This window comes from Nocardia sp. NPDC057455 (assembly GCF_042802775.1).
GTDB lineage: Bacteria > Actinomycetota > Actinomycetes > Mycobacteriales > Mycobacteriaceae > Nocardia.
Genome location: NZ_JBHVDM010000009.1, coordinates 57,672 through 115,342 on the forward strand (window position 1 = coordinate 57,672; position 57,671 = coordinate 115,342).

Genomic DNA, 57,671 nt, shown 5'->3' on the forward strand with positions numbered 1-57,671 from the left:
CTCGACCCGGTTATGGCCGTCCGGAGTTCGTAGGACGGCGATATCTGCTCGGACGCCGTCCAGTCCGAGGAGGTTGTCGGCCCATTGGCCACCGACTGCTGCTTCGCCCTCCAGTTCCAGGCCCAGTTCGACGAAGAACGCGATAGCAGCCGCGAGATCCTCGACCACAATGCCCGCGTGATCCATCCGGTGGATCGCCATGATGTTCTCCTTGGTTCGTTACGGCCCATTCTGGCCGGGATGATCGGGTTCAGGCGCGCTGACGCTCGGCCCGCTGCCGGATCAGCTCCTCGACCGCGGGGGGGAAGGTGGTTTCGAAGTCGATCAGCTTCACCCAGGTCGGAGTGATCACGATCCGGACCATGCCGTCGTAGAGCGAGCGGACCTCGGCCTCCCACTCGAGGCGCTGCAGCATCAGGCTTCGACCGACGGGATCGCGAAAGTGACTGCCCTCCTGGCGAACTCCGACCACGGCAGGCATGCTAACCCCACCGGCCTGCCGACACGGGGAGGATCCGCATGCCGAAACGCGCTGCGCCCGGGGTGAGACGGCGGACGGTGCAGGCCGCGCTTCTGCATTAGGGCGTGTATCGAAATGGATCTCGGCCTACACCGCGGTTCTTGGGCGGCGAAAGACGGGGTGGCGGGATGAGGCTTCTTGCTCGATGTCGCGGAGTATGCAGGGCGGTGCCATGGCCAGCCCCGCGACTTCCCGCGGATAGGGCAGGATGGCGCGATGGCAGGGGAAGTGGATGCAGTACCGTCGTGCGTGTGACCAGGTCGACCCGCCCCACTGGACGCCAGCGTCCCAGTGGCGCCTTCGGGCCTGTCCGTGACCAGACGCGAAATGCTCGCATCATCGAAGCGGTCTTGGACCTGATCGTCGAGAGCGGGTACGCCGATCTCACGATGGCCGCGGTAGCCGCGCGCGCGGAGGTGGCCAAGGCCACCGTCTATCGTCGCTGGGCCTCGCGCGAGGACTTGGTCGCCGACGCCTTGGAAAGCATCATGCTCCCCGCTGTCCCGGCCGAGGTAGCGGCCGCCGGGACACTGCGCGAGGACCTCATCGCCACCCTTACCCAAAGTTCCGCGTGCCTGCAACCCCGGGAGCGTCGCTTCTCGGCTGTGCTGGCCGCGGCCACCGCCTCTCACCCGCAGATCGCCGACACCTTGCGGGAGCGCTACATCGCCGGGCAGCGCGAGGGAATCGTCTCCTGCCTGCACCGCGCTCGAGAGCGCGGCGAAATCACTGCGGAGCGGGTCGAGCGTCTGCTGGCGCCGGGCAGGTTGGAGATTGCCGCAGCCGTCGGGGTGTTGGTCCTGCAGGAGGACCTGACCGGTGCCGTTCTCGACGTCGAGGGGATAGCCCGCCTGGTGGACCAGGTGCTGCTGCCCCTCGTCGGCGGTACCCCCACCCGCTGAGGCCCTATCGGCCGGCTTCTCGATTCCGCGCCATGTTCGCTCGGCCGGCTACCGGCCTTCGCTCTGGCATACCCATCAACTAGGTACACTCGAGACTCGATACTGTACAGTCTCTAGTTGACGGGCGTTCATGCTCATGAACCGATCAATCGCGACCAACCGAAAGCAGGACGAGCTGTGACATCGAAGGACAAGGCGAAAGTGCTGGTCACCGGGGCAACAGGCATGCAGGGCGGCGCAGCAGTCCAGGCCCTCCTCCGCGCGGGACACCCCGTAACCGCGTTCGTGCGCGACCCCGCTTCGGCCCCCGCCCAGGCGCTCGCCGCGCAGGGCGTCGCCCTCGCGACCGGAAATCTGGAGGACCCCGCATCCCTCGAGGCCGCCGCCGCCGGACACGACGCGGTCTTCTCCGTGCAGCTCGCGGGCGTCGACCCGGCCGATCCCGGCGCCGAGCAGCGCCAGGCCCGCAATATCGCCACCGCCGCCAAACGCGCGGGCGTCACCCAGATCATCCACACCTCCGTCTCGGCGACCGGGTGGCGCGAACAGCACCCCGACATCGAGATCACCGACCCTGTGATGAAGGCGTACTGGGACGAGAAGGAGGCCGCGGAGGAGGTGATCCGGCAGGCGGGCTTCGACCACTGGACCATCCTCAAGCCCGCCTTCTACATGGACAACTACCTCCCGCCCAAACGCGAATACCAGTTCCCCGACCTGGCTCAGGACAAGCTGGTCACCGCTACGAGCCCGCAGACCGTGTTGGCGCTCATCAACTCCGACGACTTCGGAGCGGCGGTCGCCGCCGCCGTGGCCGATCCCGGCAAGTTCCATCAAGCCGAGATCGACCTCGCAGGCGACGCGCTGACCCACACCGAAATCGCCGACACCCTCTCCAAGGCCGCCAGCCGAGAGATCACTGCCGTCTTCGTATCCCCGGAGGAGCAGGCGCGGCGCCTCGGCGCACCCTCGGCGTACAGCCAGATCTGGAACGACCTCGTCGGCTACCCCGCACGCCCCCACCACGCCGCCGCCTACGGCCTGACCACGACAACCCTCGAGCAGTGGGCCGCGCGGCAGGACTGGCACACCCCGGCTGCCTGAACTCAAGCAGCCCTCCAGCTTCACCAGCGGAGCGGTGTGATTACTGTGCCCTGAACGTGGCTGGACGCTGACCATCGGCGTCTACGGCCTCACGGCCGGAGCGCTCCTCGGGAAGCTCACCGGTGGGGCGGCGTGGGGTGGCTGCTCGACCTGCGTCCGCGCTGCGGCGCTCGAACCCCGACCACCCGGGCGAACTCGGCGCGCCTCCACGCGCGCTCGCGGCGGCGGACATCGGCTACCGGCATGCGTGCGTCCTCAGTTGGGGCTGATCGGCAGTCCGGGGCAGAGTTCGATGTAGGGTTGGTTCGGTATGCGCACCCGGTCACTCCAAATGCGAAAGCTCATATTGGAAGTGAGTTTGGCGCACAGCTTCTCGGGATCGGCGTCGTAGGCAGGCCATACTCGCACCGTCGTATCCCAACTTCCGGAGGTGACCAGCGTCCCGTCCGGGCTGAACGCCACGCTGGATACCTCGTTGGTATGGCCGATCATCGGCCTGCCGAGTAGTTGTCCGGACTCGGCGTCCCACAACCGCACCGTCTTGTCGCGGCTACCGGAGACGATCCGCTTGCCATCTGGGCTGAAAGCTACGCCCCCCACGATGTCGTTGTGGCCGACCGTCGGTTGGCCGAGCGGTCGTGCGGACTCGATATCCCACGACCGCACCATCCCGTCGTGGCTACCGGTGGCGAACCGCTTCCCGTCGGGACTGAATGCCATGCTGCTCACGGGGGCGCTGCTGCTGCTCAGCAGTTCTTCGATCTTGCGCCCGGACTCGACATCCCATAACTGCACCGTTCCGCCGTAATCCGTCGCGACTCGCGTACCGTCCGAGCTGAAGACCGCATCCTCCGCGCCGACTCTGTCTCCGATCGGCAGTTCCCAGATCCTTCTGCCGGACTCGGCATCCCAGAACAGCAATTTCTTGTCGGAACCGGAGACAACACGTTTACCGTCCGGAGTGAAAGCCGCGTTCGGGACGGCGTTGCCGAGGCCGGTGAGCGGCTCCCCGATCGGCCGCCCCGCGTCGACATCCCACAATCGCATCGTCCCGTCATAACTGACAGAGACGAATTTCCTACCGTCAAGACTGAAGACCACGCGTCTCACACCTCGGGTGTGGCCGATCAGCGGCTCTCCTAGCAATTGCCCGGAACGGACATCCCACAACCGCACCGTCCCATCGGAACTGCCCGAGGCGATACGTCTACCATCCGGACTGAAGGCCACACTCGCCACAATGTCGCTGTGACCGATCAGCGGCTGCCCGACCAGATACCCCGCCCCGACATCCCACATCCGCACCGTTTTATCGAGGCCGCCGGAAACGATTCGCCTGCCATCCGGACTGAACGCGACATTCATGACGCCTCCGGTGTGGCCGAGCAGAGGCTCGCCGATCAATCGCCCTGTCCCGACATCCCACAAACGCATGATCCCGCCGTAGTCACCGGTCACGACCCAGCGCCCATCAGGACTGAACGCCAGACTCGACACATAGTCGGCATGACCGTTCAGCGGCCTCCCGATCGATCGGCCCGACTCGACATCCCACAAACGAGCCGTCCCATCGGAGCCCCCCGAGGCGACTCGCCGCCCGTCCGGGCTGAATACCACGCTCTCCACGGAGGTGGTGTGGCCGGTCATCGGCTGTCTGATCGGCTGGCCGGACTCGGCGTCCCACAATCGCACGGTCCTGTCGTAACTGCCGGAGACGACCCGCCGCCCGTCTGCGCTGAATACCACGCTGGCTACTGCGTTGGTGTGGCCGGTCATCGGCCGCCCGATCGGCCGGCCGGACTCGGCGTCCCACAATCGCACGGTCCCGTCCTGACCGCCGGTGACGACTCGCCGCCCGTCCGGGCTGACAGCCACATCCCCTAACAGGCCGAGATCGACGTTCAGCGGCTGCCCGGTCGGTTGTCCGGATTCGACATCCCACAATCGCAGCGGCCCGCCCAACTGGCTGGTGACGGCCCGGCGCCCGTCCGGGCTGAGCCGTTTGAATTGAACCCCCAGGGTACCTGTGGGGATCTGCTGCGGCTCCTCGACCGGTTCACCGGAATCGGCATCCAACGACCGCAACCGTAAATCGAGACCGCCGGTGACCACCCGACGCCCATCAGGACTGAACACCGCATCCCAGACTTCCGACCCGGTGTCGACGATTTTGGCTGTCTGTCGCCGCTCATACAGCGCACCGACGATAGCGCCCGCGGTCTCCGGGCTCGGTGCGAGAGCGTGTGCCGCGAGAATCTGTTGAACAGCTCGGATATCGCCACCGGACCGGCTCTGCTCGACCATGGCCTGCGCTTCTGCGATCAACTGTCGCCCGACCGCCTCGCGGGTGCGCGCGTCGGCCCGGACGCTCGCGGCCTCCGCCCGTTTACCCGCGGCATAGGCTTGCCAGAACCCGGCTCCGGCCAATCCCGCCACGACGACGGCGACGACCAGCAAGACCGCGAGCGCTCGGGCCCGGCGACGCAATGCTGTGAGGCGATCCTGTTGCCGCCGGCGGGACGCGAGGAGGAATTCACGGGCGGGCTGGAGCCGTCGCTGATATTCCGTTTTCGCCGAGAGCGTTTCGGCTTCGGCAAGCCGGGTGCCTTCCAAAAGCCACGACTGGTCACGACCGTTGCGGTCCCAGCCTTCGACAGCACGCTCGAGGCGATCGGCGGCCTTGAGGTCGTCTGCTTGCGCCCGGAGCCATCCGGCCAACGAATCCCACCGCCGCAGTAAACTTTCCAGTGCGACTTCCACGACCACCTCGCCGTCGCGGCGGTCCTTGACCAGCAACCGCTTGTCCACGAATCCGTCGATCAGCTCGTGGGCCTCCTCGGGGAAGTCGTCCCAGCGAGCGATGCGACGCATCGGCTGATCGTTGTCGGGATCGATGGTCGCCAACGCGGGGATGAATGCCGATCGCAACACCTCCAACTGCCGTCGCCGTATCCGCGGGTCGGGGGACAGCAGCGATTCGACCTCGGTGTGGACGACCCGGTCCATACCGCCCAACGCGTTGTAGTTCTCGACAGTGAGGGTTCCGCTCGCGGCATAGTCGTCGTAGAGTCGCGACAGCGTCAATGCCAGCAGCGGCAGGGTGTCGGCGCCATGATCACCGTCGGCCAGCAGCCGATCCACCAACTCCGGTTCGATGCGCAATTCCGCACTGTCGTCGGCGCGAGCCGCCGGCCCGGTGATGACCTCCTTGAACTGGGTCCGCGGCAACGGCTCGAGCGCGTCGAAGACGAATCGCGACACCGTCTTCAAATGCACCGCATTCTGTAGTTGCTCATAGCGATCGGTACGAATGGTGACCGCCGCTTTTATCGCCACATGCTGTGTGCCCATGTCGTCCTGTCCTGCGAGCAGCAGGCCGAGCAGCTCCAGGAATTGCTCACCCTGCGCACCGGCGTCGGCGACGAACAGCTCTTCGGCTTGATCGATGGGCAACAACAACGTCGGCACGGGCGTATCGACATCGTCGGACGGCCACCTGGCTCGCGCGGCATGCTGCATCTGGACGAGCCACTCACGAGAGCGATCCACGTCGGGCAACGCGGATTTGATCTCCCCGAGCGTCGGAGTGGTCAACCCGAGGCGCGTTCGCGTGGCGTAGATAACCGCGGCCAGGCCGTGCGCACCGGTGAACGCTCGACGTTCCGGCCGCATGATGTCCAGCACGAGAAAGTGCCGATCTTCCCGAGCCAGCCGCGGCAACAATCCCGCACGCAGAAACGACGACTTACCCGTCCCCGACGCTCCCAGCACCACGAACATCGACTCGGCGCCGATCGAGCGCATCCGCCGCAAATGTTCCAGACCCGCCATGATCTGCACTTCGCGTCCGAAATACACGGCGGCGTCCACGGCATCGAAGGGACGCCAACCCCGGTACGGCGACCGATCCGGCTCGCCGGCGGGCGGCCACGGGAAGTTCTCGGCACCGATCCCGGCATCGCCCAGGCCATCCAACAATCTGCGCAAACCTTCGGTGCGCATCCGCACCGGCTCGAGTTGCCCATCGACCTGGATTTCGGTCACCGGACCGTCGCCGAAAAGGTCGCACCGTTGCCATTCACGGGTCGGATCCGGATCCGTATCGGTACTCCGGTCCAGCCGGGCACAGAAAATCCGCTTGCCCAGATTCACCGCCGTCAGGTACTCGGCAACGCACTCGGTTGAGGTGTGCCAATCCCGCGAGGTCAAGCAGATCACCGCTTCGCATCGTGCCAAAGCTGTGCGTAGCGCATCCCGCCAACGGACACCCTGAACGATCCCCGATTTCTCGTCGAGATCCAGAAAGATGTTGCCCGCCAACGCGGGCCTTTGCTCGACCAACCATCGCAACAACGCGACAGCCTGCACACTGTTCCGACTCGAATGACTCAGGAACAGCCGCGTCATCACGCCCCCTTGATGGAGAGAACCATCTCGCGCTCGTCAACGCTACCGCACGCCGGACTGGACCGGAATGAGGTGTCACGGCAGACCTGTTGCAGCGCAACCGGACGCTCGGCCGATCACGTTTCCCACTTCCTCGGCTTCCTCACCCTCGTCGCAGTGCAGTGTGGCCCGCTGGCTACGGCAGCTGTATCTTCAGGATTCGCGGGCTGCGATTGCGGCCTGGATTCGTCGCAGCGTGCGGAGGCCCTTCTTCGCGGCGACGCTCACCATGCCGTCGAAGACTGTTGGGCCCCGGTCGTGGGCCATCAGCCGTTCCAGCGTCGGCACGGCACGATCATCGCCGGTCGATCCGAGCGCGACAGCCGCCCAATATCGCTGGTCCGGGTCGTCACTGTCGGCTGCCACGCACAGCCTCGGGATGATGTCCGGGGCGAACTTCGCCAGCGCGCTGGCGATATAGCCGATGCGGAAGTACCGGCGGTTCTCGAATTCGTCCCATAGTGCAGCCAAGGCCGCATCACCGCCGATCATGCCGAGGGCCTCGGCAGCCCGTTCGCGCATCCCGCTGATCGAGTCCCGCAGTACGGGCGTGAGCGCCGGGACGACCGATTCGTCGCCGAGGGTGCCCAGAGCGATCACCGCTTGCTCTCGAGCCATCTCCTGTGAGTGGTCCAGCATCGCAACCAAGCCGGGAACCGCATCGCGGAAGCCGAGCGCCGCGCAGCCCATCGCCGCCCATGCCTGGCAGTTGTACCGAGTGTCGGCGAGTGACGCGAGCAGCGGTGCCTTCAGAGTGTCGTCGCCGAAGACCGCCGCGCGGTTCAACGCCCGGCTGTAAAGCGACCGGTGATAGTCGGGATAGTCGCGGACGAGCGCGCGCAGTGCTTCCTTGGCGGATGCGTCGCCGTCAGCAGCCCACACGAGCAGGAGCCGCAGTTTTTCCTCGCGGGTCGCGAGATCACCGGCTTTGAGGCTTCGCGCATCAGCTGGGTTCACCGCCCAACGGTACATGGCGATGATCCTGGTCCCCAGCCGCGTTTCACCCCGGAGACCTGGTAGGGCATGCCTGGCTGAGCAAAGGTCGGCTCGGCACGGACTTCGGCAAGGGAGGAGAGGGTTTTCGCCGAGGGCGATGAAATCGAATAATGTTGCCGGGGAACAGTTTTAGTTGCCGATCAGAGGGAGCCATTCGGCGCCCAGCTGACTGGGGTACGGGCGTCGGTCCTCGGTGGCAGGATGCGGGTGTGGGTGACTATTTCGAACGTATCGTCGACCTCGACGTGACCTCGGTCGACGCGAGCACGCTGGCCGAGCACATGGTGGACTGGATGGTGTCGCGGCGATGGCTGCTTCGGGAGACTTCGCGCGACGCGATGTACAGCCTCCACGCCGACGAAGGCTATGTGCCAGGTCCGGACTGGCCGCAGATCACCCATGAATGGGGCGCCGATTGGATCCCCGGCCCCGTCGCCGTCATCGTCGGACGCCACGACCACTATCCCGGCCAGGGCGGCATCGAACCGGCCTCCGCGGTATGCCCACGCTGCCAGGCCACCACCGTGATCATCGACTACCCACAACAATGGGAAGCCGATCCGGCCGTATGGCAGCCGTTCTCCGACGCGATCGACACCTGGAAACGAACAGGCACCGGCTCGGCAATCTGCCCCTCCTGCACCACGCCGAGCCCCATCACCACCTGGCGTTGGACAGACGGCTTCGCCCTGGGTGCCCTCGCCTTCGACTTCTGGGGTTGGCCGCCCCTCACCGAGGACTTCATCAACGAATTCGCCACCCGACTCGGGCACCGAATCGAGCACCACACCGGCAAGTTCTGAACCGAGGCTTCCCATTGCCGGTGAAGTAGGTCTATCGAGTGACCCCGCCGGGTGAGTCGTCGTTCCTATCAGCTGTTCCGATCAGCGGCTGACGATCGGGATGAGGTAGCGGTATGCGTAGATGGTGCGGGTGGCGGGCGATCGTCTGCAGGTGGTACCCGCCGTGCCGACATTCTCGCCGCGACGGGGCGCCCCCGGCCATCGTTGCCGGACTTGTCGACAGGGATTCCGCCCTGCGGGCCGGGTAGATGGGTAACGGCTATCTCCAGCCGTGGTTCGCGTCGTGCTCGGTGTCCGCCGCGCTCTAGCCGACACCACACGACAAAATTGCTGACCGGGGGAGTGTCTGATCTACGGGGTGGACGCGCGTTTCCCGCATCCGACGACTTCGTAGTCCGGCCGCTGTGCTCATAAGTGAGGGTCTGGACCTGAACGCAGAACAGGTGTCGGATCCGCCGTTGATTCCATCGTCATGCTCGGGGGTCGACCGGTTCACCTGCTGCCGTTCGCCTTCGTGGCTTGTGTCCGTTATGCGGCCGGCCGGCTCAACGGACCAGGACGGTCTGGCCTGAGAGGAGTTCGGCATCGCGCCCACTGGTGGATCCGTCATCCGGATCTCGCCGAAACTTACGGCCCACGCCCGAGGTGCAACTTGAACATCCGGCTAATCCGATTTCCGCAGCTGCCGGCCTCGGTCGGGCCGTTGACGACGAGCGCTTGCGGTAGCAACGTGCCGCGTCATCAACGGCGCAGTTCGGGCGGTAGCCACGGGTCGGGGGTGTTCTGGAAGGTGATCGACCGTAGCCGGAGAAGGCCCCGTTCGGGACGGCCGCGCGCTCCCGGGGGAAGGTGTGGCATGCTTGTCGGTGAGCACGGGCTGTTGAAGTGATCGCTCGGCTTACTACAGAAAGCAATACAAAGTACATGACGCAAGGCAGTGTGAAGTGGTTCAACGGCGAAAAGGGCTTCGGGTTCATCGCGCAAGACGGTGGCGGTCCTGACGTTTTCGTTCACTACTCCGAGATTTCCGGCTCCGGATTCAAGTCCCTCGACGAGGGGCAGCGTGTCGAGTTCGAGGTCGGCCAGGGCCAGAAGGGCCCGCAGGCCCAGAGCGTGCGCGCCATCTAAGAGCTGACAAACCGGAAACCCGCGTCACGGCGCGGGTTTCTTGCTTTTCACGCATGGGCTGGCACTCGAGGTCATCCGAACTACTGTCGGGACGCGCGGAGAGAGCGGCCGGTTTGCGGTGCTGTCCGCATGGGGTTCGGCATCGGTAGGTGTTGTGCGTGATCGGTCACAGGTCGCCATCCGGTGCATGGATCGGGCGGTCGTCGCTTCATATGGAAACTGCGCTGTCGCCGTGGGCTTGTCGCAAAGGCAGTGAGCCGTCAGGGCGGGGCATACGCATTTGTGGTGCGCGCCCGGCCCGCTCGATCAGGCCGGCCGCGTGGCGGCGGCGATTTGGAAGGCGTTGTCTACGCGCCTGATGCGTGGCTCGTGCAGGCCCGCGGCTTCGAGCATGCCGACGAGTTCGGTGTCGGAGTGGAAGCGAGCTCGCTTGGCGACCGGCGGTGGCATGAGCGACCGTGGAGGATCGGGTGCGACGGTGTGCAGGACAAGGCGACCGTTCGGTTCGAGGACGCGATGCAGTTCGGACAGCATGGCGGGCGCGTCGACGAAGAAGAGGATGTTCATGGCGGTCGCGCTGCTGAAGCGCCTGTCCGGTAAGGGCAATGCTTCCGCGGCGGCTTCGATGACTTCGAGGCGGCCCTCGCGTACGGCGGTTTCGTTTCTCGATCTGGTGAGCGCGACCATATCGGCGCTGTGATCCACGGCGGTCACGCGACAGCCGGTTTCGAGCGCACGAGCGGCGAAGGTGCCACCGCCGCAGCCCACCTCGAGCAAGTGGTCGCTGTCGGAGAGGTGAAGCTCTGCCAACGTATCGCGGAAGATCTCATGGTGGGACTTCATGTCCCGCCACATCAACCGTGCCAGCGGTCCGCGAGGTCTGCGCAACAGGCGGTCGATGAACAGCTCGAAAAATGCCAAGGCGGTTTCCTGTCGTGATCGTCGAAAGGTGACTCAGCGATGAGAAGTCGGCTGAATCGGCATGTCTCCGAATATGCTTCGGCGCGCCACCGGGCGTGCGAGTACGTTGTGTGGATATCCCGGCGTGACGGCGGATGCACTGTCGAGGCGCTCGAGGTGGTGGTCGTCGAAGGTGAGGTTCAGTGCACCGAGATTGTCCTCGAGTTGCGCGCGAGTTCGGGCACCGAGCACAGGCGCGGTGACGCCTGGTTGATGCTGTAGCCAGGCGAGGGCCACCTGCGCCGGCGACCGGCCGAGTTGCCGGGCCACTTGGCATACGGTTTCGGCCACGGTCAGCGACCGTTCGTCGAGACCGTCGTTGGCGACGATCAGGTCTTTGCGAGTGGTTCCCACCACCGGCCGTCGCGCATCCGACGGCAGATCGGCCCTGGTGTACTTGCCGGCGAGCACGCCACCCGCCAATGGCGACCAGGCGACCACACCGAGCCCCAGTTCGCGGGCCATCGGCAGCATGTCGTGTTCGGTTGTGCGTTCGGTCAGGTTGTACTCCGATTGGACCGCTATGAGCGGCGTCCACCCCCGCAAGTCGGCAATTGTCTGCATGCGCGCGATCTGCCAGACGGGGGTGTTCGAGATGCCGACATACAGCACCTTGCCCGCGCGAACCAAATCGTCCATGCCGCGCAAGATCTCCTCGGGCGGTGTGAGGTTGTCCCACATGTGCAGGTAGAGCAGGTCGAGATAGTCGGTGCGCAGGCGGCGTAGGCTCGCCTCGACCGAGGCGACCATGTTCTTGCGATGGTTGCCGCCGGAATTCGGATCGGTGAGCCGCCGCAGCAGGGTGTACTTGGTAGACAGGACGAGCGCCTCGCGGTCGGCCGCGGCGAACTCACCGAGCCATTCCTCGGCGGTGCCGTTGGTGTAGTTGCCTGCCGTGTCGAGGAAGTTGCCGCCGCGTGTGACGTAGGCATCGAAGATGCGCCGAGCCTCGTTCTTGTCGGCCCCCCAACCCCAGTCGGTTCCGAAGGTCATGGTGCCCAAAGCCATCGGTGATACACGCAGGCCCGACCGTCCCAGTAGCTGGTAGCTATCGAGCGCATTGTTGAAAAACGTTGTCATTATCGTTTAGTGTAGGCCCGCTGAGTTTTCCGAGCAAGGGCTGGAGATGGCAACAATCGATACAGAAGTGCGGCGTTGCGCCGCAACGGTTCTCGGAATCGATGCGGGCGGGATCGACGCACGGCGCCCCTTGCAGGAACACGGGCTGGATTCCTTTCTCGCCGCCCGCTTGCACCTGCGTCTGGCCGAACGCACCGGGGTGCGCGTGCCCCTGGAAGCCTTCGTCGGAGCTACGCTCGACTCTCTGGTCGCCGAGATCGAAAAGCGCAAGAAATCCGCCGATTCGACGCATCGTGAGCCCGTCTCGCCGACGCCGCCCGGCGTGGTCTCCGAGATCGTCGTCGAAGAGGAACTGACTCCCATTCAAGCCTCCTACTGGGTGGGCCGCGAGGCCGGTATGCCGCTCGGTGGGGTGGCCACGTTCTACTACTTCGAATTCGACCGCGATCCGGAACGATTCGTGGCAGCCGACGCGCGGTCCGAAGTCAGCGCGCTGGAGACGGCGTGGAACACGGTGGTGGCACGCCACGACATGCTGCGGGCCATCGTGACCGACGACGGTCGTCAGCGGGTACTGCCGCCGGCGCGGCGCTACCGCATCGAGGTCACCGACCTGCGGGATCCCGCGGGCGATGCCGCCGCGACCTTGCTGCGGCTACGGCACGAGAAGTCGCATCAGGTGCGCGATACCGCGGCAGGACCGTTGTTCGACATCCACGCCGCGCTTCTGCCGTCCGGCGCGCTGCGGCTTTTCGTCGGATTCGACATCATCGTGCTGGATATGGCGAGCTGGATTCAGCTCATGCGCGAGTGGGGGGAGCTGGTCGCGGATCCGGACGCGGCACTGCCACCGCCGCCGACGTCGTTCCTGAGTATCGTGCGCGCCCGCCGCGGGGCAGAGGTGGGCCGCCGGGAACGGGATCGCGCCTACTGGCAGGAGCGGCTGGCCACTCTGCCGCCAGGGCCTCGGCTGCCCTATGCGGTCGCTCCCGAAACGATTCGCACCGCCCGATTCCGGCGTCACGAAGCGCGGCTCGCGCCGGAGCACTGGACGGCTCTCAGCTCTCGCGCCGCACAGCACGGACTCAGCCCTACCGCGGTGCTGCTCGCGGCTTTCGGACTCACTTTGTCGCGGTGGGGAGCCATCGACGCGTTCTGCCTCAATGCCACCCTGTTCGACCGTTCCGACGACGGCGGGGACAACGAGGGCGTCGTCGGGGATTTCAGCACCACCGCGCTGGTCGAGATGCCGAACCCGGGAGATCGGCTCGGGTTCGCCGACTACGCTCGCCGCGTCAACACGCGGTTCTGGGCCGACCTGGAACACCGCTCCTACAGCGGTGTCGAGGTGCAGCGCGAGCAGACCGCCGACCTCGCCCCGCGCTATCCGGTGGTGTTCACCAGCGGCGTCGGGCTCGGCCAGGCCGACGGCCCGGCCGCGGGCTGGTTGGGCGACGAGGTGTTCGGGGTGTCGCAGACACCGCAGGTGACACTCGATCACATCGTCTGGGACGAGGCGGGCGGTCTGCGGCTGGCGTGGGATGCCGTCGAGCAGGTTTTCCCGCCGGGGTTCGTGGACAGCATGCTCACCGCCCACGCTCGCCTGCTGCGGCGGCTGGCCGAGGACGACAATGCCTGGGACACCGCGGAACTGGGGTGGAACCCGTTCTTCGAGAGGGTGCAACCGCTCCCTGCCGGACTCGGCGCAGGACTGCTGTTGGACCTGCAGCGCCACCAGGTGGCCGAGCGGCCTGACGCCGCAGCGGTGCTGTCCACCACGGGATCACGCACGCACGGCGAGGTGTCCGCGCGGGCGCGCGAGGTCGCCGGCCGGCTGATCGCGGCCGGGGTCCGGCCGCACGACCGGGTGGCGGTCCTCGCCTCCAAGTCGGCAGAACAGATCGTCGCCGTCTACGGGGTGCTCTGGGCCGGAGCGACATTCGTGCCGATCGAGCCGGAATGGCCCGCCTCGCGCATCGCCTCGGTCTGTCGCCGCGCCGAAATCACCCACGCCCTCGCCGTCCCTGAGGTCGAGCTGCCCGAGAACGTCACCGCACACCCGCTCGACGCCCCGGCAGGCGCCGTCACCGTCGGCGAGCCGATCGCCACCGCGGACGACGATCTGGCCTATGTCATCTTCACCTCCGGATCGACCGGTGAACCCAAGGGGGTCGCCGTCGAGCACCGCGCCGCCCGCACCACGATCGACGACATCAACGATCGTTTCGGCATCGGCCCGGGCGACCGGGTGCTCGCGCTGTCGGCGCTGAGTTTCGATCTGTCCGTGTACGACATCTTCGGCGTGCTCGGCGCGGGCGGGGCGCTCGTCCTCCCGGACGCCGACCGGCTGCGCGATCCGGGCCACTGGTGCGAACTCGTCGCCACTCACCGGGTGACGGTGTGGAACACCGCACCCGCGCTCGCGGAGATGCTCATCGAATACGCCGAGGCCGATCCCGCGGCGGCCGCACGGTTGCGCTCGCTGCGCGTGCTGCTGCTGTCCGGTGACTGGATCCCGCTGTCGCTGCCTGACCGGCTGCGCGCGGTGATCGGCGAGCAGGTGCGTGTAATCAGTCTGGGCGGCGCGACCGAGGCCGCCATCTGGTCGATCTGCCATCCCGTCCAAGAGGTGCGGCCCGAGTGGACCAGCATCCCGTACGGCAGGGCGCTGCGCGAACAGTTCTTCCTCGTGCTCGACGAGGACGGCTTGCCCTGCCCGGTCGGCATGTCGGGTGAACTGCACATCGGAGGGGCCGGTCTGGCACGCGGGTATGTCGGTGACGACGAGCAGACTGCCCGGCGCTTCATCCGGCACGACCGGCTGGGGGAGCGGCTGTACCGAACCGGTGACCTGGGCAAGTGGCGGCCCGACGGAACCATCGAGTTCCTCGGCCGCGTCGACCGGCAGGTCAAGGTCCGCGGCCACCGCATCGAGCTCGGGGAGATCGAGGCCGTACTCGACCGGCATCCGGCTGTGCGCCGGTGTGTGGCGGCGGCGGTGCCGGGGGCGGACGACCGGCCGCAGCTCGTAATCTACGTGGTGGCGGGAGACACACCGGTGGAGACCGCGGAACTCGCCGGGCATGCGGCACGTCATCTGCCGCAGTACATGGTGCCGTCTCGGTGGGTGCTGTTGGAAGATTTACCGTTGACATCCAACGGCAAGGTCGACCATTCTCGGTTGCCGAACCCGTTCCGTCGCGAGGGAGCCGGGACGGAGACCACCGCACCAGCCGAATACACCCCGGCGGTCGGTGCAGTTCCGGCCGGGAACGGACGACCGGTTCCCGGCCGAATCACCCCCATGGCCGATCTTGCGGCCGTCGACAGCACGGCAGGCCGAGCCGCCCCATCAGGCGATCTCGCCGATACGCCGGTTCTGGCGGAAGAACAGGCGAGCACACCGGCCGACGACTGGCTGCTGCACGCCGCACGGCAGGCCGAGGCGCTGGGACTGGCGCTGACCCTACGCGCGCAACCACTCGACGGCGTCGCGGTGAGTAACGCCGGCGAGTGGGTCGGTCGTCTGCATACCGCGGCCACGGCCCGCGGACTCATCGCCGAGGCGCACTACGGCGACGCGGCCGAGCTCGTCCTCACCGCTGCGACGCCGACCGCCCCGGCTACCCGCGCACGGATCGAATCCGCGGTCGCCCAGGTCTTCACCGACCTGCTCGGCCCCGATATCGCGGCAACCACCCCGTTCAACGATCTCGGCGCGACCTCCCTGACCCTGGTCCGTGCCCATCGCAAGCTGCGGCATCTGACCCCGGCGCTCACCGTCCCAGACATCTTCCGGCTCGGCACCGTCCGGCGGTTGGCGGACTGGATCGTCGACCACACCGACCTGGAGACCACCACCCGCGAATCCGGCGCCGTGTCGATCGATCTCACCGACGCCGTAGCGCGCGGCCACCGTCGCCGCGCCCACCGAACGAAAGCGAGGCTCGCGGATGTCGTTCGCTGACACCGTGTTCCGGCTGCGCACCGCCTCGGGCCGCGCGGCCGACCGAAGACAGCGGTTCATCGCCCGTACCGCACACCGTCCGGACACACCCACCGAGATGCGGGTGCGCATCGGCAGGCACACCCTCGTGGTCGACGAACCCGTGGCCGCGGGCGGCGGCGACGCAGGTCCCGACCCGATCGGGATGGCCTTGGCCGCGCTGGGCACCTGTCAGGCGGTCACATACCGCTTCCATGCGGCACGGCTGGGAATCGCTATCCATTCGCTGTCGGTGGACGTCGACGCCGACGTGGACCTCGGGCCGGTCTTCGGGCTCGCCGAGCCGGTGCAGCCGGGTCGTATCCGGGTCCGGGCCCGGGTGGGCGGCCCGGCTGAAGCGGCCCGGTATCGCGAGCTGCACCAGCTCGTGGAGGCGTCCTGTCCGGTGCTGGCCATGATGCGCGGCGACCTGGCGGTGGACTCGGAATTGGAGATCGAATCGTGAACGACGACAATGCCGTCGCCATCGTCGGGATGGCCTGTAGATTCCCGGGCGCACCGGACCTGGCCGCCTACTGGGACCTGATCGCCTCGGGCCGGGAAGGACTGACCCGGTTCGACCACGCGGAGCTCGCCGCGAGAGGCGTACCCGCCGAACTGCGCGGGCACCGCAACTATGTACCGGTCGGGGCGGTCATCGACGGACAGGACCGATTCGACCCGGAGCATTTCGGCATCGTCGCGCACGATGCCGCCCTGATGGATCCGCAGCTGCGGCTGCTGCTGGAATGCGCATGGGACGCCCTCGGCGACGCCGGGTATCGCGGTGGCGCCGGGTTGGACGCGGTCGGCGTATTCGCCGGGGCCTCGCGCAGCGACTATCTGGAGCACAACCTCGTCGCTTACCGCCACGGCGCGCAACGGGATCCGCTCGGTCGGCTGCAGGCGGAAACGGGCACGCTCACCGACTACTTCCCGCAGCAGATCGCCTACCGGCTCGACCTCACCGGCCCTGCGGTAGCGGTGCAGGCCGCATGCGCGACCTCGCTGGTCGCGGTGCACCTGGCCGCGCAGGCCCTCCTGTCGGAGGAGTGCGACGCGGCGCTCGCAGGCGGTGCGTCGCTGATCGTCCCGCAGGGACGCGGCTACCTGCACGTGCCCGACGCGATCTTCTCCGCGGATGGACATACCCGGTCGTTCGGGGCTGACGCCACCGGTATGGTGCACAGCCAGGGCGTGGGCATGGTGGTACTGCGACGGCTCGCGGACGCGCTGGCCGACGGCGACCCGATCTACGCGGTGCTGCGCGGCAGTGCGCTGAACCACGACGGTGGCGGTAAGGCCGGTTTCACCGCCCCGTCGGCGGCAGGGCACGCACGCGCGATCAGCGAGGCGCTCGCCGTGGCCGATATCGGGATCGACGCCGTCGACCTGATCGAGGCACACGGCACGGCGACCGCCCTCGGTGACCAGATCGAACTGTCGGCGCTGGCCGCGGTGTTCGCCGACCGCGCGGCGCCGGAGCCGATCGCATTGGGCTCGGTGAAGAGCAATATCGGCCACACCAACAGCGCGGCCGGAATCGCGTCGCTGATCAAAACCGCACTCGCGCTGTGGCATCGCCGCATTCCGGCAACCCTGCACGCGCGTCCCGGTCATCCCGATCTGGAACGCCATCGCGGGTTGTTCGACGCCGTCGAGCGCACCCGGGAGTGGCCGGAGCGCGACGGCACCCGGATCGCCGGGGTGAGCTCGATCGGCATCGGCGGCACCAACTGCCACGTACTGCTCGAACAGGCGCCCTCGCACGGTGAGTCGAGCGACCCCGATCCCGACCCGCGCGCACAGTTGCTGTTGATATCGGCCGCCGCGGAATCCGGATGCCGAGACCAACTCGCGCAGGCCGCGACCGCCGTGACGGCCGACGATCGGGCCGACTACGCCTACACCGTCTCGAGCGGCCGACATTCGGACTCCGGATGGCGTGCCGCCGCACTGATGACCGATCAGGACCCGGGCCCGCGCCCGATCACCCTCACACAGGTACCGCCCAGGCGAGCGGATATCGTCTTCGCCTTTCCGGGCGCGGGTGCACAGTATTCGGGGATGGGTGCCGGGCTCTACCGCGACGAGCCGGTGTTCACCGCCTGTATCGACGAATGCGCCGAAGCGCTGAAGCCCCTGCTGGACTACGACATCCGCGAGATCGTCACCGGCCGCGCCCCGCGCGATGACGTCGACGACGTGCGCTACGGCCAGCCTGCGTTGTTCGCGGTGTCGCTCGCCACCGCGAGGACTCTGCGCGGCTACGGCATCGAGCCCGACGGTGTCATCGGCCACAGCCTCGGTGAGTACGCGGCGGCGGTGGTCGCGGGAGCACTGAGCCTGCCCGACGCCGCGCGCCTGGTGGCAGTCCGATCGTCGGCGCTGGCAGATGCCGCGCCTGGCGCGATGCTGGCGGTCCCACTCGCCGAGGAAGACGTGCGTGCGGCGCTGGCGCGCTACCCGGCGATAGCGTTGGCAGCGGTCAACGGCCCGGATGCCTGTGTGGTCTCCGGACCGGCCACGGCTGTCGAGGAGTTCGCGGCCGCCCTCGGTCGAGCCGGAATCAGCACGAGCAGGCTGCACGTCGCCGCGGCCCTGCACTCGCCTGCCGTCGCGGCGGCGGTCCCGCCGCTGCGCGCCGCGGCGGCGAGTGTGGCATTCGCACCGTCCGGCCTGCCGCTCTACAGCACTCTCACCGGCCGCAGGGCCCGATCCCTGGACGCCGAGCACTGGGCGCGACACCTGCGTGAACCGGTACTTTTCGCCTCCGCCCTGCAGACCGCGACGGCGGCGGCCCCGACCACCCTCGTCCAGGTAGGACCGGGCAGTACCCTCGCCACCTTCGCGCGCCGCAACGCACCCGACGGCCTCACCGCCGCGCTGAGCACCCTGCCCGACGCCGAGGAACGGACGGAGGGCGGCACCGCCGACCGTGCCGCACTTCTCACCGCGGTCGGCCACCTCTGGTGCGGCGGCGCGGATATCGACGTGGCGGCCCTGCACCGCCGTCGCCGGCGCGTCCGGCTGCCCGCCCACCCCTTCCAGCGCCGCCGGATCTGGATCGATCCGCCTGCCGTCAGCGAAATGTCACCGGCCGAACCGGACCGCGTCGTATCCGATCCTGCTCCGGAGACGAACGGGGTCGCGGCTGTCCTCGGACCAGAGGAGCGAACCGAGCTCGTATCGGTGGTGAGCGCACCGAACGAGTCCCCGGCGGCGGTCCTCGAGCCGGTCGTGTCATTCACCGCACCCGCGCTGTCCAACGGCGCTCCCGTTGCTGCGCCGAACGCAATGACGAAACGTCCCGAACTTTCGCGGATCACCATTCCGGAAGAGGAAACGATCGCCGTGCTCTGGGCGGAGACGCTGGGCGAGAAGGTCGACGACGCCGAGGCCGACTTCTTCGCACTCGGCGGAACCTCCATGCTGGCGACGCGCATGCTGGACATCCTCAACGAGCGCGAGAGCACCGATATCCGTATGCGAGAGCTGCTCTCGCACTCGACCGTGGCCGCCTTTGCCACGCTGCTGCGAGATCGCCGCCCGGCGCCGCCCTCCGCCAGCGTCGATTCGCCCGTCTCTCCCGCCACCGATATCGAACCTGTGCGTCGGGACGAGATACCGGTCGTCGAGGTGGATCCTGTTATTTTCCCGCTGACCCGGCTACAGCACGCGTATTGGGTGGGCCGATCGGGCGCATTCGGGCTGAGCGACGTGTCCTGTCACATCTATCTCGAATACGACTGCGACAAACTGGATCTGGAGCGCTACGAGCAGGCGTGGAACCTGGCGATCCGGCGGCACGAGATGCTGCGTGCCGTCATCACCGAGGACGGACGCAACCAGATCCTCCCCGAGGTGCCGGAGTTCCGGATTCGTCGCCACGACCTCACCGCCTCCGCAGGCCAGGCGCGCGAGGACACCCTCACCGAGCTGCGGCGGCGGCTGTCTCATCGGGTGCACCGCCCCGACCGCTGGCCGCTGTTCGATGTGCGTGCCGCGGTACTCGACGACACCACCACCCGTCTGTTCATCGGAATCGACGCCCTCATCTGTGACGCCGGGAGTTTCCTGGTCCTCGACCGCGACCTGCGTCTGCTCTACACCGACACAACGGCCGTATTGCCGCCGCTGCCGACCCGGTTCGCCGACTATGTGGCATACACCGAGTCCCGCTCGGACTCCGCGGCTCGGCGGCGGGCGATCGACTATTGGCACAGCCGGATGGAGGACCTGGCCGGTCCGCCCAACCTGCCTACACGCACCCGTACCCAGGCCCAGCCGTGGTTCGGCCGCCGCGATGCCCGGCTCGCACCCGAGGAATGGCAGCAGCTGCGGCGGCTGGCCGCCGATCACGGTGTCACACCCTCGGCGGTCCTGCTCACCGCGTACTCGGACGTGCTCGCCGCCTGGTCCGGCGACGATCGGTTCACGCTGTCGCTGACCCTGGTCGACCGGCCGGTGGCACTGCCCGGCATCGACTCCGCGGTCGGCGATTTCACCACGCTGCTCGCCCATGAGGTTGACCGCACCGGCGGAGGTACCTTCGCTGACCGGGCGGCGCAGACTCAACGGCGACTCTTCGACGATATCGACCACCGCGAGTACTCCGCGCTGGATCTGCTCGCCGAACTGTCCACCCGTAGCGGGCAGCGCAGGCTGCTGCCGGTGGTGTTCACCAGTGCGCTCGATGTCGCCCAACTGGTCGGCGGTGCCCCGGACCTGGAATGGGCGGGCCCGATCGTGCACGGGGTGAGCCAGACCCCGCAGGTGTGGCTGGACCACCAGGCATTCGTTCACGCCGGTGGTCTGCAACTGCAGTGGGATGTCCTCGAGACCGTCCTCGATTCCGCAGCCGCGGATACGGCGTTCGCCTCCTATGTGGAGTGGCTACGCCGCCTCGCCGCTACCCCGGAGGCGTGGACCGCCTTGGACGCCGCGATGAGCCGGGCGGATGGGGACGAGGACGTGACCGAGGCCGTGGCTGCCATTTGGACCCAGGTGCTCAACCTCGACGCCGGTGTCGTCCGAACCGACTCCACATTCGTGGGCCTGGGTGGCGACTCGGTGTTGGCGGTGCGCATGGCCACCATGGTGCGCCAGCGACTCGGCGTCGCTGTGCCCGTGGCGGAACTGGTAGGGGACCTATCGTTCGCCGACCTCATCACGCTCATCGATGAACGCCGCACCGGTGCCGCGGTAACCGCTGTCGAACTGGCGCGCCAAGCCGACCCCACCGCACCGTTCCCGCTCACCCCGCTGCAACAGGCGTATTGGGTGGGACAGCAGCACGGGTACGCGCTCAGCTACGACTCAGCGCACAACTATGTCGACTTCCGGCTCACGGGCATCGACCCCACGGTCCTCGACACCGTGCTGCGGCGGCAGGTGGAACGCCAGCCCATGCTGCGGGCGATCTTTTTGCCGGACGGCACCCAGCAGGTGCTGCGCGCCGACGACCCCCGATTGGCCGTCCTCCCCATCACCCATCTCGACCTGCGGAGGGCCGACGCCGGTGAGATCGATCGGCGGCTGGCCGCCATTCGCGCCGAACTACAGCGCACCGGCCCCCGAATGGATCCGTGGCCGTTCACCATCACCGCCGCCCGGCTGCCGGGCGACGAAGTGAGCCTGCATATCGTGTGCAGCCTGCTCGTGGCCGACGGATGGTCCGTCCAGCTGATGTTCACCGAGCTGTTCACCTACCTCGACGACCCGAATACCGTGCTGCCGGCGCTCACCGCCCACTTCGGCGACTACGTGGAGACCATCTCCCGCCAGCGTGACGAAGCCGAATGGCAGGCACAGCGCGCCTGGTGGTGGGAACGGATCGACGATCTGCCGCCCGCCCCGGCGCTGCCCTTGGCGATACCGTTCGACCAAGTGCGCCCCGATACTCTGGAGCGCCGGGAATTCCGGGTGACCGGTGCGAGCATGGCGGTCCTACGCGATCGCTGCGCCGAGTACAACATCACCCCGACCGCCGCGTTCGCCACCTGCTGGGCATTGGCGCTGGCCCGCCTGGCCGGGCACCGCCGGTTCCTGCTGAATGTGCTGTATCTCAACCGGTTGCACCTTCCCCGCGATCTCGATCACGCCATCGGCCCCTACGCGGGCACGGTGCTGCTCGATATCGCCCTGCCCGCCCGGCCGACATTCCTGACCGCCGCACGGCATGTGCAGGAGGCCACCGCCACCATGCTCGACCACGGACAGGTCACCGGCGTGGAGGTGGTGCGGGAACTGGCCCGGCGCCGGCGCGACACCACCCCCCAGGCCCCGGTGGTCTTCCACAGCACCCTCGGGCTGCATCCGCCGGGCGGCACCCCCGACACGGTGGGGGTACGCGACTTCTACCAGCGCGTGCGCACCCCGCAAGTGGCCCTGGACATGCAGGTGTTCCAGTGGGACTGGGACGACTCGGTGGCCGTGAACCTGGACGCCGTCGCGGAACTGTTCCCACCGGGCGTGCTCGACACCCTGTTCGCGGAGGTGTGCGATAACGTCACCGCGCTGGTGGACCGGCCCGAGACCTGGACGGCGACGGTCGAGTTGCCCGATACCGAGAAGCCCGCGCCCACGGCCGGTGCGCCGAGCCCCGCCGCGGTGAGCGGCCCACCCGCCACCGCCACCGAGCACGCCATCGCCGAACTGTGGAAGCGGATGGTGGATGCCCCGCTCGATATCGACCGGGGTACCGACTTCTTCACCGCCGGGGGAGATTCCGTACTCGCCATCAGGATGCTCAACCGCCTGCGCGGTGACCTCGGCCTGGTGGTGACGCCACGGGAGTTCCTCGCCGACCCAACCCTGGCCGCGGTCGCCACCGCCGCGCGGCACGAGGCACCGGAACAGTCGCTTCCACGCGACTGCCTGGTCCCGCTGCGCGACGGCACCGGCCGACCACTGTTCCTGATCCACCCGACCGGTGGCGACGTACTCTGTTACGTCGATCTGGCCCGGACGCTCGATACCCGCGCACCGATCATCGGCATCCAGGACCCGGAACTGGTCGGCGCGCCCGGTCCGGAGACGATCGCCGATCTGGCACGGGTGTACGAGGGGGTGGTGCGCGCTCACCAGCCCGCCGGTCCCTACCGGATCGGCGGCTGGTCGATGGGCGGGATCATCGCGCACGAAGTGGCCCGGCGGCTGCGCGCCGCCGGTGAGACCGTGGAGGCGCTGGTCCTGCTCGACTCGAATATCGCCGACCGCATTCACCATGTCGACGGGCAAGGGTTCTGGACGCGCTACCTCGGATCGCTGGCGGCGTTCCTCGAACTGGAAATCGACACCGACATATTCGGACCCGACTTCGACCGGGCACCCGATGACCTGCAGCGCGCCGAGGTCCGGCGCCGACTCGCGGACGCGGGCCTCGTCGAACGCGGCGCTCCCGCTGATCAACGGCTCAAGGAGGACGTCTTCCGGCGTCATCTGCGCGCGCTCGGCGCACATCGAACCGGTGATCTCGACGGTGGGGTGCGGGAGATGCTGTTGGTGCGGGCCGAGCTGCCTGCGCCGCACAATTCCGGGGTCGGTATGGGAGTCGATGACTGCGGCGATCTCTCGGACCTCGGATGGGCCGCGCACACCGACGTCGTGATCGATTCCCGGCCCGTCGCCGCGCATCACTATGCCCTGCTGCGACCGCCTGCGGTCGGCACAGTCGCTCATCTTGTGTCGGAACTGCTTGCCGGTCTCGAGGATTCGGAGAGGCTGTGAGCGACGACTACGCCGCCGCAGCGGAGTTCTACGACCTCATGGCCACGCCGTATGTGGCCGGTGTGGAACCGGTGCTGACGAAGCTGCTCGCCGGGGTGGACACCATCGCCGGACCGGTCGCCGATATCGGGGCGGGCACCGGACTGTCGACCATGCTGGTCGCCGACGCCCTGCCCGACGCGCGGATCGTGGCGGTGGAACCGGCCGCCGCCATGCGCGCGGTACTGCTGTCGAGACTGGCGGCCCGCAAGGACCTGCGCGAGCGAATCACCGTACTGCCCAACGGGTTTCTCGATACCCGACTGCCCGCGCCGTGTGCCGCGGTGGTCGCTCTCGGGGTGATCGGGCACTTCGACGCCGCCACCCGCCCGCGGGTGTGGGCGGCCATCGCGGACGCACTGGTCCCGGGCGGCGACGCCGTGGTGGAAGTGCAGCGTCCCGGTCGCGTCGAACCCTCAGCGGAACGGCGCTACACCAGCGCCCGCGCCGGTGACCTGCGTTACGAGGGCTGGAGCCGCGCCGACCCCGTTGACGCGGACTCCCTGATATGGCGGATGACCTACCGCACCTACCAGGGCGACCGGCTGGTGCAGGAGGTACGCACCGAACACCATGTCTGGCCGGCCGACGCCGACCGGCTCACGGCCGAGGCCCGCGCAACCGGGCTCCGGCCGGCCGACGCCGACCCGGCGACCGGGCTGCTGCGCTTCACCCGCTGACGGTGCGCCGCACCCCCAAGTGCGGCGACGCCTTGTACGAACCATGTCCGGTCCACCCGACCCGCTATGAAGGACAACGCAATGACCGACGACGCCACCACCGCGGTACTCGCCGCGGTCGGTGAACTGCTGCCGACGCTGAGCAAACGTGCCCCGGACACCGAACTGGCTCGGCGGATCCCGGTGGAGTCTCTCACCGAACTCACCGCCACGGGGTTCTTCGGCCTGCTGCGCCCGCGGCGCTACGGTGGATACGAGGCGCACCCCGTCGTCTTCTACACGGCGGTGGCCGAACTGGCCTCGGCGTGCGGCTCCACCGGATGGGTCGCCTCCGTGCTCGGCGTATCACCCTGGAATGTCGCACTGTTCGACAGCCACGCCCAGGACGAAGTGTGGGGTACCGACACCGACACCTTCATCTGCTCCTCGTACGCCATGACCGGCACCGCCGTTCCCGTCGATGGTGGCTATCGGCTCAGCGGCGCCTGGGGATTCGCCTCCGGCTGCGACCACGCCCGCTGGGCACTACTGGGCGCGAAGGTCGTCGTCGACGGCGAACCGGTCGATTCGTGCACCTTCCTGGTGCCCGCCGACGACTACACCGTCACCGACGTGTGGCAGGCGATCGGCCTGCGCGGCACCGGAAGCAACGATATTCATGTCGAGGATGTGTTCGTGCCCGCGCACCGGGTGCTCGGCGCCGACGCGGTGACCGCCTGCCGCACACCAGGGCAGCAGGTCAACGATGGCGCGCTGTACCGAATTCCGTTCGGCTGCCTGCACACCAGCGCCATTACCGCGGCCATCGTCGGCATGGCGCGCGGCGGCTACCGCGCACACCTCGAACAGCAACGCGACCGCGTGCGCGCCGCCCTTCCCGGCGACGCCCGCAAAGACACCGGCTACACCGGCGACGTGTTCCGCCACGATCCGGCCACATTGGAGCGGATCGCCGTGGCCGCCACCGAGATCGATGCCGCGTGGCGGCAGCTCACACACAATATCGACGAACTGTACGTGCTGGCGGAGGCCGGAAAACCCATCGGACCGCGCGACCGGTTGCGGCTGCGTCGCGACCAGGTCCGCGGCACCGAGCGCGCCGTGGCCGCCATGGACCGGCTGTTCGAGAACTCCGGCGGTCGTGCCTTGCGGCCGGACAGTGCAGTTCAGCGTTTCTGGCGTGATGTGCACGGCGGACGAGCGCACGCGGCCAACGACCCGGAACGCGTGTACCGGATGTTCGCCGCGGCCGAACTCGTCGCGGTATCGGAGGCGCGCAACCCGTGACCGATCAGCTGGTCTCCATGCTCGACCGGCACCCGTGGGTGGACTCGGCACGACGGGACGGGCACCGCGACGTCATCGTCGTACGGCCCGCCGCCGCGGCCGTCACGGTGCGGCCCGTTCCCGGGGAACTGCTCACCGAATATCTCGAGCACTGGCGACACGTGTACGAGTACGTGTACTCGTCGGACGAATTGCGCCACGGCGATGATCTCGACCTGTCCGGTTGGCGTGCCTCCGATACCGGTGCGGCGTTCCCCCGCGAGCACATGCTGGAGTGGATCGACCACGCTGTCGGCCTCGTGCGGCGCGGCCGTCCCGAAACCGTTCTCGAAGTCGGTTGCGGCAGTGGTCTTCTCGTCCATCGCCTGCGCTCGTCGACACGTGGCTACCTCGGGCTCGATCCGGCCGAACCCGTAGTGGAAAGGTTGCGCGCACGCCGGCTTCCGAGAGTGGCGGTACTGCGGGCCGCCGCACACGAACTCGCCGGCGACCAGGTAACGACGGCGCTGCACGCCCTCGAGCCGACCGGGCGACCGGACTGCGTGGTGCTCAACAGCGTGACGCAGTGCTTCCCGGACGAGCGCTATCTCACCGCCGTACTCGATGACGCACTCGACATGGTCGCCCCCGGCGGCACCGTCGTCGTCGGAGACATCCGCAACCTCGCCAACGCGCAGAATTTCGCTTTCTGGTTGGAACAGGCACGCATGCCGGGGCTGGACACCGACGATCTGGCGAGACGGGCGGCCGCTCGGCTGGAGACCGACGAAGAGCTCCTGTGTGATCCCCGGGTTTTCGCCCATATCGCGCGGCGGCATCCCCGCTCGGTGCGGGTCGCCTGCTACGCCAAGCCGATGCGGGCAGACACCGAGCTGACCCGCTACCGCTACGACGTGGTGCTGACCGTCGACGCGCCCGCACCCGGCCCGAGCAGCATCGTCGCGTGGCGTGATCTGCCCGCTCGCGGCACCACCGACCGGATTGCCGCGCTCGCCGAGACGGTACGCCGGGACGCGACCGTGGTCGCCGGCATCCCGAACGCGCTGTTCGATCGGGACACCACGGATGCCGTCACGCCCGCTGTGCTCGCGGCCGCACTGCCGCCGGAGTGCGCGGTCCTGCTCGACTCGGCAGATGGCCGGTTCCTCGCGGTCGGCCGCCCCGAACATCAGACGGGCCTGGAGGCCGTACGCGCCGACCCACCGCATGCCACCTGCAACGACCCGTTCACCCGCTACCTGCGCCGCCGGATGCCGGAGGTTCTGACCGACTACCTCGAACTGCTGTCCGCCACGGCACCCCCTCCCATCGTCGTCTCCGAGGAGTTCGCCGCCGTATGACCACCACACGACCGACCACCGACTACCTCGCCGACCTGCGAACGGCTTGCCGGGGCGCCGTCCTGGCACCGGGCGACCCGGGCTACGACCGGGCACGGCGGCGCTGGAATACGGCTGTCGACCAGCGTCCGGCGGCCGTCGTGCAGTGCGCCCGGATCCCCGATGTGCGGGCCGCCGTCACGACGGCGCGGCGGCACCGGCTGGCCGTGTCGGTGCGCGGCGGCGGACACGAAGTCGCGCGGCACGCGGCGGCCGACGGCTCTCTGCTTCTCGATCTGTCGGGACTGCGGACGATCACCATCGACCCGGTCGCCCGCCGCGCCACCGTCGGAGCGGGCGTCACCTGGGCCGAATTCGACCTTGCCTGTCACCGGCACGGTCTGGCCGTGACCGGAGCGGACGTGTCGACCGTCGGCGTGATCGGGTCCACACTGTGCGGCGGCAGCGGCTGGTTGCAGCGGATGGCTGGTTTCACCTGCGACAGTGTGCGTTCCGCGCAGGTTGTGCTGGCCGACGGCCGGCTGATACACGCCACCTCTGACCATCACCCCTACCTGCTGTGGGCACTGCGCGGCGGCGGCGGCAATTTCGGCATCGTCGTGGCCCTGGAGTTCGAGTTGCATCCCATCGGCTCTTTGCACGCGGGCACACTGCTGTTCCGGCTCGAGGAGGGGCGCAGAGTCTTCCGCGAGTTCCGTGAGCTCTGTGCCGAGTCCCCGGACGAGTTGGCCTTGCGTGCCACCCTGCTGCACTGGCCCCCCACCGCCCCCGAGGGGCCGCCGATGGCGGCGATCACCGTCGCCTACTTCGGGCCCGACGACCGGGCCCGAACGGAACTGGCGAGGCTGAAGCGCCTGGGCGAACCGGAGCTCGACCTCATCCGGCCGTTGGAATACCCGCAGCTGCAACGCAATACCGAGCAGGCATTTCACGAAGGCCACGGCACCGCCACCGGCACCGAATGGCTGCGCGCGTTCGACGACGACGCCATCGACGCACTCATCGACCTCGCCGGGCGGATGCCCACCCCGTATTCGCTCATCTCGGTCCATCAACTCGGCGGCGCGCTGCGGCGCGTGCCGGTGGATGCGACCGCGTTCGGCTACCACGACGCCGCCTACCATGCCGTCATGTTCTCCGGCGGGCCCGCCGGAACCGACCTGGATCCTGCACGCCGGTGGATCGCCGAGGTCGTGGCCGCGCTCCAGGGTTGTTCCGCGGGCGGTCCCTATGTCGGCATCCTCGATGACACCGCGTCCGCGGATCGGGTGCGCCGCGCCTACCATCCCGATTCCTACCCGCGGCTGCAACGGCTCAAAGCCACCTATGATCCCGACAATCTGTTCCGCTGCAATCACAACATCCCGCCGCTGGACGGTGCGCGATGACCGCCGACGAGGCGCTCGATATCGCCGCACGCGCCTCGGCCGCCGTCGCGGATTTCGGCGCGCGGCAGTGTCTGTCCGCGCGTGACGACCTCGATCTGTTCGGGTTGCGGGCCATGGCCGCTGCGCTGCGACCGGCTTTGTCCGGTGGCGCGGCGCGTACCGAGGACGATCTCGCCTCCGCGCTCGCGGTAGCGCCGCGGCATCGCTGGCTGCTGCGGCGCTGGCTCGGCCTGCTCACCGCGCACGGATCGCTGAAATGCGATGACCAGTACGGATTCTCGTGGCTAGGGGAGTGTGCCGTACCGGTCCGCGCCGATCTCGACCAGGTCTGCGCCGATCTCGGGTTCTCCGCACAGCTCGCGCGGTTCTTCACGGCGGCCAACCGGCAAGCCCTCGAGTTGCTACAGGACAAGGTGCTGGCTCAGGAACTGCTGTTCCCGGACGGGGACCTGCTCACCGCCGAGGCCGCATACCGAGACAATCCCGTGAACCGGTACCTGAACGCCGCCGCCGGTGGGATCGTCACCCGCGCGGTGGACGCGCTGGCCATCGACCGCCACCCGGTGCGCGTCCTGGAACTGGGCGCGGGCGTCGGCGGCACCACCGCCGACCTGCTGCCGATGCTCGACGGTATGCCCGTCGAATATCACTTCACCGATGTGTCGTCGTTCTTCCTCGACGCTGCCCGAACCCGCTTCTCGCATTACCCCTGGCTGCGATTCGACCTGATCGACCTCAATGCCGAGCTGCCGCCGCCACAGTCGGTGGACATCATCCTGGCCGCGAATGTGCTGCACAACGCCCACCACTGCGGCGTGGCGCTGCGACAGCTGCGCGATCTGCTGCGCCCGGGCGGCCAGCTCGTCGTCATCGAGTCGTGTCGCGAACACTTCCAGTTGCTGACCTCCATGCACTTCTTGATGTCCCCCCGCCCCGGCGGCGTCCGGCCCGGCAACGACGATGTACGTGCGGGGACCGACCGCATCTTCTTGACAGAGTCCCAATGGCGAGCCGAACTCATCGCGGCCGATCTGTCACCCTGGCTGGTGCTTCCCGGTCCCGAGCAACCCTTGGCCGCGCACGGGCAACGCATCTTCGCCGCCCGGACATCCCGGTGACCCGAGGAGCCTCGCCATGCACCCAACTGTTGGCCGTCGATACAACGCCACCGACCATTACGAGGTGGGCCGGGAAAAGATCCGCGACTTCGCCCGCGCCGTACAGGATTTCCATCCCACCCACTGGGACGACGGCGCGGCCCGCGAGCTCGGCCACTCCGGTTTGCTCGCCCCGGTCACCTTCGCCTCCGCGGTCGGCTCTCTCACGCAACGGGCGCTCATGCGCGCCGCACTCAACGGCTACGATCCGGCGCACCTGCTCCATGTAGAACAGGACATCCACTGCCATCGCCCGGTAATCGCCGGCGCCAGACTGACACACGAGATCACTGTGGACTCCCGCCGCCCCACGCCGGGCGGCGACCTGATCGCTGTCACCATGGCCATTCGCGATCAGACCGGTGCCACGGTGCAGACCGTGCATACTACTCTCGCCGGCCGCAACCACGACACCTCGCCGACTGTGGAAGCGCTCGCCATGCTGGACCTGCTCGAACGGCTCCCAGCGCCATCACCTGCTGCGCTTCCACAGGCGATCGCCGACCCACCCGCGACCCAGCCCGACCGGCACACCGCCGTACCGAAGCTGACGGCGGGACAGCGCTTCCCGCCCCGCACGGTCAGACTCTCCCGGGGCGAACTCGTTCACTACGCCGGCGTCTCCGGCGACATCAACCCCATCCACTGGCACGACGCCGCCGCCCGGCACGCCGGCCTGGACGCCGTCGCCGCCCACGGAATGCTGACGATGGGACTCGGCGCGGCCTGCTTGACCCAATGGATCGGCACCCCGACCAGCGTCATCAACTACTACGTACAGTTCGCCAGCCCGGTTCTCATCACCGCCCATCGCCCCGTCGAGATCACATTCGACGGCGCGGTCCGATCCGTTGATCCGGCCGCCCGACGGGCCGCGATATCGCTCACCGCCCACAGCGCCGACACCTCCATCTTCGGCGTCGCCTCGGCGACCGTACACGCTGATACGCGCTGATCAACTGGATCTGACGGCCACGCGGTACCCGGCGCCCGCACCGACCCTACCGAGAACTCTTCGCTATCGCTGACCCCCTGTTCGAGTCGCGTGTAGTAGCCGACACTGACCCCAGCGAGGGGTGCCTGCTCTGCACTCCTACTGGCAGCACGTTGGCGGCAGCGAGTTCGTGGCCGATCGACGGCTTGCAGCCGCAAACCCCTTGCCCTGCACCTGAACGCGACAACAAACGACTCAACTCACGGACAGTGTCGCTCATAGCGCAGTGAACGGCCCTGTCCGAGCTGCTACCGTCCGGCTCACATGTTGAGAGGCGGCTGGATTCGATCCCGGTAGGCCGTCGGTGAACAAACCACGGCAGGTACTGCTACATGCGGCGGAAGTATTCACTTGCGAAGTCGGTCAGCCGCTGTGCCGCGGCGGAGAAATAGGTGTCCGCGCGCCACACGAGGGTCAGGACGCGGTAGCAGTCCGGTACGTCCAGGCGCATCCAGGAGCCCGGAAGATAAGCGCTGGTGCTCAGTGAATACGCAGGCACCAGCCCAACGCCGAGGCCCGCGCTGATCAAGTAGCCGGTAGCTCCGGGCTCATCGCTCTCGCAGACGTACACCGGGCGCAGTCCGGCCGCCGCGAACATCTGATCGGTCAGCTCGCGTGGCCAGTAGCCGGGGCGGGTGGTGACGAACGGTTCGCCCGCGAGTTCTTCGGGTCGCACGCATTCCCGTCCGGCGAGCCGATGTCCCGGCGGTACCCCGAGCAGTGCTTCCTCCCGCAACAGTTCTCGCGTCCGCAAGTTCGGTCCCGACAGCGGCTGGGAAGCGATACAGAGGTCGACCTCGCCTGTGTGCAGTTGTCTCGCCATGGTCGCGGCATCGGACTGGTGGAGTCGGATATCGACGCCCGGGCGTTCGGCGCGGAACTCGGTGACCATCCCGGTCACCGTGAGCAGGGTTTCCGCGGCGATTGCGATGCTGCCGTGGTCGAAGCCGGTGGCATCGCCGAGTTCGCGGCGGGCGTCGTCGAGTTCGCGCAGCGCCCGGTCGACGCGGCGGAGAAACGCGGCGCCGAATCGGTTGAGTCGCAGCCCGCGCCCCACCCGATCGAACAGCGGCACACCGAGTTCGTCCTCCAGGCGGGCAATCGCGCGGCTGAGCGAGGGCTGCGCGATGCGAAGCTCGGCGGCCACCTGACTGAGGTGCTCGCGGCGGGCCACCGCCTGGAAGTAGCGGAGCTGCAACAGATCCATTTCATAGCCTGAGCGTTATGAATACTTGCGAATTCTGGTCTTGGACAGCATAGAACGCAATCGGTGAAGCTGTGGACATGCCCGACCCGCCCGGAACGGGCAGCGCAGTCGAGACGTGGGCGGATGGTCCGCCCACTCGGATTCGAGGAGTTTCATGCACAACAACATTCGCACCAAGGCCGCGTTCATGACGTTCGTCGCCGCGCCGCTCATCGCCGTCGCGGTCGGCGGCTGCGGCGCGAACACAAGCGAGACCGAAGCCCGGGCGGATGATCAGGTCGAGGTCCTCGAACTCGGGGTCGAGAACGATCAGTACGCCAGTCTCGATCTCGGCCAGCCGGGGGTGAGCGTGGGCGACATGGACGTATACTCCGGCAACGCGATACAGGACGGACGCACAGTCGGACGCGGGGGCGGCTCGTGCCAGACCCTTCATGTCGATGGCGAGAACATCACCATGCAGTGCTCGATCACCATGGAACTCGCGCAAGGCTCGGTAACCATGCGGTCCCTCTGGGTGAGAGGCGCGAGTCCGCTCGACATGGCCATCACGGGCGGGACGGGCGTGTACCGCGAAGCGCGAGGCACGGTCCGCTTCTGGGACATCGGCACCCCGAACGAACGAGCACGTGCCGAGATCATCCGTTGATTCGTGGACGGTTGCGCGACGTCGCGGCCCTCCCACCGCTTCGCCGCAACGCCCAGAGCGGCCTCATCCGCAGCTGGACCCGCGAACCAGCCCCTAAAGATCACAGTGAATACCGTTGCCTCCGGCCTAATTGCGGTCGAACGCCACGGAGACCCGCCGCCTGTTGACAGCGCTCGTACTCACCCCGGCCCAAGCTGCCACCCATATCTGGTCGTGGTCGCGCGGGCGGCGACGCCGCCAGCATCAAGCCCGCCTCGGCCACTACGAACGTCGAGGACACCCGCTCACATGATCTCCCCGTTCGTCATGCTGTTATGGGCAACGGGGCAGGGGCGACGGGGCGGGCAGCATTCGACCGAAATGAGGAGTGCTCAATGGAAATGTCACCCCGGGAATTCGGAACCCTCGCTACGCGCTCCCGACGCTCGTGACCCCCGAATACGCCGACCTCGCCACATGCTTGTTCCTGACTTTAGCGGCCGGCGGATGAGAGATCAGATCCTGTTCAGCACGAACATCTGCGCCAACTGCGGGTAGCTGTTGTTGATGGCATATCGCTCCAGGTTCGACAACACCGCCTGTGCGTCGAAATCTTCGAACCCGACCAACTCGGCGGGTACGCCGTGGCAGAGTGTCAGACCGGATTGCTCGACAAGCCACCGCACCGACACGTTCGTTCCCCATTCATTGCGGCACCTGAGAGTGAACGGCTCGAGGTTCAGAAACAGATCCACAGACACCACGAATGCCCCACCAGGCCGCAGAATACGACGTACTTCGGTGAGAACCGCAACGATTTCATCGAGGGTCAGATGTTCTATGGTCGACAGGCAGTAGACCAGGTCAACCGAGTCCGCCGCGATGCGGGCGTCCCGGAGTGTTCCAACGTGCAGGCCCACTTGGGTGCCGAACCACTGGTTCATTTGCCGATGTGCCGCAACGGGATCCGCTATCGGAGTTTCCGGCGCACCGAACGGCAGAAACGGGTCGACATTGAGAACGGAAGCGCCGCACCGTGCGAGGACGAATTGGAAACCGGATAACGCGCCGCCGACCTCCACTACGTTCAGCCCTGGTTGCACCAGCCGGGCGTGAAATGCCCACGGATACTCCACGGATCGGGTCGTACTGTTGCGCTGTGCTGCGAAACAGCCTGCGGACAGAGCGTCAGCGCGCGATACAACGCGGTCGAATCGCAGCCGTTCGCTGCCGAAACCGAAGGGCGCGCCCCACTGGAGATTCCATTTGCGGTAGCTGTCCGGCAGCGCACGTCGGGCCAGCATTACGACCTGCTCGTGCTCGTACGAGACGCGCCCGCACGGTCGATCATCACCCGATAACAACGCTCCAACTCCTGTGCGGCCGCGCCCCAAGTCGGGAGCGGCCCACCGCTACCACGCCGCTGCCGCGGCACCGACACCAGGGCTTTGGCCGCGTCGGCGAAATCCGCCGGATCATCGGCTATATTCAGAACTTCTCGCTGTGCCGAGGCGAGACCCTCAGCGCCCACACTCGTGGTGATGATTGTCGCGCCTGCTCGAAGCGCCTCGAGCACTTTGACTTTCACGCCACCGCCTACCCGGATCGGGCAGACCACGACATGAGCCGAGCGGTAGAGCGCGTCGAGACTCGGCACGAGCCCGACTACTCGCACACCGGCGGCACGAGCGCGATCAGCCAATGTCCGCGAGCTCATATTCCCGACGAACGCGACGTCGAAATCCGTTGTTCCCGAATGCAACCGCGGCAGAATCTCGTCGAGAAACCATTCCGCTCCGTCACGGCTGGGCCAGTAGTCGAAATTGGCGACGTAGGCGATCAGAGGCGGTCCGGTCGTGCTCACCGGCACGCCTTCAGTGCCCACCCCTCGCGGTAGCGTCGGCTCGTGATCGGCGCCATTGCCCACCACGTGGACTTCGAGGTTTGCCTCGTCGGTCAGCATTCGCAATCGATCCTCCGGACTGACAGCGACAACGGATTCGGCGCGCCGCCACGCCTCCCGCTCGAAAGACCTGGTTCGAAGCACCTGCTCCAGCAACAGCTGTCGACACATGCGGTCGATCGTCAACTCTGCTCGCTGTCGTAAGAGCGCATGCTCGACATTCTGAGTCCCGAGCAGGATCGGTCCGGGCCAACCGCCGGGCAGATGCTGCATGAGGTAGTAGCCTTCGACGTGGACGACGTCGGGCCGGTGCCGACGCAGACCACGTGCTATCTCCGCTGGTGCGAATGCCGACGCGTGACGCGCAACGTGCCATGGTCGTGCATCGCCGTCGATCGGCGGAACTTCGGGGGCTTGAATATCAGTCGGCACCAATCTTATTCCGTGACATCGAGAGCGTAGGCGCCTCACCAACTGGCGATCCTCATCAAATGTCTTTGTCACACAGATCATTTCGACGTGATGCTGGTCAGCTATACGCTCCATCAACTCCAGTTCGCGGCGTCGTCCGCCGCTGGTCGCCACATGGGGCAGGTGGCTGGTGACGACAGTTATCCGAAGGACTTCCTTCATCGCGCCGTCAGCCATTCCGCCACGCTCGCAGCCCTGCGGTGTCCGATTTCGCCCAGAATCATCTGCGCCTCCTCCCCGAAGCGGCGTCCCTGTTCGCCGGTTGCGGCCCGTGCGAGTCCAAACAGGGCGAGCCCCAGCAGATCGCGGCGTTCACGCTGCTCCGCGATGCGCCTGGCCTGCTCGAATGCGGTTTGAGCGTCCGTGACATCGCCCGTCGACAGAAAGACCTCGCCGAACTCGAGTTCCATCAGCGCCGTGTGAATCCCGCCCGGTTCCCGTGCTGCCCGCTCCCGTCCCTCCTGCAGAGAAGCCAATGCCTCCGGGAACCGTCCGGCCAGCCGGTACATGCGAGCGCGGTATTCCAAGGCGTCGAGCAGGGGCTCCGACATCGCGCCCTTCCGTGCGATGTTCTCCGCTTGTTCCAGGTGCTCGGCAGCCTCCGGCCTTTCCGCATCGATCTCGATGTCGGCCAAAGCGCCGAGGCATCGACTCATCTTCTCCTCGTGACCGAAACGGTGCGCGAGTTCGAGTCCATACCGGAACTGCTGCTCGGCCTCATCGGTCTGTCCGGCGTCGCGCAGCGCATGGCCGAGATTCGCCGCAATCGACATTCGCTCCCGGTGGCCTGTGCGCTCGGCGAGCACGATCGCCTCACGGCAGAACTCGATCGATTCACCGTATCGGCACCGCCGACGCGCCACTACCGCGAGTCCCTGTAAACCGTCGATCATCCGGTCGGCACGACCTTCGGCCCGAGCGAGTGCCAGGCATTCGCGAAAGCTTTCCTCGGCCGCCCCCACATCTTCGGCCGTGACCTGCATCCAGCCGCGCACCTGCAGCAAGTCCGCTGCGACCGCCGGCTCGCCCACCGAGCGCGCGACTTCAACGCCGCGGTTCAGGGTCGCCAGTGATGTCTCGAGCCGACCACTCACACCCAGCGACCAGCCAAGACCATGCAGCGCCAGTGCCTCGGACCGTACTGAATCGATTTGCCCCGCAGTGATCTTCGCCTGCTCGAAGTGATCGATCGCTTCCGGGATCCGACCCTGCATGGCGGTCACCCAGCCCAGACCGATTCGGATGTCGATCGACAGTTGACTCCGGGGCCGCGCCAGCCGCATCGCCTGCGTGAGATACCGGTTCGACTCGGCGAGATCGCCGCGTTTGTCGTGCACGCGACCGAGGTAGTACACGAGTTGCACGTCGTCGGGCCCCAGCTGGTCGAATGTGGGCAGTACTCGCTCGAGCTGCTCACCAGCGAGCGTGTACAGCCCGCGTGCGTCCAAGAAGTTGAACAGCGCCAGGACGCCGCGCTTGACCAGATCATTCTCCCGCTGCTCACTGGCCGTGCGGAACGCCTCGAGAATCACGGGCAGCTCGCGTTCCAGATCCTCGAAATCTTCCCGATGGGATTCGACGTACTCGACGAAGTAGTTGATCATCCGAATATTCACCTCGGGATGTGGTGTCAGAGCCGCCCGTGCGTAATCGCTGATCGTTTGGTGCAGTGTGTATCTCCCAGGACCGACAGGCTCCAGTAGGCCCGAGTCGGTAAGCTCATCCAACTCCGCCTCCGTCGTACCGCCGACTGCGATCACCGCATCCTCACCGATGCTGACCGGCTTCGGCGGGAAGACACCGAGATCGCCCAGCAAGCACCGAGCCGGTTCGGTGAGAGCGTCGACGCTGAGTTGGATGATCGACTGCAGCGACAGTGGTGTGCCTTCGCCCAGACCGGGATGCCGGTTCAGGATGCCGATCGGCGCAGTCAGCCGCAGCAGATCGCCGTGATCCTGGCTCAGTCGGCGAACCGCGGTTCGGATTCGCCGTGGCTGTCTGGTGTGCTCGGCCACCCTCAACTGCCTACCGATCAGAGACAGCGCGAGCGGCAATCCCCCGGAAAGCCGGATCAAATCGCCTACTGCGGCGGGTTCGGTGGCGACTGCGATCGGGGCCAGCCGACGTAGCATCTCTCTTGAATCGGTATCGCTCAGCTCGCTCAGTGTGCAAAGTTCGCCGTCACCGAATCGGAGCGCAACCTCTGGAATCCGAGTCGTCAGCAGATGCGCGCAGTTCGGTCCGCCGATGCGCAGCGTGAGCGCGTCCCCGATATGCCACGCGTCATCGATCACGATGAGCATGCGCCGGAGTCCGATCGCATCTCGAATCTGGGCGGCGCGGCTGGTCAGCGCCACCTGCTCGCCGGCCTGCTGTGCCAACCCCAGTGCTGACGACCAGGCTGCCAGCGCCGCGCGCAGGTCCGGTTCGCGCCCCAATCCGTACCAGAGGACGCCATCGGAAAATCTGCCGAGCACCAGCGGATCGTGCGCCAGCGCGATGGCAATGGCGGTCTTCCCGACACCCGGCAATCCGTTCACCGCGGAAATCGGCAGATTCTCACCCGACAGCAAACGCCCACGAAGGGTCGCGAAATCGCCATCACGCCCGACAAGCGAATTCTCCGCCATTGGCGGTGCCAGATATGGAACGGTCGGTCGACCGTCGTCGAAAACGAGGGTGACTGTGTTGTTGTTCCCCTGGACGACTCCCTGAACTGTCTCCGCCACGACCTGATTGGGCCGCCCAGCCGAAGTCGCCATAGAACTCAGCTTCCAGACGGAGGCTGCTGACCGAACGTCATGGACACCTGATTGCTATTTCCCTGGACCAGTCCTTGCACATCGCCTGCGACAGTGATCTGGAATCTTCCGGCCTCGGCCTCCTCGGGGAGGAGCAGCGTCATCAATTCTTGAGCCTTACGAACGAGTTCGACATCCTTGGCGGCGTCGGCGGCTGTGAGCTCCGTTTCCAACGGCCCGCGCCAAACGTCGGGTTGTTCTTCGTGTCGAGTCAGAATCAGTTCACCACCCGGACGACGCGCGAACAACCGGGCGACCTGCGCCTTCAGCCCGGCGTACAGGCTCCGGACCGCATCCGTCGCCGACTCTTGGAGGCTGGCAGCGGCTCCTGCAGCCAGCGCTGCGGCAATGAGCGTTACGGGGTCCATCGGACACCCCTCTCCGAATCTGCACACTCGATGGCTTTTAGTCCGAAACAAGTTCCGCTGCCCCATACCCCACGGGCTACACCGAACAAGCATATCCATCGAAAGCGTTGCCCTCAGGGGTTTTCGGCCCGGCAGCCCGGTTCAGCCAGAGCGGACGGGGTGTGCGGTCGCCCCTCGGCATCAGGCTCCACTCGACAGGTCCTTGCCGATGCCGCTCATGATCAGCCGAGAAAACGGCCTTCGGCGAGAGCGCAGTGTGGATCCATGACTGAGACAATGATCATCGGCGGCGGTTCCGGGATGGGATTCGCGCTCGCCCGTGTCCTCGTGGCCGAGGGCGTGACCATCGTCGGCCGATCCATCGACCGGCTCGCCACGGCGCGCGCGGATCTGGAGCAAGCCGGGAGCGGCCGGGTCCAGACCAGACGAGCCGACATCGGTCGGGAGGAAGACGTCGCCGAACTGTTCGCCGGAGACCAACAGGTGGATCGCGTGGCTGTCACCGCTGCCGATATCGCGGGTTCGTGACCGGTGTCGGGGCCCCGAACCCGCACATTCTCATCGCGACCACCCGTGATCGCGGCTGGTCAGCCGTCGCCAGCAGACACCACACATGCGGACGCATCAAGGAGTGCGTAGCCGAGATGTCCCCCCAGCCAGCTCGGCCAGCTCTTCCCTGCGCAGCCTCGGACTCGCCGATGGGTATGGCCGCGTTCGAGGCCCGCTCCTTCCGGAGTCGATTGTTCTCGGCGGCTGCGCAGAAACCCGCCGAGATCATTCGTTCGTGTGTTGGCCACCAATCCATCATCGTGCCGGTCACCAGCGCCTGCCTGCCGGCCCGCACGAGTTGGACCACACACACGGCTTTGGGGGAGCGACCGAAAACGGGCCTTATGCGGCCGTTCCGCGCGTGGAGTGAGCGCGCGGCTTGGCGCGCGACTGCCCTTGCGCCGCACTGCCGTTGCGACGGCCGCTACCTTGGCGCGGTCCGCCACTGCCCCTGCGCGGTCCGCCATTACTACGGTACGGTCCGCTGCTGCGGCGGTCGTCTTCACGTGCCGCCCGCTCGCTGTAGGAGGGCGCAACGAATGGGGCGATCGTGCCGACGAGCTCGGCCACCACGGGCGAATCGGCGGTGACACGTTGCGGGGTCACAGTGATCTTGGCCTTGCGCATGAGGTCGGCCAGGTCGCGTCGTTCGCCGGGCAGCACCAGGGTGATCACTTCACCGGAGTTGCCGGCCCGCGCGGTACGGCCCGAACGGTGCAGGTACGCCTTGTGTTCGGCGGGCGGATCGACGTGCACGACCAGCTCGACACCGTCGACGTGCACGCCGCGCGCGGCCACATCGGTCGCCACCAGCACCAGGGCATCACCGGCGGCGAAGACCGCGAGGTTGCGGTCGCGGGCGCCCTGTGAGAGGTTGCCGTGCAGATCGACGGCCGGAATTCCGGCGAGGGTCAGCTGCTTGGCCAGTTTGCGAGCCTGATGTTTGGTGCGCATGAACAGGATTCGCCGACCCGAGCCCGAGGCGAGCCGGTGTACGACCTCGCGCTTGGCTTCGACGCTCGCGGTTTCAAAAACATGATGGGTCATGGCGGCGACCGGGGAGTTCGCCTCATCGACGGAATGCAACTTGGCATCCGGCAGGAAGCGGCTGACCAGCTTGTTGACGCCGTTATCCAGGGTGGCCGAGAACAGCAGGCGCTGACCGTCATTCGGGGTGGCCGTGAGAATGCGGGTCACGCCTGGCAGGAACCCGAGGTCGGCCATGTGGTCGGCCTCGTCGACCACGGTGACCTCGACGGCATCCAGGGAGATCAAACGCTGGTTCATCAGATCCTCGAGCCGGCCGGGGCAGGCGACGACAATGTCGACACCGGCGCGCAGCGCCCGGACCTGCCGGTTCTGCGGGACCCCACCGAAAATCGTGGTGACGGTCATGCGATAGGCCGCGGCGAGGGGTTCCAGCGCGGCCGTGATCTGGGTGGCCAATTCCCGAGTCGGCGCCAGCACCAGGCCGGTCGGGCGGCTCGGTGCGCGCCGACCGGCGAGACCGCCGCCGAGACGGTTGACCATCGGGATGGCGAAGGCGAGCGTTTTGCCGCTGCCGGTCCGGCCACGGCCCAGTATGTTTCGTCCGGCCAGCGAATCGGGCAGGGTGTCGGTCTGGATCGGGAAGGGTTCGGTGATCCCGGCGCGACTCAACGCCTTCACCAGCGGTGCGCTCACGCCGAGCGCGGCAAAAGAGATGTCAGCAGAACTCATAGGTGTTGCGGTGCCTTTCGGGCATCAGGTGGTGCCCGAGCCGTCTGCGGACCTTCCGGGTCCGCGCCGGGGGCACGAAATGGCGAGATTGCCGATGGGCAAAATCGATCGCCGTAAGAAGAGCGGATGCGGCAAGCGCTGGTTGCGCAGCGAATGCGATTTACGACGCTTTGGCGTGACAGGTCACGCACTTGATCAACAATAGCCTGTGATGGACGGTTCGTACTCATCGGGTGATGTTTCTCGCCTCTGGCCAGGGCTGGGCCCCCAGGCTCGTGCTCGCCCGCCCCTGCGAAAGCGGACCCTCGGACGCCCGTCGCCCAGCTGCGTACGGCGCCCGACCTCGCTGCCGTCCCGGTGGCGGTCGAGCTCCGCATCGCAGGCCGGGCCCGCACGCGATAGCGCTGTCGTAGTGCTCAGCGGATCGAGACAGCCTGGCTCAGTGCCCCCGCTGATCAGTGAGAGCCGAGTAGCGACCCACCGCCGATGCCGTAGCTCCCGCCGACGACCCGACCGCGAGCGGCGGTAACGGTGATGAGCCGCCCGGCGGGGCGAGGACGTGGGACGCGTTCGCGGCTCGCGGTCCGGGCACACAGCCGCACTCCGAGCGGGAGCAGTAGGCCGGCGGCGATCAGTGAACACCGCACCCGAGACTCCGATGCGCGGTGGCCGCTGTCTGCGGTATCTCGTGGACCAGGTGTACGACGGCGTGCCGTCCGGGGCGACGAGGTCACGCCCGCGCGCACCGTGTAATCGGCCTGACCGCTGAGCCGCGACTGTCGGCCGGTGCGTCCGTCTCACGGCTGGTCCGTCTGAGGAAGCGGACTCGCATCTATCCGGGTGTGAGCACACCTTCTTCCGAGAGGAACCTTTCGATGACCAATCACCTGTTCAACGACCTCGCTGACCGCGTCCGGGGTGTGCGATGACCGCCCCGGCCGTTGTGGTCGAGGATCTGCATGTCGCCTACGGCAAAACCTGGGCGCTCGACGGTGTCGACCTGGAGGTTGCTGCTGGGGCGACGCTGGGGGTGCTGGGCCACAACGGTGCGGGCAAGACCACCCTGATCCGCGCTCTCACCACCTTGGTGCGGCCCACCGTCGGCCGCGTGCAGATCGGTGGCCTCGACGTGATCGCCGACGCCACCGAGGTTCGCCGCCGGATCGGGGTGACCGGTCAATACGCCGGACTCGACGAGTTCCTCACCGCCCGGGAAAATCTCGAGCTGATCGGCCGCTTGGCCGGGCTGCGCCGCGCCGCCCGCACACGAGCCGACGTGCTGATCGACCGGCTCGGGCTGGGGGAGTACGCCACCCGGCGGGTCGGGGAACTCTCGGGCGGCTCCCGCCGTCGAGTCGATCTGGCCGCCAGCCTCGTCGCCGACCCGTCGGTGCTGTTCCTCGACGAGCCGACCACCGGTCTGGACCCCTTGGCCCGTGCCGGACTGTGGGAGGTCGTCGAGGAACTCACCACCGCGGGCACCACAGTGGTGCTGACCACCCAGTACCTCGAGGAAGCCGACCGGCTCGCCGACCACATCGTGGTCTTGAGCCGTGGCCGGGTCGCCGCCCGTGGCACGCCCGCCGAGCTGAAACGGATCGTCGGCGGCAAGGTGCTGCATGCCACCGTCCCCACCCGCCAGATCGAGGCTCTGCCGTTCACCCCGGAAGTCGACCGGGTCGACGGCACCCGGGTGCGGGTGTCGGTCACCGTCGACGACGCCCGCACCGCGACCGCGCTGGTCGCCGACCTGCACCACGGTGGCATCGACGTCACAGACCTGGATGTGACCTCCCCGAGCCTCGACGACGTCTTCACCCACCTCGCCCACACCACAGGAGCCCACCGATGACCACCACCACGACCGCGATCGGCAGTTCCCCGATCGTCGACCAGCTCGCCGCCCTGACCGTCCGGAACCTGCGCACCAGCGCCCGCGTGCCACAGCTGCTGATGTTCTCGCTGACCATGCCGATGGCGATGCTCGTACTGTTCAGCCAAGTGTTCCGCAGCGTCGCCGCCGGACCCGGCTTCCCGGCCGGGGTCGGCTACATCGACTTCCTCACCCCGGCCATGCTCGCGGTCTCCACGGTGATGGCCGGCACCAACGCCGGAGTCTCCGCCGCGATCGATCACACCAACGGCCTGCACGACCGCTTCGCGGCCCTGCCGATGCGGGCGACGTTGCCCGGGATGGCTCGCACCATCAACGAGGCCGTATTCACCCTCGCGCGAGCTGCGCTGCTCGGGATCGCCGCCGTGCTACTGGGTTTCGACTTCCACGGCAACGGCGTCGATGCCGTGTCCGCGGTCCTAATTCTGGTGGTGCTGGCGGGGGCGATGAGCGCCCTGTTCGGCCTGATCGGGGATCGGCTGCGCCGCCCGGACGTTGTGCAGTTCGCCGGAATGATGGTGATGATGCCGCTGATGTTCGTCTCGAGTGCGTTCGCACCGATCCAGACCATGCCCGGCTGGATGCAGGCTATGGCGACGGTGAATCCGGTCGCACACGCCACCGACGCGCTACGCGGGCACGTGCTCGGCACCGACACCGCCGCCGACACCGCCACCGCCCTGGTCGCGGCGATCGGACTGTGGGCCGCGGTCACCACAATCCCCGTGCTCACCCGCCTGCTTCGGTCGGCCCACGCTCGCTGAACGACGACGCACCCGCCTCGCCTCTTCCCCCGTCGGGGATAAGACGAGGCGGGTTTCGCGTGTGCGCTGTCTGCCTGGAACCGAGCACGCTGATGGCCCCTACCCGGCGAAGGAGGCAGGGGCGCGTGAGGTGTGCTGTTTCAGCGGATACGCCCGGTGCAGACGTCGATGGCGCTCATGTGGTGGCGTCGAGCAGATGCAGTTCCTCGGCCACGATCAGATCGACCTCTTCGTCGGTCAGATCCGACAACAGATGTGTCGTGAGCATCGCTCTCACCTCCTCACCGCGCTTATCGGTCGGTCGAATCGGAGATTCCGATATCGACTTCGACACCCATACAGACGTGACACTCGGGATCGGGACGCACGGGTGCGTCCGATCGGGTTCATCACCGTCAGTACGTGCGATGACGAATCAAAGGCTCGCCACCGCGCCAGCAGGCGAGGATGCTGGAGACGGAGAGGAACCACGATCATGAGCCAGCCAACGGCCACCACCGCGACCACACCACAGCCGCAACCCGGTGATCTCGATCAACTCTGGCGCCGCTTCTCCAGCGATCTGCGGGCCTTCATCGCCCGCCGGGTCTCCCGCCCGCAAGACGCCGAGGACATCCTGTCGATCGTGTTCCTGCGAATGGCGAAAAGTTTGGACAATCTGCGCGAGCAGGACCGGCTGCTGGGCTGGATGTATGCCATCACCCGCAACGCGATCACCGACTACTACCGGTCCGCGCCCCATCGCCGCGAACTCCCTGTCGACGCCATCCCGGACAAACCCCTTACGGGCGAGAATGAACTCGACACCGACGCGGCGGCGGAGAAAGAACTCGCCTCCTGCCTGGCGCCGATGCTTGCCCGGCTGCCCGCCGAGCAGGCGGCCGCGGTGCGGATGGTCGACCTCGACGCCCGCACGCACACCGCTGCTGCCGTTGAGGCGGGTATCTCGGTGTCCGGGATGAAGTCCCGTGTCCAACGTGGCCGCGCCGCCCTCCAAGCCCAATTGCACGCCTGCTGTCAGATCAGCCAGGACCGCACCGGCCACGTGCACGACTACCAACCCCGCAGCGGGACATGCGGCGGCGGAGCCTGCGCCTGTGGAGCCACACCACCCTCCGACCAGTAGACCGGCACACCGGCTCGGCAACGGCGACCGGTCACCGGCACATCACCACGCCACGACCGGACACAGGTGCGGTGCGAGCCGCTCGAGGCTCGCACCGCACCGTGCCGGGCGAGGGCTACTGACAGCCGCACCCGCCGTCGGCCGTCACCGCCGGACCGCAACACGTCGCCTTCTCGCTGAGAGCGCAGCACGTGGTCTGTTGTTCGGTGCTGCAACACGTCGGCACCGCAGTTTGCGGTGGTGCGTCGGCTTGATGTGTCGCCGGGGACTCGAACTCATTCGGGTTGGTCATGGTGACTCCTCGATTCCATGGGGACAGGCACCAGGACAGACGGAGAAGAACAGGAAAGGACGCATTGAGTCGGTCCGCGAATTCTGACGTGGGTTGTTCACCGAATTCGACAGCACCCCGAGCGGTCGTGGTGTGAAACTTGTTCGCCAACGTGGGGCGGCCGTGGCGGGCGGGTCACTGGTGACGCCAGACCTTGACCGCGGGGATGAGCAGCACGGCAGCGATGGCGGGGATGAGCGCCGGTCCGGGGACTGTTGTTGCCGATGGCTGTGTCAGCTGATGACGGCGTCGTAGGCGGCCATCAGGATGCTGAGGGCTCGGGCATTGTCGTCGCTCCGCGGCGTAACGGCCATGAGGTGATGACGGATAAGACGTGAAGCCGCCGGTGTTCTCGAAACATCCAGCGGCGAGGGCCCGGCACCCGGGCATGCCGATCACTGTGCAAACTCAGAGGGGAAATTCATGCGCTCAGTCGCAAAATTGGCCACGACCGCCGCTGCCGCCGTAGTGGCCTGTGCTCCGGCGTTCGTCTTCGCCGGTACCGCCTCGGCCGAGGCGGTGAACCTTCCGGTCCTCTACACCACGGCGACGGAAGCGGGCCTGTGCTACGGGACGATTCGCGGAAACGTTGACCAGGACTCCTCCCAGGGACTCCACCTCACCAGCGCCTTCGAGGGCATCGGCACCTGCGCGACCACCGCCTACGTCTCCTGGCACAACATCGACACCGGTGCGCGCGGAAACACCACCATCAAACTGGTCGGCTCGTGGTACAACTCCGCCACGATCCCCTCCGGGCCGGGTCACGTCGAATTGACCGTCACCACAAAAGAATTCTTCCACTCGCCGGATTCGGTCCAGGTGCAGTACGTCATCCCCGGATAGACCTACCGGTGGGCGACGCCCGCGCTGCACGATTGCTCGGCTTCGCGCTTCACCGCCTCGAGGACAATCGTAGACATTGCGGTGCAACGATATTCGGGTGTGACCGTTTGTGGCATCGAGTATCCGCGTAGGAGAGCCGAAGCTCGTGGGGGCGAGCCAGCCGCAGGTGGTAAAGCTCTGGTGGTGCGCTCGTCGCGCTTGGAGTTCGACGATGCGATCGAGATCGCGAACTCTTCTTGCCAGACCTTCTCCACGCCATGGACGATAGACACTGCAGGATCCGGCGGTGGGCGGCTACAGATCCGGTTGTCCGGTCCTGACATCTAGGCGGTCATGGCCCGTCGCAGCACTGATACGAGCCGGTCAGCGACTTGCTCGTCCGGCAGGCCCGGGTGGTTCAGCGCCCAGCGGTCCGCCGCCGCGAACAAGGCGGCCGTGACCGTGGAAAGCCATCCGTCATCGTCGGTGGACAGACCCAGGTCTACTACGTTGGCCACGAACGCCTGGATCCATGGGTCGGCTTCGGTATTCAGTTGCGCCGCCGCGGCCAGAACTGCCCGGTCCTCGGGGTTCTTTCGAAGGTAGGTGAGCAGGCTCGTGGAGCCCTCGGCGACTTGCCGCCAGATTTCTTGCACCGTGGACGCCTCTTGCCAAGGGCCGAGAATCGCAAGCGTTCTCAGCGCCGCGTCAGCCGCGACCGCGGCGAAGAGGTCGTCTTTCCCGTCGAAGTAGTGATAAGCCGAGGTCTTCGAGATTCCCGCGTCGGCGATGATCTGGTTGAACGACGCCGCGTCCTTGCCGTCGCGCGCGAAGTGATCGCGGGCGACGGTCAGGATCGCCTCCTTGACCGGCGTCGGCAGGCGCTCAAACCGTGGCAAGGGCATCAGTCGGCCGCACTTCCAGCATCGAAGCCGCCCGCGTGGTCTGAACCCAGTGCGTGAGCCACAGCACGACGGCCACGGCACCACCGAGGTACCCGGGCCGGCCGGGACAGAGCGACAGAATCTGGAACCCGCACCAGCAGTACCCTACCCGTGTCCACCGCTGTGCAATCCGCTGTGGCAATCGGCCGTCGGCGGAAAGGCCGGCCGAGATATTGCCCACGATGAAGAAGTCCTCGACGAAATTGAACGGGATCGCGAACATCCACCAGACCGAGCGAGGCGATACCGGCCGCGCTTGTGGGCGGACCAGGGTCAGTAACCGCTGCAGCTGACGGCAGTAGAGCGCGACCAAGCCGAAGAATCCGAGGATTCCGATGAGCCCACCAGGCCAGCCCAGCGCCCAGACCTCACCCAGGATGCCGCTGCCCAACCCCGGCGCCCAAAGGGGGTATGTCAACAGCACGGTTACCACTGCGGTGCCGCCCAGCCTGATTGTCCATCGCATATCAATAGCGTACTACTAGTGTGTACTACTAGTACACGCTAGTGTCGGGACAGGCGCCCGCGAGGTGGGCGCCGGGCCGGAGGAGGCCGTTGGCGACGATGATTCGCACCCGGCAAGGGCTGCATTCGCCGGAGCGGCAGGCCGCCTCGGGGCGAATATCGTTGTCTTCCAGGGCATCCAGCAGCAGTCGCTTCCGTGGGTGCGGATGGATGTATCGCCGACGGCGGGGGTGACTTCTTCGACGGAGCCCACGTCGGCGGGCCAGTGTGATTGCGCGGTCGAATCGTTCGGAACGCCAATGGCTTCGAAACGGATTCGCACATTGGCCGGGAGCCGCCGCGCACATGCCACGGCTCGGATTCGAAATAGCGAACAGCATCAGCGCCAAATCTTCGAACGGCCAGTGTCACGTCGGCGCCTGCCGCGGCCGGCGCTCGCGCGGTGTATCGGTGAAAACGGTTCCCGCGGGTGCGGCCACGTCGGTCTCGCTGGCCGCTTCTCCGCTGGCCGAGGTTCTGGGCGGGGCGAGCACGGCATCGATGAGGCGTCGTGCCGCCGCGTCGCAGCGTTGCGAATCGCCGGTGACGAGCCGGTCCAGCAAGATCCCTTTGAGGCCCGAGGCCAGGGCGGTCGCGTCGATACGAGCGTGCAGCGGATCCCGTCCTGCGGAGATGAGAAGCTCAGCTGCGTAGTCCACCCAAGCCAGAATCACGTCGCGGGCTGCGGGGTGTTCGGCCGCATCGGGGGTTAGGCCGGCGGCGAGCAGGTGGTACATGACCGTGAAGTGCGTGCGCTGTTCGACCGCTGTCATAGCCGCCCACACTGACGCGGCGGCCTCGGCAGGACTCGGAGCGGGGGAACTGGTGAGCTGTTGTCGCATTTGTCGCCGATGCTCGGCGAAGGCGGCAGACAGTAGTTGCTCGCGGCCGCCGAAATAGTGCACGAGCATTCGAGCGCTCGTGCCGATGCGGTCGGCCAGGCGGCGCAGAGTGAAGTCGACAAGGCCGTGGCGGGCGAAGTCGTCGAGTGCGGCTCGCAGAAGTTCGTCGCGTCGTGAGGAGTCGGTGCGATTCGGGTCTTGGTTGGCCACCCCTTGACTGTAACACTTGTTACACCTAGGGTTTTCAATCATGGATGTAACAAGTGCTTCATCGCCTCGGGTAAAAGCTGAAATCGCCGAATACACGGCGTTCATGCTGCTGACGGCGCTGCCCGACTGGCTTGCTCTGAGCCGGCCGGAGCGGCGTCGCATCGCCGATTCCGCCCTCCGTTCCGCACTCGCCGACCGGCCACGCACGGCGATGCGGTTCTTCGACGCCGAGGCCTTCAGCGCCCGGTGCAGCGACATAGCTGTGTTCACCACCACCGACCTGGCCGAGTACTACCTGGTGATCGAACGGCTGCGCGATTCCGCACTGTTCACCACGCCCTACTTCCGGGTCGAGGATCTGATCTTGGCCATGGAAGACGGGCACAGGGCCGCGGAATGAGCGCGACAATCTCCCCGCGGTCGGCATTGGTCACCGGCGGTAGCAGCGGCGTCGGCTTCGCACTGGCCCAGCAACTCACCGCGGCCGGCTACCACGTCCTGATCTGTGGCCGTGACCCCGACCGGCTCGCGAACGCGGCCACGCTCATCGCGGGTCTGCAAACCGTGTGTGCGAATCTGGCAGACCCCGCTGACGTGGATCGCCTCGCCTCGATCGCGGCCGCGATGCCCGGGTTGGATCTGGTGATCAACAATGCCGCAGTGCAATTCGATCGGCAGTGGATGGCTGCGAACGCTGATGAACTGGTCAGCGACCTGAGCGAGGAACTGGCGGCGAACCTGGCCGCACCACTGCGCCTGACCGCACGGCTGCTTCCGGCACTGGCCGCCGCCCCATGCGCGACGTTCGTCAACATCACCTCGGCGCTAGGGGTGGTGCCCAAAAGCTCTGCCCCGGTCTATTGCGCGGCCAAAGCCGGCTTGATCGCCGCAACCATTTCCCTGCGACACCAACTCGCTCGCGATGCCCCTACCGTCCGCGTCGTTGACGCAATGCTGCCGTTGGTCGATACCGCAATGACCGCCGGGCGCGGACGCGGCAAGATCAGCCCCGCCGCAGCGGCGGCAGCGGTGCTGGCAGGACTACAAAAGCGACGCGTGCGTCGGATCCGGGTCGGCCTTGTCCGCGTGCTGCTAGGTATTCACCGGCTCTCACCTGCATTAGCGGGACGGCTCGTCTCCGACTGACCGGCTATAGCCGAACGCATGTGTTGTCGCGGGCGGCCCATCGGTGAACGTGTGCCGGTCAAGTCAGGTGACCTGGTCGCTGGTGTAGAAGTTGTCCGCACCACGGGAGAGGTCGCCAGGGGCCAGGCCCGCGATCGGTGTCATGGGTGCGGCCGAGGTCGTGGACCCGCAACAAACTAGTTGTTGGAGCGTTGGATGGCACGTCGGACGAGGCCGCGGATGCCGGGGAGTTGGATGGCGCGGAGCATCAGTTCGCCGGCCCACACATGTGTGCGTGACGGTGGGGCGAATCGGCTGATTCCTTTCCGCGCCAGTGCCTGTCGTTTGTGTACTTCCGGGCGCAACGACGTCTCCCACGCGTCGAGAGCGGTGGGAATATCGTCGCCGTGTGCCGCCAGCGCGGCACCGAGCCGGTCGGCGCCGTCGAGCGCCAGAGCGGCACCGTAACCGGCGAATACCGTTACACACCATGCCGCGTCCCCGAGCAGGACGACTCGGTCGTGACTCCAGCGGTCCATCACGATTTGGCCGACTGAGTCGAAGTAGGCGGTGGCGGGGTCGGCCTCGAGTTGGTGAAGGGCGTCGGCGACACCGCCTCCGAGATCCCCGAACGCTCGGGTGAGGGCGAGTGCGGCGCCGAGAGCCAGTTCGGTCTCAGGGTCGGGGCAGCGGTAGGTGAAGAACGCCGAGGACCGTTCCGGTCCCAGGTTCATCACCGCGGCCGTGCGTCCGGGTCCGATAAAGGTGGTGCCGAGGCCTCCTGGGATGTGCTCGGGAACTGTTTTCAGCGGAAGTGCGCCGACCATGTGGCCCAGGTCCACGAAATACTCTGGTTCGGCGCCGAATACGAGCTCGCGGACTCGGGAGTGCACGCCGTCGGCGCCGACGAGGAGTTCGGTGTGCAGGTGGGTGTCGTCACTGAGGGTGACCACGACTTCCCCGGCGGTCTGGGCGACGCCCTGCACGGTGGTGCCGAAACGGATGTCGGCAAGGTCGGCCACGGCGTCGTATAGCGCCGACTCCAAGTCGCCGCGAAACAAGCTCAGTGCCCGGTTCCCGACAGCAGCCTCGGTGACAGCGGCTGGAATCCTCAACTTCTCCCGGCCGTCCGCGTGGACGAGGACCGAGGTGAAGAACCCGATATCGCGCGCAGTCAACGCCGGTACGAGCCCGAGCCGCTCGGCAGCGGCATATCCGGGTCCGTGCAGGTTCACCAGGTAGCCGCTACTGCGACGACTCGGCGCGCGTTCGACCACGACCACGTCCCAGCCTTGCTGATGCAGCCGCAACGCGGCGGCCAAACCGGCGATACCGGCGCCGACGACCGCCGCCCGCCTGCCGGATGTCTCGGCCTTCTCGAGAGCTTCCACTTGCGACTCCTGGATTGATCCGTTGTCGGCGAATGCCATCCACGAGCTATCGCCATGCCGTCAACTAATAGTTGACGGCAACGCGATCGTCAACCTATGGTTGACGTATGGATCGACAGGTGCCACTGCGCGACGTGATCGTCACGATCGAGCGGGCCCACCCCGATAGCGGTCTGGGTCAGTTGGCAGCAGCAGTGATTCACGCTGCGCAGTGGTTATGGCCGGCCGATCAGCTGCTCGGCTATTTCGTGGACCGAGCCCGGCACGCAGACATACCCTGGGCGGAAATCGGCGCTCACCTCGGTATCTCCAGGCAGGCCGCGCAGAAGCGATTCGCGACCCGCGTCACAGAGCGCCATGCGGCTACCTCGCGGCTGTGACGAGCCGAATAGTGGTCGCGCGGCGGATAGGAGGAACCGAGATGCCAGAAACACCGATTGCCACCGGCGCCCCGGCCAGCCGTGGTGTCGTCGCCGGTCCGGTCCGGCTGGTGCACAGTGTTGACGACTTCGACGCGGTTCGGCCGGGCGATGTCATCGTCTGTCGCACGACCGATCCGTCGTGGACAGTGCTTCTCAGCGTTGCCGCCGCGGTGGTGACCGAAACCGGGGGAATCCTTTCCCATGCGGCAATCGTCGCCCGTGAGTACGGCATTCCAGCCGTGGTGGCGGCCGAGGGGGCGATGGAGGCTTTGGCGAATCATCGGATTATCTCGGTCGACGGGACCAATGGGCACGTTCATGCCGTTCGCTCAACCCGAGGTTGATGGCGCTTCACCAGGCATGGCTGCTCGACATGAAAGGGATGTCCAGGATGACGCACGTTTCACGCAGTTCGCTGCTCGCGTTGCACGCGATCCGCCTTGGCGGGTTCGTTGATACGCAGGCGGTGGCCGACAGGTACGGAATGCCTGTCGGCCTCGCCGAGTCGCACGCACGGGACTTCCGAGAGTGTGGTTGGATCAGCCGCTTCCGTTTCGGGGCGGACGCAGGGTGGTCGCTCACCGAGAGCGGGCGTGCGGAGAACGAGCGGCTACTCGCCGAGGAACTTTCCGAGTGTGGGGCAAAAGCGTCGGTGGAAGGCGTCTATCGCATGTTTCTCCCGCTCAACGCACGGTTGGTGCAGGCTTGCACCGCTTGGCAGCTGACCATCCTTCCCGACGGCAGCATGCAGGACAACGACCACGGGGACGCGCAGCGGGACCGGCGGATCCTGGCCGAACTGAGAAGCCTCGCAGAGGAATTGGTTCCGCTGACGATTCAGCTCACCGAACGACTCGCCCGGTTCTCCGGTTACGACACTCGGTTCGCCGCGGCACTTTCCCTGGCCGCCGACAATCCCGAGATGGTTACCGGCACCGAACACGATTCCGCTCACCGAGTTTGGTTCGAACTGCACGAAGATCTGCTTGCCACGCTGGGTATCGACAGGGCACGAACCTTCGGCCCGTAGAGGGTCTCCCGGGCGCGGTGGTGCGGGTGGTTAGCCGCGCGCTGCTCGAACAGCCGGTGCGGCTCTACGCACTGGAATCGGCTTTTACAGCACACTCGGCGGCGCGCACGGTGGCCACGGTTTCGATGCTGAATTGCTGGGTCATGGCATGCTCCCTCGCAGCAATGTGTGGGTTGATGCGTGAAGGCCTGTTTCCGGCCGGTGTTCTTCAGTCATCCAGGAAGTTGGCTACCTGGACTGCGAAGGTTTCGGCGTGCTGGAACAGGAAGCCATGACCGGCGTCACTGTATCCGAGCAGGGTGGCGTTACCGGTGTGTTCGGCGGCGGTGTAGGAAACCACGGCCGGTGTCATGATGTCGCGCAGGCCGGTGGCGTACAGGACCGGCTGATCGAGCGTCTCCAGGTCCGTCAGCACCTGCTCGAACGGGATCGACGCGTGCTTTCCGATCGCGGTGATCTGTCCTTTTCCTGCTGCCTCGGACACGCCGGGGCCGCCGTTGGCCAGTCGGGTGGTGATCCTGGCGAGGTATTGGTGCCCGGCGGTGCGGCCTGTGTCGGTCTGCGGGAAGAACAGGTACACGAGGTCCTCGCCGGTGACCTCTGGTTTGGTCATGGTGGCGAACACCTTCTCGTCCGGAGCGGGTGCGCCGGGCGTCTGCCCGCCGGGATTACATGCCGCCAACACCAGCTTGCGGACCAGGTCGGGTCGCCGCAGCGCCACCCGCTGGGCGACGGTGCCGCCCAGCGTCCAGCCGAGCAGATCGACCTCCGTCAGGCCGAGCGCCTCGATGAATTCGATTGCGCCCTCAACGAATCCGTCGGCCGAGTCGCGCGGTTCACCAGTCGTGTAGCCGACGCCGATATCGTCGAAGGTGATGACGTCGTGTTCGGCGGCCAGGTATTCCAGCAACTGCGGGTCCCACCAGTCGATGGTTGCGCGGACCCGGTTCAACAGAATCAGCGGGATGCCACCGCGCGGGCCGATGCGCCGATAAGTGAATGTGGCGGATGGAGCGTCCACGGTCAGGTTCTCGGCAGTGTCTGCCAGATAAATGCCCATGGCGAGCGTCGCTTCCTGTTGTGGTGTGGTTTCAGGCGGGGAGCCGGTTGAGCTTGCGAAGTTGCTGGTCGAACATGCGGGCGGGCACGAGGCGGCGCATGGTGGCGACCTGAGCGGTCCGGCCGACGGGGTAGCGCAGCTTCGGCTTGGTGTCGGTGGCTGCCGCGACGATCGCCTTGGCGACGAGAGCGGGATCGTCGCCGGTCTTGACCGCGTCGGCCATGTATTCCTCGAAGACCTGCCGGTGTGTGGCGTAGACGTCCAGGGGCTGGTCGGGCCGCACACTGTTGGCGTCGAAAGCGGTATTGGTCCACGCGGGTTCGATGAGCAGCGCGCGGACGCCGTATTCGCGGATCTCGTGGTCGAGGGATTCGGTGTAGCCCTCGACCGCGTACTTGGAGGCGGCGTAGACGGCCATATACGGCTGGGGCATGATCCCGACGACGGAGGAGATGTTGACGATGCGCCCGCTGCCTTGGGCGCGCATGTGCGGCAGTACAGCGTTGGTCATACGGATGACACCGAAAACGTTGATATCGAAGATGTTTTGCGCCTGCGTCGCGGAGCTTTCTTCGGCTGCGCCGGCCGAGCCGATGCCGGCGTTGTTGACCAGGACGTCGATCCGGCCGAAGCTGGCGATAACATGGTTGACCAGCGCGGTAACCGACTCGTCCTTCGTCACGTCGAGGTCGAGCAGGGTCACCTCGCCGGGCGGGGTCGGATTCGCGGTGCGGCGGCCGGTACCGATCACCCGGAAACCCGCAGCGACCAGCTCGAGAGCGGCTACTTTTCCGATACCGGAGGAAGCGCCGGTGACGAGGGCTACGGGGCGTGATGTGTTCATGGTGTGCTCCTGAATGTAGGGATTTGCGGGTGTTGGATGAGGTTCGCGCGCCCGCAAGGATCAAATTGCGTGTTGCTATCGGCGGGATCGCGTAGTCGAAGGCCATCCCGCCCAGCCATATCCGCAAGTGCACGTCCCTGCCGGGCAGCAACCACATCTCGGCCGTCATAGCTCATGGCTTTCTCGGGCAACACCGGACGGATACCGACTTCTCCGGGCAAGCCACTAGCCGCTCGCGCCGACGTGGGGGTAGAGGACCGACGGGTCGGCGGCGAGTCCGGCTTTGACCTGGCGGGTCAGGTCGTCGGCGATTACTTCCAGCGCGTCGGTTTCGATGCCGTCGAGGGCTTGGGTCGCGACGCTGTGCGCGGAAACTTTGGGGGCGTCGACTCCGGCGGTCAGATCGGTGTCGACGTAGCCGACATGCAGTCCGGTGACGCCGATACCGCGCGGCCGCAGGGCGAGGCGCAGGGCGTTGGTCTGAGACCACAGTGCCGCCTTGGACGCGCCGTAAGCATCGGTGCCAGGGACCGCTATCCAGGACAACGCCGAATGAATGGTCAAGATGTGGCCGCCGCCGTTGCTTTCCAGAATTGGGACGAGAGCGCGGGTGACATGCAGTGATCCGAAGAAGTTGATATCGAACTCGCGGCGGATGTCGGTGATCGGAGAATCGAGGAACGACGAGCCGAGTGCGGTGCCGGCATTGTTGATCAGGATCGTGACGTCGGGTGCTTGCTCGGCCAGCGCTGCCGCAGCATCTGGATCGGTCAGTTCCAGCGCGAGTGGGATCACGTCCGGGTGGGTGATGGTTCGGGGGTCACGGGCGGTGGCGTAAACCTTGGCGGCGCCGCGTGCGTGGAGCTGCTCCACCAGTGCCTTGCCGATGCCGCGGCTGCCGCCGGTGACGAGTGCTACCGAATCTTTGATGCTGGTCATAGGCCCAATCCTTTGTGGAAACCGATCTGTTTCCACCAGAGTAAACAGATCGGTTTCCAAAAGGCAAGGGGATGGGTAGTCTCAGTTTTATGACCGACCCGACACCGCCCGTCGCACCCGCCGGTGCCGCATCCACCCGCGACCGGTTGCTAGATACCGCCGCGCAACTGTTCTACGAACAGGGCGTCCACATCGGTGTCGACACGTTGTGCAAGGCCGCCGGTGTGTCCAAGCGCTCGATGTACAAATTGTTCGACAGCAAGGACGAGCTGGTGGCCGCGAGCCTGGAACGCATCGCGCCCGACTATCAGGCCGCCCTGCTACCGGCCGACGACGTCGGGTCACCACGCCGGCGGATTCTGCACGTCTTCGAACGATTGGAAGCTCTGGAACCGGTCCAAGATTTTCGCGGCTGTCCGTATGTAGCGGCGGCGGTCCAGCTCAAGTCACCCGAGCATCCCGCGAGTTCGATCGCCCGTCGGCAAAAGGACGGGCTCACCTCGTTCTTTCAGTACGAGGCCGAACGCGGCGGCGCGCACGACCCCGGCCTGCTCGCCCGGCAGCTGACCCTCGTATTCGACGGAGCCAGTGCCCGGTCTGTCGTGCAAGCACACAGTCTCGACGGCCTGGCCATAGCGACCGCCACCACACTCCTCGCCGCCGCGGGCGTCGGCGATTCCCTGCCAACCGACGGTTTCGCCCAGAATGCGACAAGCTCCGAAAATATCGACGCCGATCGCTGATTCGGCACGCTGCGAAGCTACTCCGTGCGCCGGCTCGACCGTACAGCGACACCCTCGGAGAGCAAGAGCGCCAACACACAGCAATCCGCCGACACAGCCGGCCGGGCCACGCTCCACGTGCCTATGTCGGAATCGAGTGCAGGTTCCGATAAACTCCGATCAACCGGCGACCACGTCCTCGCCGAGGAATCCACCCGACTGGTGCCGCCACAGCTGCGCGTATGTTCCTTGCGCGCACAGCAGTTCCTCGTGTGTCCCATCCTCGACGACTCGTCCGTGGTCGAGCACCACCAATCGGTCCATCCCGGCCACGGTGCTCAGCCGGTGCGCGACGACCAGCGCCGTACGCCCTTCCATCAACTTCCAGAGTGTTTGCTGCACAAGCAATTCGCTTTCCGAATCGAGGGCGCTGGTGGCCTCGTCCAGGAGCAGGATGGGCGCGTCCCGCAGGATGGCCCGAGCCAGCGCGACCCGCTGGCGCTGGCCGCCGGACAGTTTCACGCCGCGCTCACCGATGAGCGTTTCCATACCCTGCGGCAGGGAGTCCGTGAACTCGGTGACGTGCGCGGCCTCGGCGGCCCGCAGGATGTCCTCGTCCGTGGCGTCCGGGCGCGCAAACCGGATGTTCTCGCTCAGGGTGCGGTGAAACATGGCCGGATCCTGTGGCACGTAGGCGATCAGACTGCGCAGATCCGCCTGCCGCAGCCGGGCGATGTCCTGCCCGCCGATGCGTATCGTTCCGGATTGGATATCCATCAACCGCAGCAGCAGTTGGGTGATGGTGGTCTTGCCGCCACCGGATCGTCCGACCAGGCCTACCTTGGCGCCGCTGGGCACGTGCAGGTCCAATCCGTGGAACAGCTGCCGCGCACCCCCGTGCGTGAAATTCACTCCCTCGAATCGCACTTCGTAGCCTCTGGGACGCAGTGGCTCCGGATGTTCGGTATCGAGCACCTTCGGTTCATCGAGCAGCAGTTCGGTGAATTGTGCCGCCTCGGTGAGCACGGTCTCCAACCGTCGGTAGATCTGGTTGAACCGGAACATGATCCCGGTGGCGTTGAAGTAGTAGGTGAATGCCACCACAATGGCCTCCACCCCCGCATTCCCGCCGCTGAGGCTCAGCGCGATCAGCAGACCCATCACGTTGGTGAGCACCAACAGCGGCGCTACCAGCGTATCGATCCGCAGGTTCGCGTAGTCCCAGGAGCGCAACGACTTTCGTCGCGACGAGGCGACTCGCCGCCGATGCTCGGCCGCCTCCTGCGGTTCGGCAGCGAAGGCGCGCACCACCTGCATATTGGCCAGGCTGTCGGCCACGTGCCCGGAAACCTGCGCAATGGCGGCCTCCCGGTCGTCGACGAGCTTCTGGCGGCGCCGGATCAAGGGCATGATGACCAGCCCGGTCACCACGATCATCCCCACCAGCGCGACGACCAACACGGGGTTATAGCGCCACAACACAACCGAGGCGAACACCAGCGGCACCAGCGCCGCAAAGATCTCGAAGGCGAGGGTGTCCACGAACTGTTCGAACCGAGCCGCGAAGCTGAGCGAGCGCTTCGTCAGCGAACCGGCGAAGTTGTTGTGGAAGAACGCCGCGTCCTTGGCGAGCAACTCGTCCATGGCGAGCACGTACAGGTGCTCGATACCGTAGGCGTCTACTCGGTTCAGGCAGTGAAACCCGATGCGCCACAGTAATTCGGCGAGCAGCAGGACACCACCGAAGGCGAAGATATACGAAGCCAGGGCCGCGAGACTCGTATCCCCGGTCACCGCGACCCGGCCGACCACCATGGCGACGATCAGCGGTGCGATGTACAGGTTGCAGATATTGCCCAGCGCCGGTGCCAGCAACGCCGGAATCGTCGTGGCCTTGCGAGAGGCCATTTCCCGGCCATAGAAACGCAGCACCAGCTTGACGGCCGTTGCCCGTGAACTCATGCTCCCCCTCTCGTCTCGAATCAACGAGCGATGCAGGTGAGCAATGATCCCGCGTCGAGGCGGGTTACCGCCAGCGAATATCCGCCGACCGCGAGCTGGGTCCGCTCTCGTAGCTCGCCGGGCCAGCCGAGGCCTGCAAGTGCGATGTTCATGACATCGGCGAAGAACATGACCACCGCGTGCTGCGTGGCTGCCGACACTGTTCACACGATCGGGCATGCGGGCGAGAGGAATGGGATGCCGGTGCGGCGGCCTAGATGACGCCCAGGTCGCACACCTACGCGAGCGCATCGCGCAGCGGAAAAACAGCTCTGGACCGTAGACGAGCCACCCAACGTTCGCGGTCGGGGACCACTGACGGGAGTAGGGAAGTGGAACCGGTTATCGCGCAGTCGATTGATGGAAACTGCGTTCCCCATACGGCCGATATGCGGCCAAGTAGTGCGTTTGCCGGCGGCGTTGATCTTCGAGACACTGCCGCGGCCGGTTCGGACCGCGCACAGGGCGCTAGTGGTAGGAACGGCTCACGAAGCCGTCAGGGCGGACCAGC

48 protein-coding genes (2 of these 48 cut by a window edge) are annotated in these 57,671 nt (G+C 66.7%); 25 read left to right on the plus strand and 23 right to left on the minus strand.

Features of this window, described 5'->3' with window-relative positions; genetic code table 11:
- Window positions 1–201, minus strand: the beginning of a protein-coding gene (locus tag ACFU5M_RS05680; protein ID WP_379044263.1) for a VOC family protein. 237 nt of this gene lie to the left of the window's left edge; 201 of the gene's 438 nt are visible here — the first part of the coding sequence; it begins with the start codon at window positions 199–201; its stop codon lies beyond the left edge, outside the window.
- Window positions 202–250: 49 nt separating this feature from the next.
- Window positions 251–472, minus strand: coding sequence for a hypothetical protein (locus ACFU5M_RS05685; RefSeq protein WP_379044266.1), 222 nt, complete (start codon window positions 470–472; stop codon window positions 251–253).
- A 299-nt stretch (window positions 473–771) separates the two neighbouring features.
- On the opposite strand from ACFU5M_RS05685, the gene ACFU5M_RS05690 reads away from it, so the two are divergent.
- Both ACFU5M_RS05690 and ACFU5M_RS05695 read left to right on the plus strand, forming a co-directional pair.
- Window positions 772–1,422: a TetR-like C-terminal domain-containing protein gene (locus ACFU5M_RS05690; protein ID WP_379044269.1), complete on the plus strand. Its 651-nt coding sequence runs from the start codon at window positions 772–774 to the stop codon at window positions 1,420–1,422.
- Between the two features lie 177 nt (window positions 1,423–1,599).
- On the plus strand, window positions 1,600–2,526 hold the full coding sequence (locus tag ACFU5M_RS05695; protein WP_379044272.1) for an SDR family oxidoreductase: 927 nt from the start codon (window positions 1,600–1,602) through the stop codon (window positions 2,524–2,526).
- Between the two features lie 255 nt (window positions 2,527–2,781).
- Here ACFU5M_RS05695 and ACFU5M_RS05700 read toward each other — a convergent pair whose 3' ends face one another.
- Window positions 2,782–6,933 (minus strand): TIR domain-containing protein, encoded by a 4,152-nt coding sequence (locus ACFU5M_RS05700; protein WP_379044275.1) that lies wholly within the window; start codon window positions 6,931–6,933, stop codon window positions 2,782–2,784.
- Between the two features lie 192 nt (window positions 6,934–7,125).
- Complete coding sequence (locus ACFU5M_RS05705) at window positions 7,126–7,929, minus strand: HEAT repeat domain-containing protein (protein ID WP_379044278.1); 804 nt, start codon at window positions 7,927–7,929, stop codon at window positions 7,126–7,128.
- Window positions 7,930–8,177: 248 nt separating this feature from the next.
- Here ACFU5M_RS05705 and ACFU5M_RS05710 point away from each other — a divergent pair, with 248 nt between their 5' ends.
- Both ACFU5M_RS05710 and ACFU5M_RS05715 read left to right on the plus strand, forming a co-directional pair.
- Complete coding sequence (locus ACFU5M_RS05710; protein ID WP_379044281.1) at window positions 8,178–8,771, plus strand: hypothetical protein; 594 nt, start codon at window positions 8,178–8,180, stop codon at window positions 8,769–8,771.
- Window positions 8,772–9,695: 924 nt separating this feature from the next.
- The gene (locus ACFU5M_RS05715) at window positions 9,696–9,899 is read left to right on the plus strand and encodes a cold-shock protein (RefSeq protein ID WP_063053901.1); all 204 of its coding nucleotides are present in this window, start codon (window positions 9,696–9,698) and stop codon (window positions 9,897–9,899) included.
- 306 nt (window positions 9,900–10,205) lie between these two features.
- On the opposite strand, the gene ACFU5M_RS05720 is transcribed toward ACFU5M_RS05715, so the two are convergent.
- Both ACFU5M_RS05720 and ACFU5M_RS05725 read right to left on the minus strand, forming a co-directional pair.
- Complete coding sequence (locus tag ACFU5M_RS05720) at window positions 10,206–10,820, minus strand: class I SAM-dependent methyltransferase (protein WP_379044285.1); 615 nt, start codon at window positions 10,818–10,820, stop codon at window positions 10,206–10,208.
- A gap of 33 nt (window positions 10,821–10,853) precedes the next feature.
- Window positions 10,854–11,939: an aldo/keto reductase gene (locus ACFU5M_RS05725; RefSeq protein WP_379044288.1), complete on the minus strand. Its 1,086-nt coding sequence runs from the start codon at window positions 11,937–11,939 to the stop codon at window positions 10,854–10,856.
- Between the two features lie 46 nt (window positions 11,940–11,985).
- Between ACFU5M_RS05725 and ACFU5M_RS05730 the strand changes: the two genes are divergently transcribed.
- The 9 genes from ACFU5M_RS05730 (at window position 11,986) to ACFU5M_RS05770 (ending at window position 30,501) form a co-directional block, all read left to right on the plus strand.
- Complete coding sequence (locus ACFU5M_RS05730) at window positions 11,986–15,906, plus strand: amino acid adenylation domain-containing protein (protein ID WP_379044291.1); 3,921 nt, start codon at window positions 11,986–11,988, stop codon at window positions 15,904–15,906.
- On the plus strand, window positions 15,893–16,390 hold the full coding sequence (locus ACFU5M_RS05735) for an OsmC family protein (RefSeq protein ID WP_379044294.1): 498 nt from the start codon (window positions 15,893–15,895) through the stop codon (window positions 16,388–16,390). The genes ACFU5M_RS05730 and ACFU5M_RS05735 overlap by 14 nt, the downstream gene beginning before the upstream one ends.
- Window positions 16,387–23,655 (plus strand): acyltransferase domain-containing protein, encoded by a 7,269-nt coding sequence (locus ACFU5M_RS05740; RefSeq protein ID WP_379044297.1) that lies wholly within the window; start codon window positions 16,387–16,389, stop codon window positions 23,653–23,655. Before ACFU5M_RS05735 ends, ACFU5M_RS05740 begins: the two co-directional genes overlap by 4 nt.
- Window positions 23,652–24,374, plus strand: a complete 723-nt coding sequence (locus tag ACFU5M_RS05745; protein ID WP_379044300.1) for a class I SAM-dependent methyltransferase — start codon at window positions 23,652–23,654, stop codon at window positions 24,372–24,374. The genes ACFU5M_RS05740 and ACFU5M_RS05745 overlap by 4 nt, the downstream gene beginning before the upstream one ends.
- An 81-nt stretch (window positions 24,375–24,455) precedes the next feature.
- Window positions 24,456–25,661: a 3-hydroxy-9,10-secoandrosta-1,3,5(10)-triene-9,17-dione monooxygenase oxygenase subunit gene (gene hsaA / locus ACFU5M_RS05750; protein WP_379044303.1), complete on the plus strand. Its 1,206-nt coding sequence runs from the start codon at window positions 24,456–24,458 to the stop codon at window positions 25,659–25,661.
- A complete protein-coding gene (locus ACFU5M_RS05755; RefSeq protein WP_379044306.1) occupies window positions 25,658–27,001 on the plus strand; it encodes a class I SAM-dependent methyltransferase in 1,344 nt (447 codons plus the stop codon). The genes hsaA and ACFU5M_RS05755 overlap by 4 nt, the downstream gene beginning before the upstream one ends.
- Entirely contained in the window at window positions 26,998–28,389 is a 1,392-nt protein-coding gene (locus ACFU5M_RS05760) for an FAD-binding oxidoreductase (protein WP_379044309.1), read from the plus strand. Before ACFU5M_RS05755 ends, ACFU5M_RS05760 begins: the two co-directional genes overlap by 4 nt.
- A complete protein-coding gene (locus ACFU5M_RS05765) occupies window positions 28,386–29,507 on the plus strand; it encodes a class I SAM-dependent methyltransferase (protein WP_379044312.1) in 1,122 nt (373 codons plus the stop codon). The genes ACFU5M_RS05760 and ACFU5M_RS05765 overlap by 4 nt, the downstream gene beginning before the upstream one ends.
- A gap of 16 nt (window positions 29,508–29,523) precedes the next feature.
- The gene (locus ACFU5M_RS05770; RefSeq protein WP_379044316.1) at window positions 29,524–30,501 is read left to right on the plus strand and encodes a fused (3R)-hydroxyacyl-ACP dehydratase subunits HadA/HadB; all 978 of its coding nucleotides are present in this window, start codon (window positions 29,524–29,526) and stop codon (window positions 30,499–30,501) included.
- 367 nt (window positions 30,502–30,868) lie between these two features.
- On the opposite strand, the gene ACFU5M_RS05775 is transcribed toward ACFU5M_RS05770, so the two are convergent.
- Window positions 30,869–31,747, minus strand: coding sequence for a LysR family transcriptional regulator (locus tag ACFU5M_RS05775; RefSeq protein ID WP_195099640.1), 879 nt, complete (start codon window positions 31,745–31,747; stop codon window positions 30,869–30,871).
- Between the two features lie 187 nt (window positions 31,748–31,934).
- On the opposite strand from ACFU5M_RS05775, the gene ACFU5M_RS05780 reads away from it, so the two are divergent.
- Entirely contained in the window at window positions 31,935–32,396 is a 462-nt protein-coding gene (locus tag ACFU5M_RS05780) for a hypothetical protein (protein ID WP_228826160.1), read from the plus strand.
- Between the two features lie 494 nt (window positions 32,397–32,890).
- Here the strand turns inward: ACFU5M_RS05780 and ACFU5M_RS05785 are convergent, their stop codons facing one another.
- The 4 genes from ACFU5M_RS05785 to ACFU5M_RS05800 are packed head-to-tail and all read right to left on the minus strand — an operon-like array spanning window position 32,891 to window position 37,918.
- A complete protein-coding gene (locus ACFU5M_RS05785) occupies window positions 32,891–33,679 on the minus strand; it encodes a class I SAM-dependent methyltransferase (protein WP_379044322.1) in 789 nt (262 codons plus the stop codon).
- Window positions 33,679–34,926 carry a glycosyltransferase gene (locus ACFU5M_RS05790; protein WP_379044325.1) on the minus strand — a complete coding sequence of 416 codons (1,248 nt, stop codon included), beginning with the start codon at window positions 34,924–34,926 and terminating at the stop codon, window positions 33,679–33,681. The genes ACFU5M_RS05785 and ACFU5M_RS05790 overlap by 1 nt, the downstream gene beginning before the upstream one ends.
- On the minus strand, window positions 34,908–37,478 hold the full coding sequence (locus ACFU5M_RS05795; protein ID WP_379044328.1) for a tetratricopeptide repeat protein: 2,571 nt from the start codon (window positions 37,476–37,478) through the stop codon (window positions 34,908–34,910). The genes ACFU5M_RS05790 and ACFU5M_RS05795 overlap by 19 nt, the downstream gene beginning before the upstream one ends.
- 38 nt (window positions 37,479–37,516) lie before the next feature.
- A complete protein-coding gene (locus ACFU5M_RS05800) occupies window positions 37,517–37,918 on the minus strand; it encodes a hypothetical protein (RefSeq protein ID WP_379044332.1) in 402 nt (133 codons plus the stop codon).
- 264 nt (window positions 37,919–38,182) lie between these two features.
- Between ACFU5M_RS05800 and ACFU5M_RS05805 the strand changes: the two genes are divergently transcribed.
- Window positions 38,183–38,446 carry an SDR family NAD(P)-dependent oxidoreductase gene (locus tag ACFU5M_RS05805; protein ID WP_379044335.1) on the plus strand — a complete coding sequence of 88 codons (264 nt, stop codon included), beginning with the start codon at window positions 38,183–38,185 and terminating at the stop codon, window positions 38,444–38,446.
- Window positions 38,447–38,809: 363 nt separating this feature from the next.
- Here the strand turns inward: ACFU5M_RS05805 and ACFU5M_RS05810 are convergent, their stop codons facing one another.
- Entirely contained in the window at window positions 38,810–40,186 is a 1,377-nt protein-coding gene (locus ACFU5M_RS05810) for a DEAD/DEAH box helicase (RefSeq protein WP_379044338.1), read from the minus strand.
- 925 nt (window positions 40,187–41,111) lie between these two features.
- Between ACFU5M_RS05810 and ACFU5M_RS05815 the strand changes: the two genes are divergently transcribed.
- From ACFU5M_RS05815 to ACFU5M_RS05830, 4 genes are all read left to right on the plus strand, one after another.
- The gene (locus ACFU5M_RS05815) at window positions 41,112–42,038 is read left to right on the plus strand and encodes an ATP-binding cassette domain-containing protein (RefSeq protein ID WP_379044341.1); all 927 of its coding nucleotides are present in this window, start codon (window positions 41,112–41,114) and stop codon (window positions 42,036–42,038) included.
- Window positions 42,035–42,844, plus strand: coding sequence for an ABC transporter permease (locus ACFU5M_RS05820; protein ID WP_379044344.1), 810 nt, complete (start codon window positions 42,035–42,037; stop codon window positions 42,842–42,844). Before ACFU5M_RS05815 ends, ACFU5M_RS05820 begins: the two co-directional genes overlap by 4 nt.
- Before the next feature lie 475 nt (window positions 42,845–43,319).
- Window positions 43,320–43,970: a sigma-70 family RNA polymerase sigma factor gene (locus ACFU5M_RS05825; protein ID WP_379044347.1), complete on the plus strand. Its 651-nt coding sequence runs from the start codon at window positions 43,320–43,322 to the stop codon at window positions 43,968–43,970.
- 754 nt (window positions 43,971–44,724) lie between these two features.
- Window positions 44,725–45,147: a hypothetical protein gene (locus ACFU5M_RS05830; RefSeq protein ID WP_379044350.1), complete on the plus strand. Its 423-nt coding sequence runs from the start codon at window positions 44,725–44,727 to the stop codon at window positions 45,145–45,147.
- Between the two features lie 323 nt (window positions 45,148–45,470).
- Here ACFU5M_RS05830 and ACFU5M_RS05835 read toward each other — a convergent pair whose 3' ends face one another.
- Genes ACFU5M_RS05835 through ACFU5M_RS05850 form a run of 4 tightly spaced genes read right to left on the minus strand, consistent with a single transcriptional unit; the run spans window position 45,471 to window position 47,731 of the window.
- Window positions 45,471–46,025 (minus strand): TetR/AcrR family transcriptional regulator, encoded by a 555-nt coding sequence (locus tag ACFU5M_RS05835; protein ID WP_379044353.1) that lies wholly within the window; start codon window positions 46,023–46,025, stop codon window positions 45,471–45,473.
- Window positions 46,012–46,536, minus strand: coding sequence for a hypothetical protein (locus ACFU5M_RS05840; protein WP_379044356.1), 525 nt, complete (start codon window positions 46,534–46,536; stop codon window positions 46,012–46,014). Before ACFU5M_RS05840 ends, ACFU5M_RS05835 begins: the two co-directional genes overlap by 14 nt.
- 28 nt (window positions 46,537–46,564) lie before the next feature.
- Window positions 46,565–46,915: a 2Fe-2S iron-sulfur cluster-binding protein gene (locus tag ACFU5M_RS05845; RefSeq protein ID WP_379044359.1), complete on the minus strand. Its 351-nt coding sequence runs from the start codon at window positions 46,913–46,915 to the stop codon at window positions 46,565–46,567.
- Between the two features lie 27 nt (window positions 46,916–46,942).
- Window positions 46,943–47,731 carry a TetR/AcrR family transcriptional regulator gene (locus ACFU5M_RS05850; protein ID WP_379044362.1) on the minus strand — a complete coding sequence of 263 codons (789 nt, stop codon included), beginning with the start codon at window positions 47,729–47,731 and terminating at the stop codon, window positions 46,943–46,945.
- On the opposite strand from ACFU5M_RS05850, the gene ACFU5M_RS05855 reads away from it, so the two are divergent.
- Both ACFU5M_RS05855 and ACFU5M_RS05860 read left to right on the plus strand, forming a co-directional pair.
- Complete coding sequence (locus ACFU5M_RS05855; RefSeq protein WP_379044365.1) at window positions 47,730–48,026, plus strand: darcynin family protein; 297 nt, start codon at window positions 47,730–47,732, stop codon at window positions 48,024–48,026. The two genes, ACFU5M_RS05850 and ACFU5M_RS05855, sit on opposite strands and share 2 nt — an antisense overlap.
- Window positions 48,023–48,772, plus strand: a complete 750-nt coding sequence (locus ACFU5M_RS05860; RefSeq protein WP_379044369.1) for an SDR family NAD(P)-dependent oxidoreductase — start codon at window positions 48,023–48,025, stop codon at window positions 48,770–48,772. The genes ACFU5M_RS05855 and ACFU5M_RS05860 overlap by 4 nt, the downstream gene beginning before the upstream one ends.
- 176 nt (window positions 48,773–48,948) lie before the next feature.
- On the opposite strand, the gene ACFU5M_RS05865 is transcribed toward ACFU5M_RS05860, so the two are convergent.
- Window positions 48,949–50,142, minus strand: coding sequence for an FAD-dependent oxidoreductase (locus tag ACFU5M_RS05865; RefSeq protein WP_379044372.1), 1,194 nt, complete (start codon window positions 50,140–50,142; stop codon window positions 48,949–48,951).
- Between the two features lie 107 nt (window positions 50,143–50,249).
- Here ACFU5M_RS05865 and ACFU5M_RS05870 point away from each other — a divergent pair, with 107 nt between their 5' ends.
- The 3 genes from ACFU5M_RS05870 to ACFU5M_RS05880 are packed head-to-tail and all read left to right on the plus strand — an operon-like array spanning window position 50,250 to window position 51,594.
- Window positions 50,250–50,522 carry a hypothetical protein gene (locus tag ACFU5M_RS05870; protein ID WP_379044375.1) on the plus strand — a complete coding sequence of 91 codons (273 nt, stop codon included), beginning with the start codon at window positions 50,250–50,252 and terminating at the stop codon, window positions 50,520–50,522.
- Window positions 50,523–50,563: 41 nt separating this feature from the next.
- The gene (locus ACFU5M_RS05875; protein ID WP_379044378.1) at window positions 50,564–50,908 is read left to right on the plus strand and encodes a PEP-utilizing enzyme; all 345 of its coding nucleotides are present in this window, start codon (window positions 50,564–50,566) and stop codon (window positions 50,906–50,908) included.
- A 47-nt stretch (window positions 50,909–50,955) separates the two neighbouring features.
- Window positions 50,956–51,594, plus strand: coding sequence for a hypothetical protein (locus ACFU5M_RS05880; RefSeq protein WP_379044381.1), 639 nt, complete (start codon window positions 50,956–50,958; stop codon window positions 51,592–51,594).
- A 208-nt stretch (window positions 51,595–51,802) separates the two neighbouring features.
- Here the strand turns inward: ACFU5M_RS05880 and ACFU5M_RS05885 are convergent, their stop codons facing one another.
- The 3 genes from ACFU5M_RS05885 to ACFU5M_RS05895 all read right to left on the minus strand — a co-directional run bounded on the left by ACFU5M_RS05885 (window position 51,803) and on the right by ACFU5M_RS05895 (window position 54,437).
- A complete protein-coding gene (locus tag ACFU5M_RS05885; RefSeq protein WP_379044384.1) occupies window positions 51,803–52,654 on the minus strand; it encodes an alpha/beta hydrolase in 852 nt (283 codons plus the stop codon).
- 31 nt (window positions 52,655–52,685) lie between these two features.
- Entirely contained in the window at window positions 52,686–53,498 is an 813-nt protein-coding gene (locus ACFU5M_RS05890; protein ID WP_379044387.1) for an oxidoreductase, read from the minus strand.
- 225 nt (window positions 53,499–53,723) lie between these two features.
- On the minus strand, window positions 53,724–54,437 hold the full coding sequence (locus tag ACFU5M_RS05895) for an SDR family oxidoreductase (RefSeq protein WP_379044417.1): 714 nt from the start codon (window positions 54,435–54,437) through the stop codon (window positions 53,724–53,726).
- 89 nt (window positions 54,438–54,526) lie between these two features.
- On the opposite strand from ACFU5M_RS05895, the gene ACFU5M_RS05900 reads away from it, so the two are divergent.
- Window positions 54,527–55,180, plus strand: coding sequence for a TetR/AcrR family transcriptional regulator (locus tag ACFU5M_RS05900; RefSeq protein ID WP_379044390.1), 654 nt, complete (start codon window positions 54,527–54,529; stop codon window positions 55,178–55,180).
- Between the two features lie 159 nt (window positions 55,181–55,339).
- On the opposite strand, the gene ACFU5M_RS05905 is transcribed toward ACFU5M_RS05900, so the two are convergent.
- The 3 genes from ACFU5M_RS05905 to ACFU5M_RS05915 all read right to left on the minus strand — a co-directional run.
- Entirely contained in the window at window positions 55,340–57,121 is a 1,782-nt protein-coding gene (locus ACFU5M_RS05905; RefSeq protein WP_379044393.1) for an ABC transporter ATP-binding protein, read from the minus strand.
- Between the two features lie 20 nt (window positions 57,122–57,141).
- Window positions 57,142–57,321, minus strand: coding sequence for a hypothetical protein (locus ACFU5M_RS05910; RefSeq protein WP_379044396.1), 180 nt, complete (start codon window positions 57,319–57,321; stop codon window positions 57,142–57,144).
- A 307-nt stretch (window positions 57,322–57,628) separates the two neighbouring features.
- A protein-coding gene (locus ACFU5M_RS05915; RefSeq protein ID WP_379044399.1) for an FAD-dependent monooxygenase crosses the window boundary here: on the minus strand, window positions 57,629–57,671 show its 3' end. Its footprint extends 1,331 nt past the window's final position; only the last 43 of its 1,374 coding nucleotides appear in the window; the start codon falls outside the window, past its right edge; its stop codon occupies window positions 57,629–57,631.

Coding starts and splice junctions, on each gene's coding strand:
- ACFU5M_RS05700 (WP_379044275.1), bottom strand. CDS start 6,933: ATGACGCGGCTGTTCCTGAGTCATTCGAGTCGGAACAGTGTGCAGGCT.
- ACFU5M_RS05715 (WP_063053901.1), top strand. CDS start 9,696: ATGACGCAAGGCAGTGTGAAGTGGTTCAACGGCGAAAAGGGCTTCGGG.
- ACFU5M_RS05725 (WP_379044288.1), bottom strand. CDS start 11,939: ATGACAACGTTTTTCAACAATGCGCTCGATAGCTACCAGCTACTGGGA.
- ACFU5M_RS05730 (WP_379044291.1), top strand. CDS start 11,986: ATGGCAACAATCGATACAGAAGTGCGGCGTTGCGCCGCAACGGTTCTC.
- ACFU5M_RS05735 (WP_379044294.1), top strand. CDS start 15,893: ATGTCGTTCGCTGACACCGTGTTCCGGCTGCGCACCGCCTCGGGCCGC.
- hsaA (WP_379044303.1), top strand. CDS start 24,456: ATGACCGACGACGCCACCACCGCGGTACTCGCCGCGGTCGGTGAACTG.
- ACFU5M_RS05760 (WP_379044309.1), top strand. CDS start 26,998: ATGACCACCACACGACCGACCACCGACTACCTCGCCGACCTGCGAACG.
- ACFU5M_RS05765 (WP_379044312.1), top strand. CDS start 28,386: ATGACCGCCGACGAGGCGCTCGATATCGCCGCACGCGCCTCGGCCGCC.
- ACFU5M_RS05770 (WP_379044316.1), top strand. CDS start 29,524: ATGCACCCAACTGTTGGCCGTCGATACAACGCCACCGACCATTACGAG.
- ACFU5M_RS05775 (WP_195099640.1), bottom strand. CDS start 31,747: ATGGATCTGTTGCAGCTCCGCTACTTCCAGGCGGTGGCCCGCCGCGAG.
- ACFU5M_RS05780 (WP_228826160.1), top strand. CDS start 31,935: ATGACGTTCGTCGCCGCGCCGCTCATCGCCGTCGCGGTCGGCGGCTGC.
- ACFU5M_RS05785 (WP_379044322.1), bottom strand. CDS start 33,679: ATGCTGGCCCGACGTGCGCTGCCGGACAGCTACCGCAAATGGAATCTC.
- ACFU5M_RS05790 (WP_379044325.1), bottom strand. CDS start 34,926: ATGGCTGACGGCGCGATGAAGGAAGTCCTTCGGATAACTGTCGTCACC.
- ACFU5M_RS05800 (WP_379044332.1), bottom strand. CDS start 37,918: ATGGACCCCGTAACGCTCATTGCCGCAGCGCTGGCTGCAGGAGCCGCT.
- ACFU5M_RS05805 (WP_379044335.1), top strand. CDS start 38,183: ATGACTGAGACAATGATCATCGGCGGCGGTTCCGGGATGGGATTCGCG.
- ACFU5M_RS05810 (WP_379044338.1), bottom strand. CDS start 40,186: ATGAGTTCTGCTGACATCTCTTTTGCCGCGCTCGGCGTGAGCGCACCG.
- ACFU5M_RS05815 (WP_379044341.1), top strand. CDS start 41,112: ATGACCGCCCCGGCCGTTGTGGTCGAGGATCTGCATGTCGCCTACGGC.
- ACFU5M_RS05820 (WP_379044344.1), top strand. CDS start 42,035: ATGACCACCACCACGACCGCGATCGGCAGTTCCCCGATCGTCGACCAG.
- ACFU5M_RS05825 (WP_379044347.1), top strand. CDS start 43,320: ATGAGCCAGCCAACGGCCACCACCGCGACCACACCACAGCCGCAACCC.
- ACFU5M_RS05830 (WP_379044350.1), top strand. CDS start 44,725: ATGCGCTCAGTCGCAAAATTGGCCACGACCGCCGCTGCCGCCGTAGTG.
- ACFU5M_RS05840 (WP_379044356.1), bottom strand. CDS start 46,536: ATGCGATGGACAATCAGGCTGGGCGGCACCGCAGTGGTAACCGTGCTG.
- ACFU5M_RS05845 (WP_379044359.1), bottom strand. CDS start 46,915: ATGCTGTTCGCTATTTCGAATCCGAGCCGTGGCATGTGCGCGGCGGCT.
- ACFU5M_RS05855 (WP_379044365.1), top strand. CDS start 47,730: ATGCTGCTGACGGCGCTGCCCGACTGGCTTGCTCTGAGCCGGCCGGAG.
- ACFU5M_RS05850 (WP_379044362.1), bottom strand. CDS start 47,731: ATGAACGCCGTGTATTCGGCGATTTCAGCTTTTACCCGAGGCGATGAA.
- ACFU5M_RS05860 (WP_379044369.1), top strand. CDS start 48,023: ATGAGCGCGACAATCTCCCCGCGGTCGGCATTGGTCACCGGCGGTAGC.
- ACFU5M_RS05870 (WP_379044375.1), top strand. CDS start 50,250: ATGGATCGACAGGTGCCACTGCGCGACGTGATCGTCACGATCGAGCGG.
- ACFU5M_RS05875 (WP_379044378.1), top strand. CDS start 50,564: ATGCCAGAAACACCGATTGCCACCGGCGCCCCGGCCAGCCGTGGTGTC.
- ACFU5M_RS05880 (WP_379044381.1), top strand. CDS start 50,956: ATGACGCACGTTTCACGCAGTTCGCTGCTCGCGTTGCACGCGATCCGC.
- ACFU5M_RS05885 (WP_379044384.1), bottom strand. CDS start 52,654: ATGGGCATTTATCTGGCAGACACTGCCGAGAACCTGACCGTGGACGCT.
- ACFU5M_RS05890 (WP_379044387.1), bottom strand. CDS start 53,498: ATGAACACATCACGCCCCGTAGCCCTCGTCACCGGCGCTTCCTCCGGT.
- ACFU5M_RS05895 (WP_379044417.1), bottom strand. CDS start 54,437: ATGACCAGCATCAAAGATTCGGTAGCACTCGTCACCGGCGGCAGCCGC.
- ACFU5M_RS05900 (WP_379044390.1), top strand. CDS start 54,527: ATGACCGACCCGACACCGCCCGTCGCACCCGCCGGTGCCGCATCCACC.
- ACFU5M_RS05905 (WP_379044393.1), bottom strand. CDS start 57,121: ATGAGTTCACGGGCAACGGCCGTCAAGCTGGTGCTGCGTTTCTATGGC.